The 41586-nt window shown below is 56.9% G+C and carries 42 protein-coding genes, 1 pseudogene and 1 other annotated feature (1 of these 44 cut by a window edge); of the genes and pseudogenes, 23 read left to right on the forward strand and 20 right to left on the reverse strand.

The features are described 5' to 3' along the window. Positions 1–1004: the 5' portion of an MFS transporter gene (locus M2433_RS04665; protein ID WP_429053058.1), read on the reverse strand. It extends 397 nt beyond the left edge of the window; the window shows 1004 of its 1401 coding nt (coding positions 1–1004); the start codon lies at positions 1002–1004; the stop codon falls past the left edge of the window. Between the two features lie 233 nt (positions 1005–1237). Continuing rightward, a complete protein-coding gene (gene ppsA, locus M2433_RS04670; protein ID WP_429053060.1) occupies positions 1238–3616 on the reverse strand; it encodes a phosphoenolpyruvate synthase in 2379 nt (792 codons plus the stop codon). A 335-nt stretch (positions 3617–3951) separates the two neighbouring features. Here ppsA and ppsR point away from each other — a divergent pair, with 335 nt between their 5' ends. The 8 genes from ppsR (at position 3952) to M2433_RS04710 (ending at position 12080) form a co-directional block, all read left to right on the forward strand. After that, positions 3952–4785 carry a posphoenolpyruvate synthetase regulatory kinase/phosphorylase PpsR gene (gene ppsR, locus M2433_RS04675; protein ID WP_429053061.1) on the forward strand — a complete coding sequence of 278 codons (834 nt, stop codon included), beginning with the start codon at positions 3952–3954 and terminating at the stop codon, positions 4783–4785. Positions 4786–4937: 152 nt separating this feature from the next. Then, a complete protein-coding gene (gene aroH / locus M2433_RS04680; protein ID WP_429053062.1) occupies positions 4938–5984 on the forward strand; it encodes a 3-deoxy-7-phosphoheptulonate synthase AroH in 1047 nt (348 codons plus the stop codon). 210 nt (positions 5985–6194) lie between these two features. Beyond that, positions 6195–6377: a hemin uptake protein HemP gene (hemP, locus tag M2433_RS04685; protein WP_059312296.1), complete on the forward strand. Its 183-nt coding sequence runs from the start codon at positions 6195–6197 to the stop codon at positions 6375–6377. 73 nt (positions 6378–6450) lie between these two features. Next, positions 6451–8433 carry a TonB-dependent hemoglobin/transferrin/lactoferrin family receptor gene (locus M2433_RS04690; protein WP_429053063.1) on the forward strand — a complete coding sequence of 661 codons (1983 nt, stop codon included), beginning with the start codon at positions 6451–6453 and terminating at the stop codon, positions 8431–8433. A 36-nt stretch (positions 8434–8469) separates the two neighbouring features. Next, positions 8470–9498: a hematinate-forming heme oxygenase ChuS gene (gene chuS, locus M2433_RS04695; RefSeq protein ID WP_429053064.1), complete on the forward strand. Its 1029-nt coding sequence runs from the start codon at positions 8470–8472 to the stop codon at positions 9496–9498. Beyond that, a complete protein-coding gene (locus M2433_RS04700; protein WP_429053065.1) occupies positions 9495–10316 on the forward strand; it encodes a heme/hemin ABC transporter substrate-binding protein in 822 nt (273 codons plus the stop codon). Before chuS ends, M2433_RS04700 begins: the two co-directional genes overlap by 4 nt. After that, on the forward strand, positions 10316–11308 hold the full coding sequence (locus tag M2433_RS04705; protein ID WP_264438901.1) for an iron ABC transporter permease: 993 nt from the start codon (positions 10316–10318) through the stop codon (positions 11306–11308). The genes M2433_RS04700 and M2433_RS04705 overlap by 1 nt, the downstream gene beginning before the upstream one ends. Beyond that, positions 11301–12080, forward strand: a complete 780-nt coding sequence (locus tag M2433_RS04710) for a heme ABC transporter ATP-binding protein (protein WP_429053066.1) — start codon at positions 11301–11303, stop codon at positions 12078–12080. The genes M2433_RS04705 and M2433_RS04710 overlap by 8 nt, the downstream gene beginning before the upstream one ends. Here the strand turns inward: M2433_RS04710 and M2433_RS04715 are convergent. Next, a pseudogene (locus M2433_RS04715) lies at positions 12047–12970 on the reverse strand (LysR family transcriptional regulator). The gene M2433_RS04710 and the pseudogene M2433_RS04715 overlap by 34 nt on opposite strands. A gap of 140 nt (positions 12971–13110) precedes the next feature. On the opposite strand from M2433_RS04715, the gene M2433_RS04720 reads away from it, so the two are divergent. The 5 genes from M2433_RS04720 to M2433_RS04740 are packed head-to-tail and all read left to right on the forward strand — an operon-like array spanning position 13111 to position 17884. Beyond that, a complete protein-coding gene (locus tag M2433_RS04720) occupies positions 13111–13818 on the forward strand; it encodes a CoA transferase subunit A (protein ID WP_047348855.1) in 708 nt (235 codons plus the stop codon). 2 nt (positions 13819–13820) lie between these two features. After that, positions 13821–14477, forward strand: coding sequence for a CoA transferase subunit B (locus M2433_RS04725; RefSeq protein WP_429053068.1), 657 nt, complete (start codon positions 13821–13823; stop codon positions 14475–14477). Between the two features lie 9 nt (positions 14478–14486). Next, on the forward strand, positions 14487–15668 hold the full coding sequence (locus M2433_RS04730) for an acetyl-CoA C-acetyltransferase (RefSeq protein ID WP_429053070.1): 1182 nt from the start codon (positions 14487–14489) through the stop codon (positions 15666–15668). 43 nt (positions 15669–15711) lie between these two features. Further along, a complete protein-coding gene (locus tag M2433_RS04735) occupies positions 15712–17103 on the forward strand; it encodes a GntP family permease (protein WP_429053072.1) in 1392 nt (463 codons plus the stop codon). Between the two features lie 10 nt (positions 17104–17113). Then, positions 17114–17884, forward strand: a complete 771-nt coding sequence (locus tag M2433_RS04740) for a 3-hydroxybutyrate dehydrogenase (protein WP_429053074.1) — start codon at positions 17114–17116, stop codon at positions 17882–17884. A 42-nt stretch (positions 17885–17926) separates the two neighbouring features. On the opposite strand, the gene selO is transcribed toward M2433_RS04740, so the two are convergent. The 14 genes from selO to thrS all read right to left on the reverse strand — a co-directional run bounded on the left by selO (position 17927) and on the right by thrS (position 30565). Continuing rightward, positions 17927–19369: a protein adenylyltransferase SelO gene (selO, locus tag M2433_RS04745; RefSeq protein ID WP_429053076.1), complete on the reverse strand. Its 1443-nt coding sequence runs from the start codon at positions 19367–19369 to the stop codon at positions 17927–17929. A gap of 61 nt (positions 19370–19430) precedes the next feature. Continuing rightward, the gene (locus M2433_RS04750; protein ID WP_429053077.1) at positions 19431–20147 is read right to left on the reverse strand and encodes an EAL domain-containing protein; all 717 of its coding nucleotides are present in this window, start codon (positions 20145–20147) and stop codon (positions 19431–19433) included. Positions 20148–20440: 293 nt separating this feature from the next. After that, complete coding sequence (locus M2433_RS04755) at positions 20441–20905, reverse strand: NlpC/P60 family protein (protein WP_028017229.1); 465 nt, start codon at positions 20903–20905, stop codon at positions 20441–20443. Between the two features lie 73 nt (positions 20906–20978). Continuing rightward, a complete protein-coding gene (gene btuD / locus M2433_RS04760; RefSeq protein ID WP_429053079.1) occupies positions 20979–21734 on the reverse strand; it encodes a vitamin B12 ABC transporter ATP-binding protein BtuD in 756 nt (251 codons plus the stop codon). Further along, positions 21734–22285 carry a glutathione peroxidase gene (locus M2433_RS04765; RefSeq protein WP_047348863.1) on the reverse strand — a complete coding sequence of 184 codons (552 nt, stop codon included), beginning with the start codon at positions 22283–22285 and terminating at the stop codon, positions 21734–21736. Before M2433_RS04765 ends, btuD begins: the two co-directional genes overlap by 1 nt. A gap of 22 nt (positions 22286–22307) precedes the next feature. Beyond that, a complete protein-coding gene (gene btuC / locus M2433_RS04770) occupies positions 22308–23288 on the reverse strand; it encodes a vitamin B12 ABC transporter permease BtuC (protein ID WP_429053081.1) in 981 nt (326 codons plus the stop codon). Positions 23289–23392: 104 nt separating this feature from the next. After that, positions 23393–23692: an integration host factor subunit alpha gene (gene ihfA, locus M2433_RS04775; protein WP_003857805.1), complete on the reverse strand. Its 300-nt coding sequence runs from the start codon at positions 23690–23692 to the stop codon at positions 23393–23395. Between the two features lie 4 nt (positions 23693–23696). Beyond that, positions 23697–26084, reverse strand: a complete 2388-nt coding sequence (pheT, locus tag M2433_RS04780) for a phenylalanine--tRNA ligase subunit beta (RefSeq protein ID WP_429053082.1) — start codon at positions 26082–26084, stop codon at positions 23697–23699. Positions 26085–26099: 15 nt separating this feature from the next. Next, on the reverse strand, positions 26100–27083 hold the full coding sequence (pheS, locus tag M2433_RS04785) for a phenylalanine--tRNA ligase subunit alpha (RefSeq protein WP_010426091.1): 984 nt from the start codon (positions 27081–27083) through the stop codon (positions 26100–26102). A 62-nt stretch (positions 27084–27145) separates the two neighbouring features. Beyond that, positions 27146–27270 (reverse strand) — a sequence feature (Phe leader region). Beyond that, positions 27221–27265 (reverse strand): pheST operon leader peptide PheM, encoded by a 45-nt coding sequence (gene pheM, locus M2433_RS04790; protein WP_001386830.1) that lies wholly within the window; start codon positions 27263–27265, stop codon positions 27221–27223. Its footprint overlaps the feature before it by 45 nt. Positions 27271–27387: 117 nt before the next feature. Further along, positions 27388–27744 (reverse strand): 50S ribosomal protein L20, encoded by a 357-nt coding sequence (gene rplT, locus M2433_RS04795; protein ID WP_000124850.1) that lies wholly within the window; start codon positions 27742–27744, stop codon positions 27388–27390. 51 nt (positions 27745–27795) lie between these two features. Further along, a complete protein-coding gene (rpmI, locus tag M2433_RS04800) occupies positions 27796–27993 on the reverse strand; it encodes a 50S ribosomal protein L35 (protein WP_003030583.1) in 198 nt (65 codons plus the stop codon). A 97-nt stretch (positions 27994–28090) separates the two neighbouring features. After that, positions 28091–28633: a translation initiation factor IF-3 gene (gene infC / locus M2433_RS04805; RefSeq protein WP_014069901.1), complete on the reverse strand. Its 543-nt coding sequence runs from the start codon at positions 28631–28633 to the stop codon at positions 28091–28093. 3 nt (positions 28634–28636) lie between these two features. Next, the gene (gene thrS / locus M2433_RS04810; protein ID WP_025757343.1) at positions 28637–30565 is read right to left on the reverse strand and encodes a threonine--tRNA ligase; all 1929 of its coding nucleotides are present in this window, start codon (positions 30563–30565) and stop codon (positions 28637–28639) included. A 322-nt stretch (positions 30566–30887) separates the two neighbouring features. Here thrS and yncL point away from each other — a divergent pair, with 322 nt between their 5' ends. Together yncL and yniD are read left to right on the forward strand one after the other, a co-directional pair. Beyond that, positions 30888–30980 carry a stress response membrane protein YncL gene (gene yncL / locus M2433_RS04815; RefSeq protein WP_021241082.1) on the forward strand — a complete coding sequence of 31 codons (93 nt, stop codon included), beginning with the start codon at positions 30888–30890 and terminating at the stop codon, positions 30978–30980. Positions 30981–31078: 98 nt separating this feature from the next. Continuing rightward, entirely contained in the window at positions 31079–31186 is a 108-nt protein-coding gene (yniD, locus tag M2433_RS04820) for a small membrane protein YniD (protein WP_008500658.1), read from the forward strand. 76 nt (positions 31187–31262) lie between these two features. Here yniD and M2433_RS04825 read toward each other — a convergent pair whose 3' ends face one another. Then, entirely contained in the window at positions 31263–32021 is a 759-nt protein-coding gene (locus M2433_RS04825; RefSeq protein WP_025757344.1) for a DUF481 domain-containing protein, read from the reverse strand. Positions 32022–32316: 295 nt separating this feature from the next. Between M2433_RS04825 and pfkB the strand changes: the two genes are divergently transcribed. The 3 genes from pfkB (at position 32317) to M2433_RS04840 (ending at position 34612) form a co-directional block, all read left to right on the forward strand. Further along, positions 32317–33249, forward strand: a complete 933-nt coding sequence (gene pfkB / locus M2433_RS04830; RefSeq protein WP_429053109.1) for a 6-phosphofructokinase II — start codon at positions 32317–32319, stop codon at positions 33247–33249. Between the two features lie 106 nt (positions 33250–33355). Then, the gene (ghoS, locus tag M2433_RS04835) at positions 33356–33646 is read left to right on the forward strand and encodes a type V toxin-antitoxin system endoribonuclease antitoxin GhoS (RefSeq protein ID WP_429053084.1); all 291 of its coding nucleotides are present in this window, start codon (positions 33356–33358) and stop codon (positions 33644–33646) included. Between the two features lie 105 nt (positions 33647–33751). Continuing rightward, positions 33752–34612 carry a fructosamine kinase family protein gene (locus M2433_RS04840; RefSeq protein WP_008500662.1) on the forward strand — a complete coding sequence of 287 codons (861 nt, stop codon included), beginning with the start codon at positions 33752–33754 and terminating at the stop codon, positions 34610–34612. Between the two features lie 36 nt (positions 34613–34648). On the opposite strand, the gene M2433_RS04845 is transcribed toward M2433_RS04840, so the two are convergent. Further along, on the reverse strand, positions 34649–35185 hold the full coding sequence (locus tag M2433_RS04845) for a YniB family protein (protein ID WP_429053085.1): 537 nt from the start codon (positions 35183–35185) through the stop codon (positions 34649–34651). Between the two features lie 148 nt (positions 35186–35333). On the opposite strand from M2433_RS04845, the gene hxpB reads away from it, so the two are divergent. From hxpB to tcyP, 3 genes are all read left to right on the forward strand, one after another. Then, positions 35334–36005, forward strand: a complete 672-nt coding sequence (gene hxpB / locus M2433_RS04850) for a hexitol phosphatase HxpB (RefSeq protein WP_429053086.1) — start codon at positions 35334–35336, stop codon at positions 36003–36005. Positions 36006–36106: 101 nt separating this feature from the next. Beyond that, a complete protein-coding gene (locus M2433_RS04855) occupies positions 36107–36697 on the forward strand; it encodes a metal-dependent hydrolase (RefSeq protein WP_023335366.1) in 591 nt (196 codons plus the stop codon). A gap of 127 nt (positions 36698–36824) precedes the next feature. Continuing rightward, on the forward strand, positions 36825–38216 hold the full coding sequence (gene tcyP / locus M2433_RS04860) for a cystine/sulfocysteine:cation symporter (protein ID WP_429053087.1): 1392 nt from the start codon (positions 36825–36827) through the stop codon (positions 38214–38216). Positions 38217–38264: 48 nt separating this feature from the next. Here tcyP and cedA read toward each other — a convergent pair whose 3' ends face one another. Beyond that, on the reverse strand, positions 38265–38519 hold the full coding sequence (gene cedA / locus M2433_RS04865) for a cell division activator CedA (RefSeq protein WP_429053088.1): 255 nt from the start codon (positions 38517–38519) through the stop codon (positions 38265–38267). Between the two features lie 188 nt (positions 38520–38707). On the opposite strand from cedA, the gene katE reads away from it, so the two are divergent. Further along, positions 38708–40957, forward strand: coding sequence for a catalase HPII (katE, locus tag M2433_RS04870; protein WP_429053089.1), 2250 nt, complete (start codon positions 38708–38710; stop codon positions 40955–40957). Between the two features lie 189 nt (positions 40958–41146). Then, positions 41147–41586 (forward strand): helix-turn-helix domain-containing protein (locus M2433_RS04875; protein WP_429053090.1); only part of this gene is annotated, 440 nt, incomplete at its 3' end.

The following is a 41586-nucleotide window of genomic DNA, read 5'->3' on the forward strand; positions in this document are numbered from 1 at the left end:
TTTTGCACAAAGCTGAAGACAATGTTGAGGCCAAAGATAAGCCAGACCTGCGAAGGGGGCAGGAAGAAAATCAGCGCGCCGAAAATGACGAAGGAAATAATGGTCCACTGATAGGCGCGTACGCGGTCAAATTTCCCCAGCAGCCGTTCAGATAATAATGCGCCGCTTAAGGAGGCCACCATTCCGGAAACAATAAAGGCAAAGACCAGATCCGGGCGCAACAGCACGTAGTTGACGTAATACATCGTGGCGGATCCGCGCGTTACCACCGCCGTTAACAGCAAAATATTAAACAGGAACACAATACGCCACTGGCTGTTTCCGGCCAGCAGTTTTAAATCGGTGAGCATGGAGCCGGAGGTATCACTACGCGGAGAATAACGCTCGCGGGTCATCAGGAAACAGCAGAAGAACAGCACAATTCCCAGCAGCCCCATCAGGCTCATGGCATAGAAATAGCCTTTCTGGACGTTGCCCTGACCTAACAATGAGACCAGCGGCAGGGCAATAACCGTCACAATCAGCCCGCCGATAAACGACAGGCCAAAGCGCCACGACTGCAGAGAGTGGCGCTCGCGCGGATCCAGCGTCAGCGCGCCGGGCATGGCGCAGTAAGGCACGTTAATCGCGGAGTAAATCAGGCTTAGGATCGCATAGGTCACGCAGGCATAAACGATTTTCCCCGTCGGCCCGGCGTCCGGAACATAAAAGGTAATCAGGCAGCTCACGCCAAACGGAATGGCAAACCACAGCAGCCAGGGGCGAAAACGACCGTGACGCGTCCGGGTGCGGTCGACCAGCGCGCCAATACACGGGTCGACAAACGCATCGACCACGCGCACCACTAAAAACATGGTGCCCATTATCGCGGCGGGCAATCCAAAAACGTCGGTATAGAAGTAAGCAAGAAATAACGTTGCCGTTTGCCAGACCAGCGCACTGGCCATATCACCTAAGCCATAGCCTATTTTATCTTTGGTACGCAATACAGAGGAGATTGTCATTGTAGTTTGCCTTTTTATCAGGTTAAAACGTATTTCAACCAGTTGCGCATCATTGGTAGGGAATTGCGCAGTAAGGCTCAAGTATTAGCAACGCTTTGCGCGCTAACAATTGTCTAAATTAACAGACAAATTATGATATTTGGTTTTTTACTTTATTTGTGATGGGGAGCATATTCGGGCGGAAATAAAAAAGGCGAGGAGATATCTCCTCGCCTTTATCCGTTATTAAGTGGTTATTTATTCAGTTCCGCCAGGCTCAGCCAGGTTTGCACCACGGTGTCCGGGTTCAGGGAGAGACTATCAATCCCCTCTTCCATCAGCCATGCGGCAAAATCTTCATGGTCGGATGGACCCTGGCCACAAATCCCGACGTATTTACCCTGCTTCTTCGCCGCGCGGATGGACATGGAGAGCAGCGCCTTCACCGCCTCGTTGCGCTCATCGAACAGCTCAGAGACCACACCGGAGTCACGGTCCAGACCCAGCGTCAGCTGCGTCATATCGTTTGAGCCGATAGAGAAGCCGTCGAAATGTTCGAGGAACTGTTCTGCCAGCAGGGCGTTGGACGGAATTTCACACATCATGATGATCTTCAGCCCGTTCTCGCCGCGCTTCAGACCCTGACGCGCCAGCTCGTCTACCACCGCTTTCGCCTGGTCCACGGTGCGCACGAACGGGATCATAATCTCCACGTTAGTGAGCCCCATGTCGTTGCGCACGCGTTTCACCGCGTCACACTCCAGCGCGAAACAGTCGCGGAAACTGTCGGACACGTAGCGTCCGGCCCCGCGGAAGCCCAGCATCGGGTTCTCTTCTTCCGGCTCGTAGCGCTCGCCGCCCACCAGGTTGGCGTATTCGTTAGACTTAAAGTCCGACAGGCGCACAATCACGCGTTTCGGATAGAAGGCGGCACCCAGCGTCGCGATCCCTTCGGTCAGACGGCCGACGTAGAACTCTCTTGGTGAGTCGTAGCCTTTCATCATCTCGCGGATTTCGTTCTGCAGCTTCGGATCCTGGTCGTCAAACTCCAGCAGCGCGCGCGGGTGAACGCCAATCATACGGTTGATGATAAACTCCAGACGCGCCAGGCCCACGCCTTCGTTCGGCAGGCAGGCGAAGTCAAACGCGCGGTCCGGGTTACCGACGTTCATCATGATCTTCAGCGGCAGGTCCGGCATGGTATCTACGCTGGAGCTCTTCACGCTGAAGTCGAGGATGTCGGCGTACACGTAGCCGGTATCACCTTCGGCACAGGAGACGGTCACGTTCTGCCCGTCTTTCATGCGCTCGGTGGCGTCACCGCAGCCGACAACCGCAGGGATCCCCAGCTCGCGCGCGATGATGGCGGCGTGACAGGTACGGCCACCGCGGTTGGTGACGATGGCCGCGGCCTTCTTCATGATCGGTTCCCAGTCCGGGTCGGTCATGTCGGTTACCAGCACGTCGCCGGGCTCAATGCGGTTCATCTCGCTGATGTCGTGGATCACTTTCACCGGACCGGCACCGATGCGGTGGCCAATCGCGCGGCCTTCCGCCACGATTTTGCCCTGCGCGTGCAGCGTATAACGCTCCATCACCTGACCACGTGAACGGACGGTTTCCGGACGCGCCTGCACGATAAACAGCTTGCCGGTGTTACCGTCTTTCGCCCATTCGATATCCATCGGACGGCCGTAGTGTTTTTCGATCTGCACCGCCTGCTTCGCCAGCTCTTCCACTTCGGCGTCGGTCAGGGAGAAGCGGTCGCGCTGCTCCTGCGGCACATCTTCAATTTTTACCTGCTTGCCATGCTCCTGGGTCGGGGCATAGATCATGCGGATTTTTTTCGAGCCCATGGTGCGGCGCACCACTGCCGGACGGTTAGCCGCAAGCGTAGGCTTGTGAACGTAGAATTCGTCAGGGTTTACCGCCCCCTGCACGACCATCTCACCCAGGCCCCACGCGGAGGTGATGAATACCACCTGGTCGAAGCCGGATTCGGTATCGATGGAGAACATCACGCCGGATGAGCCTACGTCCGAGCGCACCATACGCTGAACGCCAGCGGAAAGCGCGACGCCGCGATGGTCGTAGCCCTGGTGCACGCGATAGGAGATGGCGCGGTCGTTAAACAGGGACGCAAAAACGTGCTTCACCGCCACCAGCACCGCATCGTAACCCTGAACGTTCAGGAAGGTTTCCTGCTGTCCGGCGAACGAGGCGTCCGGCATATCTTCTGCAGTTGCAGAGGAACGCACGGCAAAGGAGGCCTGCGCATCGTCAGCGGAGAGCTGGTTGTACGCGTCGTGAATGGCGTTTTCCAGTTCCGGCTGGAAAGGTGTGTCGATGATCCACTGGCGGATCTGCGCCCCGGCTTTTGCAAGCTCGGTGACATCATCAATATCCGTTTTATCCAGCAGGTCGTAAATGCGCTGGTTAACACCGCTCTGGTCTAAAAACAGGTTAAAGGCATCGGCGGTGGTGGCAAATCCGTTCGGTACGGAGACACCCATACCCGACAGATTTGTAATCATTTCACCCAGGGAGGCATTTTTGCCCCCAACTCTGTCTACATCATTCATGCCGAGTTGGTTATACCAAAGCACCAGCGGTGACGAGCCATTGTTGGACATCGAAACAATCCTTTTGTGATATTTGATCGGAGTAAGAAACACCTGACTACGTATTTATACTGGCATAATTATTTCCGCTAAAAAAACGGTGAATCGTGTAAGCAATTTAAATTTTCAACTTTTCGGATACTTTCCCACCATCCAATAACCCGATGATTCCTCTATATTCAGGGATAAACCACAAAAACAAAGTCGCTATTTGAAAAATGAAATCCGCTTTTCAGGAAAATCAAAAACACCGTTTCATTTATAATTAGGACAAGTTCTTTGCTGTGTAATTATCTTTTTTAATTTATGCTTTCAGACAATTAGGTCTGATATTCAGGGTGAGTAAAATGGATAGTGCTGTCGATCGCCACGTTTTTTATATTTCTGATGGTACGGCGATCACCGCCGAGGTGCTGGGCCACGCGGTGATGTCGCAATTTCCCGTTTCGATTAACAGCATCACGCTGCCGTTTGTCGAAAATGAGAGCCGCGCCAGGGCGGTGAAGGACCAGATTGACGCCATCTTTCAGCAGACCGGCGTGCGCCCGCTGGTGTTCTACTCTATCGTCATCCCCGAGATTCGTTCCATCATCCTGCAGAGTGAAGGCTTCTGTCAGGATATCGTGCAGGCGCTGGTGGCGCCGCTGCAAAGTGAGCTTAAGCTCGACCCGACCCCTATCGCCCACCGCACCCACGGGCTTAACCCCGGCAACCTGACCAAGTACGATGCGCGTATCGCCGCCATTGACTACACCCTGGCACACGACGACGGTATCTCTCTGCGTAATCTCGACCAGGCGCAGGTGATCCTGCTCGGCGTGTCGCGCTGCGGCAAAACCCCGACCAGCCTCTATCTGGCGATGCAGTTTGGCATTCGCGCTGCGAACTACCCGTTTATCGCTGACGACATGGATAACCTGGTGCTGCCCGCCGCCCTGAAGCCGCTTCAGCACAAGCTGTTCGGCCTGACGATCAATCCGGAACGCCTCGCAGCCATCCGCGAAGAGCGCCGCGAAAATAGCCGCTACGCCTCTATGCGCCAGTGCCGAATGGAGGTCTCCGAAGTGGAAGCCCTGTACCGCAAAAACCAGATCCCGTGGCTGAACAGCACCAACTATTCCGTTGAAGAGATTGCTACCAAAATTCTCGACATCATGGGGCTTAACCGCCGCATGTACTAATATGCTAGTACATTAACTCAGATTCAGGTATCATCATCGGCAACAACGGGGCGGTGTCGCCCCGAACTTGAAATCAGCAGGGATTGGTTTAAGGTGATGCCCATCACTTCCCGGTAGTCTGCCGATGAAGCAAAAATTTTCTGAGACATTCCATGAATAAAACCGATGAACTCCGCACTGCGCGCATTGACAGCCTGGTCACGCCGGCTGAACTGGCACAGCGGCACCCTGTTTCCGCCGCCGTCGCGGAACATGTGACGGCCTCCCGCCGACGCATTGAAAAAATCCTTAATGGTGAAGACAAACGTCTTCTGGTGGTGATTGGGCCATGCTCCATCCACGATCTGGATGCCGCGATGGATTATGCAAAACGGCTCCAGGGGCTGCGGGATAAGTACCAGCATCGCCTTGAGATTGTGATGCGGACCTACTTTGAAAAACCGCGGACCGTGGTGGGCTGGAAAGGCCTGATTTCCGACCCTGACCTGAACGGCAGCTATCGCGTGAATCACGGTATCGAGCTGGCGCGCAAACTGCTACTACAGGTCAACGAACTGGGCGTGCCGACGGCGACCGAGTTTCTCGATATGGTGACCGGACAGTTTATCGCCGATCTGATCAGCTGGGGCGCAATTGGCGCACGCACCACCGAAAGCCAAATCCACCGCGAAATGGCATCCGCCCTCTCCTGCCCGGTCGGCTTTAAAAACGGGACGGACGGCAACACCCGCATCGCGGTTGATGCGATCCGCGCTGCCCGCGCCAGCCATATGTTCCTGTCGCCGGACAAGAGCGGCCACATGACCATCTACCAGACCAGCGGTAACCCGTACGGGCATATCATTATGCGCGGCGGCAAGAAGCCCAACTACCATGCGCAAGATATTGCGGCAGCCTGCGAAACGCTGGCCGAATTCGACCTGCCGGAACACCTGGTGGTGGACTTCAGCCACGGCAACTGCCAGAAGCAGCACCGTCGCCAGCTGGACGTCTGCGATGAGGTTTGCCAGCAGATCCGCAGCGGCTCAAGCGCCATTGCGGGCATTATGGCCGAAAGTTTCATTAAGGAAGGCACGCAGAAGATCGTTGCCGGACAGCAGATGGCCTACGGCCAGTCGATCACCGACCCGTGCCTGAGCTGGGAAGACAGCGAACTGCTGCTGGAGAAGCTGGCAGCTGCGGTTGATTCTCGCTTCTGATGTTATTGTCGGGTGGCGCTGCGCTTACCCGACCTACGATCCGTGCCCTTCTCCCTCTCCCTGTGGGAGAGGGTCGGGGTGAGGGCATCCAACCGCACTTCCCCCCCAAATTTGATCCCCTCACCCTTTTTTCACAAAAACGCTTGCCGTGAATTTGCAGTTTATTGATAATAATTATCATTGTTACATTGATTGTTATTTATAAACATTATGTCACGTACGGATAACAGCGCGGCAACGCCTGCAAAAACACACACAGCGCCAGCCCCCACCGAGCGTCGGATTGACAGCAAAGCCCTGCTCGGCGATGAGGGGCGGGTCATTATCGAGCATGACGGCCAGCGCTATCTTCTGCGCCAGACCCATGCCGGAAAACTGATCCTCACGAAATAAACCAAAAAAATACGCCAGCCACCCAGGTGACCCCCAGGCAGCCAGCGCTTTTCAATTCTTATGGAGAGTTGCTATGCCACACCTGCCTTCCGCGTCTTTACGCCCGTCACTTCTGGCGCTGTCGATCGTCAGCGCCCTGCCGGGCATCGCGTTTGCCGCCACAGACGACATTACCGTGACCGCCACGGGCAACGCCCGCAGCGCCTTTGAAGCCCCCATGATGGTGAGCGTGATTGACGCCAGCGCGCCGGAGAAACAGACCGCCAGCTCGGCGGCCGACCTGCTGCGCAACGTCCCCGGCCTGACGCTGGACGGCACCGGGCGCACCAACGGCCAGGACGTGAACCTGCGCGGCTATGACCGTCGCGGCGTGCTGGTGCTGGTTGACGGCGTGCGCCAGGGAACCGATACCGGCCACCTGAACAGCACCTTCCTCGACCCGGCGCTGATTAAACGTATCGAAGTGGTGCGCGGTCCGTCTGCCCTGCTGTACGGCAGCGGCGCGCTGGGCGGCGTGATTTCGTATGACACCGTCGATGCAAAAGACCTGCTGGATCCGGGTAAAAACAGCGGTTACCGCGTATTTGGTACCGGCGCGACGGGCGATCGAAGCCTTGGCATGGGGGCCAGCGCCTACGGCCGCACCGATACGCTGGACGGTCTGGTCTCCTGGTCCAGCCGGGATCGCGGTGACATCCGCCAGAGCGACGGCGCCTCCGCGCCTAACGACGAATCCATTAATAACATGCTGGCGAAAGGCAGCTGGAAGATTGACCCGGCCCAGACCCTGAGCGGCTCCCTGCGCTACTACAACAACGACGCCCAGGAGCCAAAAAATCCGCAAACCACCGGGGCGGACAGCAGTAACCCGATGACCGATCGCTCCACCATTCAGCGTGACGCGCAGCTGGGCTACACCATCGCCCCGGCCGGAAACGACTGGCTGAACGCCGACGCGAAGGTCTACTGGTCCGAAGCGCGTATTAATGCCCAGAACATCGACGGCAGCGGTGAGTTTCGCAAGCAGACGACCAAAGGCGGCAAAGTGGAAAACCGCACCCGCCTGTTCACCGACACCTTTGCAGCACACCTTCTGACCTACGGCGGGGAATACTACCGTCAGGAACAACGCCCTGGCGGTGCGACCACCGGTTTCCCGGAGGCGAAGATCGACTTCAGCTCAGGCTGGCTGCAGGATGAAATTACCCTGCGCGACCTCCCCGTCACTCTTCTTGGCGGCACGCGCTATGACAACTACCGCGGCAGCAGCAATGGCTACGACGATGTGGATGCCGATAAATGGTCCTCCCGCGCCGGGTTAACCGTCAGCCCGACCGACTGGCTGATGCTGTTTGGCTCTTACGCGCAGGCGTTCCGCGCGCCCACCATGGGCGAGATGTATAACGACGCCAAACACTTCTCCATCGGCAGCTTCTATACCAACTACTGGGTGCCAAACCCGAACCTGCGCCCGGAAACTAACGAAACGCAGGAGTTTGGTTTTGGCCTGCGCTTTGACGATCTGATGCTTGCCAACGATGCGCTGGAGTTTAAAGCCAGCTATTTCGACACCAAAGCCAAAGACTATATCTCCACCACCGTCGATTTTGCGGCGGCGACCACCATGTCCTATAACGTCCCGAACGCCAAAATATGGGGCTGGGATATGATGGCGAAATACTCGGCCGACCTCTTCAACCTCGACCTGGCCTATAACCGCACGCGCGGGAAAGACACCGATACGGGCGAGTACATCTCCAGCATCAACCCGGATACCGTCACCAGCAAGCTGGACGTTCCGGTGGCGCAAAGCGGTTTTTCCGTCGGCTGGATTGGCACCTTTGTCGATCGCTCAACGCATATCAGCAGCAGCTACAGCAAGCAGCCGGGCTACGCGGTCAACGACTTCTACGTCAGCTATAAGGGCCAGGAGAAGCTGAAAGGCGTGACCACCACGCTGGTGCTCGGCAACGCCTTTGACAAAGCGTACTGGTCCCCTCAGGGCATTCCGCAGGACGGCCGTAACGGCAAGATTTTCGTAAGCTATCAGTGGTAACTCCCGTCGGGGCAACTATTCAGAAGGATGAAAACAATGAATCACTACACGCGCTGGCTTGAGCTAAAAGAAGACAATCCCGGTAAGTACGCGCGCGACATCGCCGGCTTAATGAACATCAGCGAAGCAGAGCTGACCTTTGCCCGCGTGGGCCACGACGCGTGGCGACTGCGCGGTGAAATCCGCGAGATCCTGGCCGCGCTGGAAGCGGTGGGAGAAACCAAATGTATCTGCCGCAACGAATACGCCGTGCACGAGCAGGTAGGGAGCTTCACCAACCAGCACCTGAACGGCCACGCCGGGCTGGTGCTGAATCCGCGCGCGCTGGATCTGCGCCTGTTCCTCAACCAGTGGGCAAGCGCGTTTCACATCAGTGAAGCGACCGCCCGCGGCGAGCGGCAGAGCATTCAGTTCTTCGACCACCAGGGCGATGCCCTGCTGAAGGTCTACGCCACGGATAACACCGACGTTTCCGCCTGGGGCGACGTGCTGACCCGCTTTATCTTTGCCGATAATCCACCGCTGGCGCTGAAGGTGGCCGATGTCCCGGCTCACGCAGAAAACGCGGAGGCCGCGCTCGTGGACGCAGAGTGGCGCGCCATGACCGACGTGCATCAGTTCTTCGGCCTGCTGAAGCGCCACAATCTCAGCCGCCAGCAGGCGTTTCGCCTGGTGGGTGACGATCTGGCCTGCCGGGTCGATAACGCCGCGCTGGCGCAGCTGCTGGAAGCGGCCCGCCGGGACGGAAACGAAATCATGGTCTTCGTCGGCAACCGCGGCTGCGTGCAGATCTTCACCGGCGCGGTGGAAAAGCTGGTGCCGATGAAAGGCTGGCTGAATATCTTTAACCCAACCTTTACCCTGCATCTGCTTGAAGGATCCATTGCGGAAACGTGGGTTACGCGCAAGCCGACGGCTGATGGGCACGTCACCAGCCTGGAGCTGTTTGCCGCCGACGGGACGCAAATCGCCCAGCTGTACGGCCAGCGTACCGAAGGCGAGCCGGAGCAGAGCCAGTGGCGCAGCCAGATTGACGCCTTAACGGCGAAAGGGCTGGCCGCATGAAGCGGTGGCTTGCCCTGATCTGCGCCCTGCCCCTGCTGGCGCTTGCAGCGCCGCAGGCGAAAATCGTCACGCTCGGCGGCGACGTCACCGAGATTGTCTACGCCCTCGGCGCGGCGTCTTCGCTGGTGGCGCGCGACAGCACCAGCCAGTGGCCGCCGGCGGCGAACGCGTTGCCGGACGTCGGCTATCTGCGCCAGCTCAATGCGGAAGGGATCTTATCCGTGCGCCCCACGCTGGTGCTGGCCAGCGCCCAGGCGCAGCCGTCTCTGGCGCTAAAGCAGGTTGAGCAAAGCCACGTCAGGGTGATCGCCATTCCCGCCGGAAACGACCTGAGCGTCATTGACGAAAAGGTGCGGATTGTCGCTCAAGCGACGCACCGCGAGGCCGAGGGGGAAGTTCTGCGCAACACGCTGCGTCAGGCGCTGTCGGCGCTTCCCGCATCGCCGCTCAACAAGCGGGTGCTGTTTATTCTCAACCACGGGGGGATGACCGCCATGGCAGCTGGACAGCAGACCGGCGCGGATGCGGCCATCCGTGCGGCGGGCCTGCAGAACGCGATGCAGGGATTCAGCCGCTATCAGCCGCTGTCGCAGGAGGGCACGATCGCCAGCCGGCCCGATCTGGTGGTGATTTCGCAGGACGGGATCAACGCCCTGGGCGGTGAAGCGAATCTGTGGAAGCTGCCCGGCCTGGCGCAAACCCCGGCGGGACGGAACAGGCAGGTGCTGGCGATTGACGATATGGCGCTGCTGGGCTTTAGCGTGCGAACGCCACAGGCCATCCAACAGCTGCGCAGTAAAGCGGAGCAGCTGCCCTGATGTCCCGACGGATTGCCTTATCGTTATGGATGCTGACCGCGATCCTGACCGTCATGACCCTCGCCGCGACCGGGGTTGGGGCATTACGCCTGCCGGCCAGCCTGCTGTGGGACGACAGCGACGAGGCGCTGCGTCAGATCTGGCTGACGATCCGCCTGCCTCGCGTGCTGCTGGCGCTGGCAATTGGCGGTTCACTGGCGCTGGCGGGCTGCGTGATGCAGGGGCTGTTCCGCAACCCGCTGGCGGATCCGGGCCTGCTCGGCATCAGCAGCGGCGCGGCACTTGCCGTCGCGCTGTGGGTGGTGCTTCCGCTCTCGCTGCCTGCGCTGGTGATGCTGTATGCCCCAATGCTGGCGGCGTTTCTCGGCGCGCTGGCCGCCACCCTCGTGATTTTCCTGCTCAGCCGGCAGCGTGACGCTTCCCTGTCGCGCCTGCTGCTGGTCGGCATTGCCATCAACGCCCTGTGCGGCGCGGCCGTCGGCGTGCTGTCATGGCTCAGCAACGATGCCCAGCTTCGCCAGCTTTCGCTCTGGGGAATGGGCAGCCTCGGTCAGGCGCAGTGGTCAACGCTGCTGGCCGTCGCGTCGCTGATGGTGCCCACCGCGCTGGTTATCTGGCGTCTGGCAGGCGCTCTCAATTTGCTGCAGCTGGGCGACGAAGAGGCGCACTACCTCGGCGTGGACGTCGCTACCGTGCAGCGGATCCTTTTACTGTGCAGCGCCCTGCTGGTGGCCGCCGCCGTGGCGGTCAGCGGCGTTATCGGCTTTGTCGGCCTGGTGGTGCCGCACCTGGTACGCATGTGGCTGGGGGCCGACCACCGCGCCGCGATCCCCGGCTCGGTGCTGGCCGGCGCGTTGCTCCTGCTGGTTGCCGATACGCTGGCGCGCAGCCTGGTCGCCCCGGCGGAAATGCCGGTCGGCTTATTGACCAGCCTTCTCGGCGCGCCGGGTTTCCTGTGGCTTATCTTTCGTCGCGGAGGTGCGCATGGCTGAACGCTATGGTGCAGAAAACCTTGTTTTTCGCGCCGGGCAGCGGACGCTGATCGACGACGTGTCGCTGACCTTATCTCAGGGCGAGCTGGTGGCGTTGATTGGCCCCAACGGCGCCGGGAAATCAACGCTGTTGCGGCTGCTTACCGGCTATCTTAAACCGGCGGCAGGACGGTGCAGCCTGGCGGGCACGCCGCTTGCGGCCTGGCAGCCGGATGCGCTCTCCCGCTACCGGGCGGTGATGCGCCAGAACACGCAGCTCGGATTCGACTGGCCGGTTGAGGCGGTCGTCGGTATGGGGCGCGCGCCCTGGACCCGCACGCCTGAAGCATCGGTTATTGAGGAGGTGATGGCCGTTACCGGCTGTTTACCGCTGGCGGGCCGGCGGTTTGCGGCGCTTTCCGGCGGCGAGCAGCAGCGCATCCAGCTCGCCCGCGCGCTGGCTCAGCTCTGGTGCGACGGTGCGCCGCGCGGCTGGCTGTTCCTTGATGAACCCACCTCCGCGCTGGATCTCTACCACCAGCAGCATCTGCTGCGCCTGCTGAAATCCCTGACCCGTCGGGGACATCTGCACGTGTGCGCGGTGCTGCACGACCTCAATCTGGCGGCGCTGTGGGCGGATCGCATCCTGCTGCTGCACGGCGGGAAAATCGTGTCCCAGGGGGAACCGGAAACCGTTTTACAGGCCGATACGCTGGCGCGCTGGTACGGCGCGCAGGTCCACGTCGGCAGGCATCCGGCTCACGCCGCGCCGCAGGTGTTTCTCGCCCCCTGACCGGGTTGGTAAAAATCCTTCAGCGTTTCCAGCAGGACATGGGCCGCTTTAGAGAGCTGCGTGTGCCCCGGGTGGATCACCCCGATACACTTTTCAATGGGCGGGCTGTCCAGCGGAATACAAACCGCCCCCAGCGACGCCATCTGGGTCTCGCACAGCGCCGGCACGGCGCTGCCGCCCAGCCCGCTTGCGACCATTCGCCCAACCGTCACCAGCTGATGGCTCTCCAGCGCGACGTCCAGCCTTCTGCCGCTTCGCGCCAGCTCCTCTTACATCATCAGACGCACCGCCGAGGGGCGCTGCAGGGTAATGAAATCCAGCGTCAGCAGTTCTTCCCATGCCAGGCGCTTCCTGCCCGCAAGCGGGGAATCTTTTGGCACAACGGCAACAAACCTGTCGAGGCCCAGCGGGGTAAACAGCAGGTTGTGCGTTGGCGCAGGCTCAAACGCGATGCCCATCTCCACGCGCCCCTCCCGCACCATCTCGATGACCTGCTCGTTAATGACGTCATGCACGGTGACGTTGATCCCGGCGTGACGGTCGCGAAACGCTTTTAGCACCTCGGGTAAGACATTCGCGGCAAACGACGGCATGGCCGCAACCGAGATTTTGCCGCGCTGCAGGGTAAAGCACTGGTGCATCGCCTCTTCGACATTATCCCAGTCAGCAAGCAACTGCCGCGCCATCGGCAAAAAGGTCTCGCCCTCCTGCGTCAGAGCGACCTTGCGCGTGCTGCGCTGCAGCAGCGGCCCGCCGAGAGCATCCTCCAGCGCTTTTATCGTCAGGCTGAGTGCCGGCTGAGAGAGATTCAGCCGTTCGCTGGCGTGCGCGAAGTTCAGAGTGTGAGCTACCGCTAAAAACGCGCGTAACTGTTTGACACTCATTCTCATTTTTCATCCTGTTAACTAATTGAAAAAATTTAGTTAACAGGAAATTAATAAAAAAACCAAATGAGTGAGTCACAAATTCAAAATTAACAAATGAGTCGCCGCCCCTAATGATACCGGCACGGCTAACGGGAGGGGTAATTATGGCAGGACTGGATAAGCGCGTCGGCAGCTATGCGCAGGCGCTGGATGGGCTGACGGACGGGATGACCTTGCTGGCGGGCGGCTTCGGCCTGTGCGGTATTCCTGAGAATCTGATTGCCGAGGTCAGACGCCGCCAGGTGCAGGGCCTGACGGTGGTATCAAACAACTGCGGCGTGGATGGCTTCGGCCTCGGTATCCTGCTTGAGACCCGGCAGGTCCGTAAGGTGGTGGCCTCTTACGTCGGCGAGAACGCGCTGTTCGAGCAGCAGGTGCTGAGCGGCGAGCTGGAGGTTGAACTCACGCCTCAGGGGACGCTGGCCGAAAAGGTGCGCGCGGGCGGCGCCGGGATCCCCGCCTTTTACACCGCAACCGGCTACGGCACACCCGTGGCCGCGGGCAAAGAGGTGCGCCAGTTTGCGGGTAAACATTACGTCCTCGAAGAGGCCATTACGGGTGATTTTGCGCTCATCAAAGGCTGGAAGGCGGACTGGTACGGCAACGTTATCTACCGACATACCGCGCAAAACTTTAACCCGCTGATGGCAACGGCGGGCCGGATAACGGTTGTGGAGGTGGAAGAGATTGTTCCGCCGGGAGAGCTGCCCCCGTCGGCCATTCATACCCCGGGAATTTACGTCGACAGGCTGATCGTCGGCCAGTTTGAAAAACGCATTGAGCAGCGCACGCTGCGCGCGGAAGGAGTGTGACGATGTTGACCCGTGAACAGATGGCCATGCGCGTCGCCCGGGAGCTGCGCGACGGTTACTACGTCAACCTGGGGATCGGCATCCCAACCCTGGTGGCGAATTATATTCCGCCAGGGATGGACGTGATGCTCCAGTCGGAAAACGGTCTGCTGGGGATGGGCGCGTTTCCCGATGCGCAGAGCCTTGACGCAGACATGATCAATGCCGGTAAACAGACCGTGACCGCCCGGACAGGCGCCGCCATTTTCGACTCGGCCCAGTCGTTTGCCATGATCCGCGGCGGCCATGTCGACCTGACCGTGCTCGGTGCCTTTGAAGTGGACGTCGAGGGCAGCATCGCCTCGTGGATGATCCCCGGGAAAATGGTGAAAGGAATGGGTGGCGCGATGGATCTCGTCGCCGGGGCGCAGAACATCATCGTAGTGATGACCCACGCCTCAAAAAGCGGTGAGTCAAAGCTGCTGCCGCGCTGCACGCTGCCGCTCACGGGCGTGGGCTGTATCCGCCGGGTCTTAACCGACCTGGCGCTGCTCGAGATCGAGGACGGCGCGTTCATCCTGCGGGAATACGCCCCCGGCGTCAGCATCGACGACATCGTGGCGAAAACGGCCGGGAAAATCATTGTGGCGGACGACGTTCGCGAAATGCGCTTCAGCTGAGGGCTCTGCATGAAACAGGTCATGATTGTCGGGGCAACGCGTACCCCTGTCGGCAGTTTTCGCGGATCGCTCGCGCCTCTCTCTGCGGCTGAGCTGGGTGCCGCAGCGGTCCGTCGCCTGCTTGAGAACAGCGGTCTTAGCGCTGAGAAGATAGACGAGGTGATTTTCGGTCAGGTGCTGACGGCGGGATGCGGGCAAAACCCGGCGCGCCAGACCGCCATCGCCGCTGGGTTACCGGTCACCACGCCGGCGACAACGGTCAATCTGGTGTGCGGCGCGGGCTTAAAAGCGGTGCAGCTCGCCGCGCAGGCGATCCGCTGCGGCGACGCCGACGTAGTTATCGCAGGCGGTCAGGAGAGCATGAGCAACGCCCCCTATCTGCTGGACGGGGCACGGTCAGGCTTGCGTTTTGGCCATACGGGCCTGCAGGACAGCATGATCACGGACGGTCTGTGGGACGCGTTCAACGATTACCACATGGGCATCACCGCTGAAAACGTTGCCCGACAGTACGGCATTTCCCGCGAGCAGCAGGATGCCTTCGCCGCCCGATCGCAGCAAAAAGCGGCGTCCGCCCTTGAGTCCGGTCTGTTTGACGCCGAGATAGCGCCGGTGACGGTGAAGCAGGGTAAAAAGCCGCCGCAGGTTGTCAGCAGTGATGAGCAGCCCCGGCCAGGGACCACCGCCGGGAAGCTTGCGCAGCTGCGCCCCGCCTTTTTGCACGAGGAAGGCACGGTCACGGCGGGCAACGCCTCGACGCTCAACGACGGTGCCGCTGCGGTGCTGCTAATGAGCGAGGAACGCGCCCGGGAGAGCGGGCTGCCGATCCTCGGACGCATCGTGAGTTATGCCGTGACGGGCGTTGACCCGTCGGTGATGGGCATCGGTCCGGTCAGCGCCTGCCGTACGGCGCTGGCGCGGGCGGGCTGGACGCTGGATGACGTGGACCTCATTGAAGCCAATGAAGCCTTTGCCGCGCAGGCGCTGGCGGTGGGCCAGCAGCTCGGCTGGGATGAGCGCAAGGTGAATGTCAACGGCGGCGCGATTGCCCTCGGTCATCCGATTGGCGCATCCGGCTGCCGCATCCTCGTGACGCTGCTGCACGAAATGCAGCGCCGGGACGTCAAAAAAGGGCTCGTCACCCTGTGCGTAGGCGGCGGGCAAGGCATCGCCCTGACCGTCGAGCGTTAAACATCTCGTTAGTACCCGAATATAACAAGAGTAAGGAGTCGCAATGAGTGTGTTAATTGCCCTGGGGGCGCTGGCACTGCTGATGCTGGCGGCCTATCGCGGATATAGCGTGATTTTGTTTGCGCCGATTGCGGCGCTCGGTGCCGTGCTGCTGACCGACCCGGGCGCCGTCGGCCCGACGTTTACCGGCCTGTTTATGGAAAAAATGGTGGGCTTCGTCAAGCTCTACTTCCCGGTGTTCCTGCTGGGCGCGGTGTTTGGCAAGCTGATTGAACTCTCCGGTTTCTCACGATCCATCGTCGCCGCGGCGATTCAGATCCTCGGGCGTCGCCACGCGATCCCGGTGATTGTCCTCGTGTGCGCGCTGTTAACCTACGGCGGCGTGTCGCTGTTTGTGGTGGCGTTTGCAGTTTATCCGTTTGCCGCTGAGCTGTTCCGCCAGAGCGGCATCCCTAAAAGGCTGATCCCGGCCACCGTGGCGCTCGGGGCATTCTCGTTTACCATGGACGCCCTGCCCGGCACGCCGCAGATCCAGAACATTATCCCCACCAGCTTCTTCGGCACTAACGCCTGGGCCGCGCCGTGGCTGGGGCTGATCGGCTCGCTGTTTATTATCTGTTTTGGCCTGCTGTGGCTTGAGCGCCAGCGTCGTAAGGCGCTCAATAACAACGAAGATTACGGCACGGATCTGAAAAATGAACCGGAAACGCCGGACAATATTAACCTCCCACACCCGCTGATTGCCATCTCCCCTCTGCTGCTGGTGGGGATCCTCAACCTGCTGTTTACCCGCTGGATCCCAGGCTGGTACGGCTCGCGCCACGAGCTTACCCTGCCCGGACTGGCGAAGCCGATTGTGACCGAGGTCAGCAAGATCACCGCCATCTGGGCGGTGGAAGCGGCGCTGATCTCCGGTATCGTGCTGGTGCTGATTTTTGGCTTTCGCAATATCCGCGGACGCCTGGCAGAAGGCAGCCGCACGGCGGTCAGCGGTGCCATTCTGGCCGCAATGAACACCGCCTCGGAATACGGTTTTGGCGCGGTTATCGCCGCCCTGCCCGGTTTTCTGGTGTTATCCAAAGCGCTGGCGGCGATCCCGAATCCATTACTCAATGAGGCCATCAGCGTGACCGTTCTGGCGGGGATCACCGGCTCGGCGTCCGGCGGGATGAGCATTGCCCTCGCGGCCATGTCCGACACGTTTGTTGCCGCCGCCCACGCGGCCAATATCCCTCTTGAGGTGCTGCACCGCGTGGCCTCCATGGCAAGCGGGGGGATGGATACCCTGCCCCATAACGGCGCGGTGATTACCCTGCTGGCGATCACCGGCCTGAGCCATCGTCAGGCCTACGGCGGCATTTTCGCTATCACAATCATTAAAAGTCTGGCAGTGCTTTTTGTCATTGCCGTGTTCTATCTGACCGGCATTGTGTAAGGAGAAAAAAATGAATCTGAACGGTAAAACCGCACTGGTGACCGGCTCGACGAGCGGTATTGGCCTTGGGATCGCCCGCGTGCTGGCGAAAGCCGGGGCACAGGTGATCCTTAACGGTTTCGGCGACAGCGAATCGGCGCGCGCTGAGATTGCGCAGCTGGGCAAAAAGCCGGGCTATCACGATGCGGATCTGCGCGATGTCATTCAGATTGAAGCCCTGATGCGCTACGCCGATACGCAGTTCGGCGGCGTGGACATCCTGGTCAACAACGCGGGCATACAGTATGTGGCCCCGGTTGATGCGTTTCCGGTAAAGAAGTGGAACGACATTATTGCCATTAACCTTTCAGCGGTATTTCACACCAGCCGGCTGGCGCTGCCTGCCATGCGGGAGAAGAACTGGGGGCGAATCATCAATATCGCCTCGGTTCACGGGCTGGTGGCCTCAAAAGAGAAGTCAGCCTACGTGGCCGCCAAGCATGGCGTGGTGGGCTTTACCAAGTCGCTGGCGCTGGAAACCGCCCGCACCGGTATTACCGCAAATGCGCTCTGCCCCGGCTGGGTACTGACGCCGCTGGTGCAACAGCAAATCGACAAACGCATTGCGGATGGCGCCGCGCCGGATCTGGCGCGCGACCAGCTTCTGGGGGAGAAACAGCCTTCCGGGGAATTTGTCACCCCGGAACAGCTGGGTGAAGTGACGCTGTTTTTGTGCAGCGACAGCGCCGTGAACGTGCGCGGCGCCGCGTGGAATATGGACGGCGGCTGGGTTGCACAGTGACTTATCGGCCGGGTAAGCGAAGCCGCCACCCGGCAAACAGGGTTAGCTTGAGCAGCTGACCTCCAGCCGCTTGCCCCAGTCGGGCGGGCGGCTGACGTAGTCATCATCCCGGTCGGCAAACGGCGTGCGCAGCGCCGCATGCAGGCGGTGCAGCTCGTCGTATTCGCCCTGCTCTGCCTGCGCAATCGCCCGCTGCGCCAGCCAGTTGCGCAATACCATCGCCGGGTTCGTGGCGTTCATCTGCGTCTGGCGGGTCGCGTCATCCACCTGCTCGTGCTGCAGTCGCGTGCGGTACTGAGCAAACCAGTCGTCAAACGCCTGCCTGTCAATAAACTCGTCGCGTAGCGGCGAGGCCGCGCTGTGCTGCTCCGTCTGGCCCAGCATCCGGAAGGTTCGGGTGTAATCGCTGCCCTCACGCGCCATCAGAGCAAACAGGCCGTTGAGGATATCGTTATCGCCTCTCTCCTGCGTCACCAGCCCGAGCTTGTTGCGCATCAGCGTGCCATATTCCCCCAGCAAAATGTCCTGATAGCTGTCGAGGGCATCGTTCAGGGCTTCCACGTCGATAAACGGCGACAAGGTTTGCGCAAGCCGCTGCAGGTTCCACAGGCCGACCGCCGGCTGGTTGTCAAAGCTGTAACGCCCCTGGTAGTCGGAGTGGTTGCAGATGTACCCAGGCTGATAATCATCGAGGAAGCCAAACGGACCGTAGTCAAAGGTCAGCCCGAGGATCGACATATTGTCCGTATTCATGACGCCATGGGCAAAGCCTACCGTTTGCCAGCGGGCAATCAGAGTGGCGGTTCGGGTTACTACATCCCTGAACCAGAGAACGTATTTATCCGCCTCGTCCTGCAAATGCGCCCAGTGGTGACGAATGGCAAAGTCCGCTAGCTGGCGAACCTTGTCCGGCTCGCGGCGATAGTAAAAGTGCTCGAAATGACCGAAGCGCAAATGGCTTTGCGCAATGCGCATCAGCATTGCCCCTTTTTCCATCGTTTCGCGCGCAACCGGCGTATCGCTGGTAACAATCGACAGCGCGCGGGTGGTGGGGATACCCAGCGCATGCATCGCTTCAGATCCCAGGCATTCGCGAATCGTTGAACGCAGTACCGCGCGCCCGTCGCCCATCCGCGAATAGGGGGTAAGACCTGCGCCTTTCAGATGCCAGTCAACCGTCTCCCCGTTGGGAAGCTGCTGTTCGCCGAGCAGGATCCCCCTGCCGTCGCCCAGTTGACCCGCCCAGACGCCAAACTGATGTCCGCTATAGACCTGCGCCAGAGGCTGCATACCGGCAAGCAGCGTTTCGCCTCCCCAGATGCCAGCGCCTGCTGAAGGCTGAAACAGCTCAGGCGGAATAGTCAGTTCATCTGCCAGCCGGTCGTTATGCCAGATAAGGCGTGAATTTTGTAACGGTGTAGGTTTGAGTGCGGTGTAAAAGCCAGGCAACTCGTCATGCCAGTGAGCAGTAAAAGACAGGGTCATAAGTCCTCCTGCTTTTAGTGTAGAGGGTTTACCCGGACTTAAACACGGGCGAAAGCAAGGGTTATCGCTGCTGAACCAACGTAGTGACGTGTTCTGCAGAGACGGCAGGCCAGAGCGCCCCCTGCATTGCGCCAAAATTGAAGGACAGAACGCGCTGCAACAGGCCGTGGTCGTCAATGCCGGAGACGATCACCGACTGGCAGTGCGGCGTGACTTGCCAGAGGATGGCGCGCATAAATGGCTCAAAAGAGAGCTCCGTGGCACGCTGCTGAATGAAACCTTTATCGAGAATGACCCGTTTAAATAATCCGTCATAGACCGCTTTGAGCGACGCAGCGCCTGCGCCAAAGTTTGCCAGAACCAACGGGAAATGGATTGCCATTCTCGCCAGCTGCAGATCGTCTTTTCCGTTATTTAAACCTGGATAGTTCTCATTAACAGTAAACTCAAGAAACGGATAACGCTCAAGGATTGAAACAGCGTTCCCATTACTTAATAAAAACTCAACAATTACGGGTGTAATATTGATCCATGCAATTAACTGATGCTGAATAAAAAACAGTTTGCAGGTATCAAGCAATTGCAGTTTTTCGTTAAACAGTTCTAACTCTTCGGCTGCTGAAAGTCTTGGGATAACAAGCTCAGTGGGGATCCTCACATCGCTGCCGACGCCAGTAAAGTTAACCAGAATTTCTAAACCTTTAAGCTCACCTGCACTATTACGGGCAGGCAGAAGCAGCAGTTCAGACTGGTAAGCATTATCTAGCGTAATAATCATTGCACTCGCCCCGCATTAAAGATGAGAGAGGACATCCTGGAGCAATTGCCGACACAATTCCACTGTCTTGATTTTAATAAGATTAATTTCATTAGTTCCGTATTAATTTTCAGATTTATCCCTGAATCTAAAATAGATCTTATCCTGGTTACAGAATAATAGCCAGTTTTAGATAAAACAGTCACATGCGGGCTTCGCTAATTTAGGTAAATTTAACTTTAATCATCTTATTTGAGAAAAACGGCATGGTTTATTAGTTACCATGCCGTCATAAGAGATGTGTCCGACCAAGACTATATACGTCGTGCCTGCCAGAAATTTTTACGCCAGTAAACATTATCCAGAGAAGAGCGCATCACGCCGCGGCTGGTTGAGGCATGAATAAACTGATTGTCTGTATCATATATCCCCACATGAAGACCACTTTCACCCGATCCGGTTTTAAAGAAAACCAGGTCCCCAGGCAGAAGTTCGTCTTTATCAATTTCAGTGCCGATTTCAGCCTGCTTGCGCGTTTCGCGCGGAAGCTGTAAATCAAACTTGTCGCGAAACGTCATCAGAACAAAGCCCGAGCAATCTACACCGCCCCGGCTCATGCCGCCGTAGCGATAGGGCGTACCGCGCCAGTTGCTCAGCTGATCGTTCAGGCTGGCGATGACGGTGATCGAATCTGAAAGCCGTGGGTTAGGCGGCGGAGCACGATGGCTGCTGCATCCCGCAAGAAAGAGTGCAGCCATCAGGAGAAACCAGAATCGCATTTCAGACGAATCCTCTGCTTTTTTTGTTCTTTTCGTAATTTAGCGTGCAATCGCGCTCGCAGGCAAGAACCGGTTACTCCTGCCCGGTTGAAATCAGCATCTTATGACCTTCTATATCCAGCCTGCGGAACGACATATTGTACGCGCGGGCAAGATTGGGCGGCGTAAGAACCCGATCCCGCGTGCCGCTGGCGATCATCTTTCCACGCGACAGTAGCCACACCCGGTGGGCATGACGCAAGGTATGGTTGAGGTCATGACTGCTCATCACCACCGCGATACCTTTTCGGCTCAGGGCGCTTAACAGCGTATCCAGCGCCGCCTGCTGCGCCACGTCCAGACCGCTCATGGGCTCATCGAGAAGCAGCAGCCGCCCATGAGGGTTACCGGCCGGGTGGATCTGAACGATGACTGCCGCCAGACGCACCCGCTGCCACTCTCCGCCGGAAAGCTGGCTGACGTGCCGGGAGAGTTTATCTTCCAGCCCCAGGGCCGCAGCCACGTCCGTCAGCAGTGCCGTATGGTGTTTGTCGTGCAAATGCAGCATCAGATAGTGCCAGACAGGCATCGCAAAGGGAGGCACCTGCTGCTGCACGAGGTAACTGCGCCGGTGCGCCAGCGAGACCGGCGACCAGTCGGCAAGGGTATGCTCCAGCAACGTTATCTGCCCTGCTCCGCCGGTCAGACCAGCCATCCGCGCCAGCAGCGTGCTCTTCCCTGCGCCGTTCGGCCCGACAAGATGCAGGATTTCTCCCGCATTGAGGGTACCGGTTATCGGCTCCAGACGTCCCTTCTCGGCAACGTCCGTGAGCTGCATCAGCAACGACATTATTTCGCCAGCGCCAGCTTGATTGATTCCATGACAATCGGATCTTCAGGCGTCATATCCGGTGAAAAACGCTGAACGACCTGGCCATCCCGGCCAATCAGGAATTTTTCGAAGTTCCACAGAATGTCGTCCGGATAGAGCGGCGCGCGGCCTTTGCTTGCCATGCGTTCATAAAAACCGCTTCCTTCCGGCGCAACGGCTTTCGGGGCGGCAGCGATGAGCTTCGCATACAGCGGATGGCGATCGTCACCGTTGACATCAATTTTGCTGAACAGCGGGAACGTGACGCCGTAGGTGGTGCTACAGAACGTTTTGATCTCCTCTTCGCTGCCCGGCTCCTGGCCCAGGAACTGGTTGCACGGGAAACCCAGTACGGTGAAACCGTCTTTCTCCCAGGCCTTCTGAATGTTTTCCAGCTGTTCGTACTGCGGCGTCAGGCCACATTTAGATGCCACGTTGACGATAAGCAACACGTTGCCTTTGTAGCCTTCAAGCGTGGTGTTATCGCCATCAATGGTGGTCACTTTCGTATTCAGGATATCTGACTGCATAGTATTTCCTCAGATTGTCGATTTAACGTCCAGCTTTTAATAGTAGCCAGATAAAGACCGGCGCGCCCAGCGTGGCGGTCACAACGCCAATGGGCAGCTCGGCGGCTGTCAGGGCAAGCCGGGCGATGATATCGGCCACCAGCAGCGTGACGGCACCGGCAACAGCCGAGGCCGGAAGTAAGGTTCGATGGTCCGTGAGGCCACACAGACGCAGCATGTGCGGAATAACCAGCCCGATAAAGCCAATCGCCCCCGCCAGAGCGACGCTGACGCCGACCAGCCAGCCAATGGCGATGACCAGCACATTACGCCAGAACCCTATCGGCATGCCGAGCTGGCGGGCAGAGTTTTCACCCAGCGCGAGCATATTCAGCGGCTGCGCCTGCAGGGCAGCCCACGCGATAACCGGCACCAGCAGCGCCATTAGCCAGCCCTGGTGCCAGTCAACGCCGCCAAAGCCGCCCATCATCCAGTACATGAGCTGGCGCAAGTCAAAGGAGGTCGAGAAATAGACTGCCCAGGTCATCAGCGCGCTGCAGATAATCCCCAGCGCCACGCCGGCAAGGAGCAGACGGCTGGTGGATAAGTGCCGTCTGGCGAAGCGAAGAAGGATCGCGGTTATCAGCAATGCGCCAAGAATTGCGCTCAGGCTAATTCCCCATCCGGAGAGTTCTCCCCCGCCCAGCATCACCGCCGCAATCAGCCCCACGCCTGCGCCGTTCGACACGCCGAGTAACCCGGGTTCCGCCAGCGGGTTATCAAACAACGCCTGCATAATAGTGCCGCACAGCGCCAGCGCGGCACCCACCAGAATCACCGCGACGGTGCGCGGCAAACGAATTTGCCAGACGAAGAGCTGCCCGTCAGGCCCCCACCAGCTTTCGGGCCCTATCCATCGGTCACCGGCGCAGAGGCTCACACCCGCGGCGACAATGAGTAGCAGCACCAGCAAAAGCAGGCGACGTCGATCGGAACGGTGCTGGCGATGGGCATAATCAAGCATGAGTATGGTTATTAGTAGCGTGAGATGTAATTGATTTTACGGCGGGTTTGCCAGAGAGCGCAAAGAAAAAAGGCCGCGTGGGCGGCCTTTTTGGTTAGTTCATATTACTCTGCTTTGGGCGTTGCGTTTTCGACACGGCTTTTTAACTTCTGGCCGGGTCTGAAGGTCACCACGCGGCGGGCTGTAATGGGAATATCTTCCCCCGTCTTCGGGTTACGGCCCGGACGTTGGTTTTTGTCTCGCAAATCAAAATTACCAAAACCGGAGAGTTTAACCTGCTCACCATTTTCCAGAGCACGACGGATCTCTTCGAAAAACAGCTCTACCAGCTCTTTGGCATCCCGTTTGCTAAGCCCAAGCTTATCAAACAGATATTCTGACATTTCAGCTTTTGTAAGCGCCATAGGTTCAATCCCTCAATGATGCCTGGAATCGCTCTTTTAATGCCTCTACACATTTGGCGACGGTAGCGGCAATCTCCTCTTCTTCGAGTGTACGGCTGGTATCCTGAAGGATAAGGCTAATAGCGAGGCTCTTGAAACCTTCTGCTACGCCCTTGCCGCGGTACACGTCAAATAAGTTTACGCCAACTACCTGATTTACGCCAACTTTCTTACATTCGGCCAAAATATCTGCTGCGGGCACATTTTCCGCGACCACAACTGCGATATCACGGCGGTTTGCCGGGAAGCGGGAGACGTCCTGAGCCTGAGGAATCACGCGGTCTGCCACCAGGTTCCATTCCAGCTCGAACACGATGGTACGGCCGTTCAGGTCCAGTTTACGCTCCAGCTCAGGGTGAACAACCCCAATGAAACCAACGCGTTTGCCGTCTAAATAGATGGCCGCGCTCTGGCCCGGATGCAGAGCCGGGATGGCTTCCGCGCGGAATTCAATTTCAGATAATTTACCGGTCAGATCCAGAATCGCTTCCAGATCGCCCTTCATATCGTAGAAATCAACCGCGCCTTTTGCCAGGTCCCAGTGCTCTTCGTAGCGGTTACCGCTGATGGCACCAGCCAGCATGAGATCCTGACGGATGCCTAAATTTGCCTGATTATCCGGCACAAAGCGCAAACCGCTTTCGAAAATTCGCACGCGGTTTTGCTGGCGATTCTGGTTATAAACGATAGTGCCCAGCAGGCCCGTCCACAGGGACAGACGCATTGCAGACATTTCGCTGGAGATTGGGCTTGGCAGGATCAGCGCTTCTTCGCCCGGGTGGATCAGCTGCTGCAGTTTTGGATCAACAAAGCTGTAGGTGATCACTTCCTGGTAACCTTTGTCGTTCAGCATGGTTTTCACACGCTTCAGGGACAGGTCGGCTTCACGGTGGGACCCCATCACCAGGCCGGCCTGGACAGGCTCGTCAGGGATGTTGTTGTAGCCGTATACGCGGGCCACTTCTTCCACCAGATCTTCTTCGATTTCCATGTCGAAACGCCAGGATGGGGCAACGGCTTTCCACTCGTCCTGACCTTCGGTCACGTCGCAACCCAAACGCTTCAGGATATCGGTCACCTGCGCATCGGCAACGTGGTGGCCAATCAGACGATCCAGCTTGCTGCGACGCAGGGTGATGGTCGCGCGCTTCGGCAGAGTCTCTTCACTGGTGACGTCAATAACCGGGCCCGCTTCACCGCCGCAGATGTCGATCAGCAGACGGGTGGCACGCTCAATCGCTTTATACTGCAGAGCCGGGTCAACGCCGCGCTCGTAGCGGTGAGAGGCATCGGTGTGCAGGCCGTGACGACGTGCGCGACCGGTGATGGAAAGCGGACTGAAGAACGCACACTCCAGCAGCACGTTTTGCGTCTCATCGTTCACGCCTGAATGTTCGCCGCCGAAAATGCCGCCCATTGCCAGCGCTTTGCTGTGGTCGGCAATAACCAGCGTGTCAGCGTTCAGTTTCGCTTCGCTGCCGTCCAGCAGAACCAGGGTTTCACCCTCTTTCGCCATACGCACCACAATACCGCCTTCGATACGATCTTTATCGAACGCGTGCATTGGCTGGCCCAGCTCCAGCAGGACGTAGTTAGTCACGTCAACTACCGCATCGATAGAACGGATACCGCAGCGACGCAGCTTCTCTTTCATCCACAGCGGGGTTGGCGCTTTAACGTTGATGCCTTTCACTACGCGACCGAGGTAGCGAGGACATGCATCCGCAGCGTCAACCTGAATAGGCAGTACGTCGCTGATGGTCGCTTCAACCGGAGCGATCTCCGGCGCGTTCAGCTCGGTCTGGTTCAACACGGCAACGTCGCGCGCCACGCCGATAATACCCAGGCAGTCGGCACGGTTTGGCGTGACGCTGATTTCGATGGTGTTGTCATCAAGCTTCAGGTATTCGCGGATATCGGTACCGATTGGCGCATCCAGCGGCAGCTCAATGATGCCGTTGTGGTCGTCGGAAATACCCAGCTCGGAGAAGGAGCACAGCATGCCTTCAGACGGCTCGCCGCGAAGCTTAGCCGCTTTGATTTTGAAATCACCCGGCAGTACGGCACCGACGGTCGCCACGGCCACCTTCAGCCCCTGACGGCAGTTTGGCGCACCGCAGACGATATCCAGCAGACGGTCACCGCCCACGTTCACTTTTGTCACGCGCAGTTTGTCAGCGTTAGGGTGCTGGCCGCACTCTACCACTTCGCCGACGACCACGCCGTTGAAGGCACCGGAAACCGGCTCAACGCCGTCCACTTCCAGGCCCGCCATGGTGATCTGGTTAGAAAGCGCGTCGCTGTCCAGCGTGGTGTTCACCCATTCGCGTAACCACAGTTCACTGAATTTCATTGTTCTGTCCTGCCCTTATTTAAACTGTTTGAGGAAACGCAGATCGTTTTCGAAGAATGCGCGTAAGTCGGTCACGCCGTAGCGCAGCATGGTCAGACGTTCCATGCCCATACCGAACGCAAAGCCGGAGTACACTTCCGGATCGATACCCACGTTGCGCAGCACGTTTGGATGCACCATCCCGCAGCCCAGCACTTCCAGCCATTTGCCGTTTTTACCCATCACGTCAACTTCCGCAGACGGTTCAGTGAACGGGAAGTAGGACGGACGGAAACGAACCTGCAGATCTTCCTCAAAGAAGTTGTTCAGGAAATCATGCAGCGTGCCCTTCAGGTTGGTGAAGCTGATGTTTTTATCAACGATCAGACCTTCCATCTGGTGGAACATTGGGGTGTGGGTCTGATCGTAGTCGTTACGATAGACGCGGCCCGGCGCGATAATGCGGATTGGCGGTTCCTGATCCTTCATGGTGCGGATCTGAACGCCTGAGGTCTGGGTACGCAGCAGACGCGTAGCGTCGAACCAGAAAGTGTCGTGGTCAGCGCGTGCCGGATGATGGCCAGGAATGTTCAGGGCATCGAAGTTGTGGTAATCATCTTCGATTTCCGGGCCAGTCGCCACGGTAAAGCCGAGCTCACCGAAGAAACTTTCAATGCGGTCAATCGTACGGGTGACCGGATGCAGACCGCCGTTTTCAATACGACGACCCGGCAGAGAAACGTCAATCGTCTCTGCGGCCAGACGCGCATTCAGCACCGCGCTTTCCAGCTCGGCTTTACGCGCGTTCAGCGCCTGCTGAACCTGCTCTTTGGCCTCGTTAATCACCGCACCCGCTGCCGGGCGTTCTTCTGGCGGCAGTTCACGCAGGGTTGTCATTTGAAGGGTCAAATGCCCTTTTTTACCAAGATATTCGACGCGGACATTGTCTAACGCGGCAACATCTGAGGCCTGATTAATGGCGGCTGTTGCACTGGCAACCAGCTCTGCGAGATGTGACATGATTTTCCTCATTATGTCGGTGCAGACACCGATTTGGTGGAGTTATTCTCTCAAATTCAGGCACAAAAAAAGCCTCCATCGGGAGGCTTATCTGGCGCTGTTTTTCGTTTCATCTTTCACGCGCTAGCCTCCTGAATTCAGGTGCTAAAGTAAAAGAAGAAGCGGAAAATAGCAGCATTCATGCTTGCGTTACCTTGTAGGGTAAAAACCGTTAAGACCTTATTGAAAAGCCTGGACGGGTAAAAGTCAATGTTCTGATGAGGTTAAAACAAAAGAGGGAGCAAAGCTCCCTCTCTCAACTGGCTTATGCCAGTGCTGCTTTCGCTTTTTCGACCAGAGCGGTGAACGCTACTTTGTCGAATACTGCGATGTCAGCCAGGATCTTACGGTCGATTTCAACAGAGGCTTTTTTCAGGCCGTTGATGAATTTGCTGTAAGAAATACCGTTCTGACGTGCTGCTGCGTTGATACGCGCAATCCACAGTTGACGGAACTGACGCTTACGCTGACGACGGTCACGGTAAGCGTACTGACCTGCTTTGATAACAGCCTGGAAGGCAACGCGGTAAACGCGTGAACGCGCACCGTAGTAGCCTTTAGCTTGTTTCAAAATTTTCTTGTGACGTGCACGTGCAATTACACCACGTTTTACGCGAGCCATATGTGCTCTCCTGTATCTATATTCTTAGTAAAAAAATTAAACGTTAACGGCTTATGCGTACGGCAGGCACGCGATAACCAGACCCAGATCGCCTTTAGAAACAAGGCCTTTTGGACGCAGGTGACGTTTACGCTTAGTAGATTTTTTGGTCAGAATATGACGCAGGTTTGCGTGCTTACGCTTAAATCCACCACCACCGGTTTTTTTGAAGCGCTTAGCAGCACCGCGTACGGTCTTAATTTTTGGCATCTTAATAACTTCCACTTCGCATTGTTAAATAAACGAAACATAGGCGAACAAAACCTATGAAACCCGAAGGCTCCACAGATTTTGCTGCTTGAAGGCCTTACTGTTTCTTCTTAGGAGCGAGCACCATGATCATCTGGCGGCCTTCGATCTTCGTAGGGAAGGATTCGACTACTGCCAGTTCACTCAGATCGTCACGGACGCGGTTAAGCACTTCCATACCGATCTGTTGGTGGGCCATCTCACGACCGCGGAAACGCAGTGTGATCTTGGCCTTATCGCCATCTTCCAGAAAGCGAATCAGGCTGCGGAGTTTTACCTGATAATCGCCATCGTCGGTACCAGGACGGAATTTAATTTCCTTAACCTGGATAACTTTTTGCTTCTTCTTCTGTTCCTTAGAAGACTTACTCTTTTCATAAAGGAACTTGCCGTAGTCCATGATACGACAAACTGGCGGTTCGGCGTTAGGGCTGATTTCAACTAAATCTACTCCAGCTTCTTCAGCTTTTTCGATCGCTTCTCTCAGACTCACAATCCCCAGTGGTTCACCTTCAAGATCTGTTAAGCGAACTTCCTGGGCGCGAATCTCGCCATTGATACGATTCGGACGTGCCGTTTGAACTCGTTTTCCGCCTTTAATACCTTATTCCTCCAGTTGTTGAAGACTGCGGCTGCGAATCTCTTGTTGCAGCTTCTCAATCACTTCACTTACGTCCAGGCTGCCCAGGTCTTTACCACGGCGGGTGCGAACGGCAACTTTGCCTGCTTCCACCTCTTTATCACCACAGACCAACATATATGGGACACGACGTAAAGTGTGCTCGCGGATTTTAAAGCCAATCTTCTCATTTCTCAAGTCTGCTTTTACGCGAATGCCCGCATTTTGTAGTTTCTGCGTCAATTCTTTAACGTAATCTGCCTGAGAATCGGTAATGTTCATCACCACGACCTGCACTGGCGCAAGCCAGGTTGGGAAGAAGCCTGCAAACTCTTCGGTCAGGATGCCGATGAAGCGCTCCAGAGAACCGAGAATTGCGCGGTGAATCATTACCGGCACCTGACGCTCGTTGTCTTCGCCAACATAAGAGGCGCTAAGACGCTGAGGCAGGGAGAAGTCCAGCTGTACAGTACCGCACTGCCATGCGCGATCGAGGCAGTCATACAGGGTAAATTCAATTTTCGGACCGTAGAATGCGCCCTCACCCAGCTGATATTCGAACGGAATACCGTTCTCTTCCAGCGCGACGGCGAGATCCGCTTCAGCACGATCCCAGGTCTCATCGCTACCGATACGTTTTTCCGGACGCGTTGAGAGTTTGACCACGATCTTCTCGAAGCCAAAGGTGCTGTACATATCGTAGACCATACGAATACAGGCGTTAACTTCATCACGTACCTGATCTTCCGTACAGAAGATATGCGCATCATCCTGAGTAAAGCCACGAACGCGCATCAGACCGTGCAAGGCACCTGATGGCTCGTTACGGTGGCAGCTACCGAACTCCGCCATACGCAGCGGCAGGTCGCGGTAGGATTTCAGACCCTGGTTGAAGATCTGAACGTGACCCGGGCAGTTCATTGGCTTAATGCAGTATTCACGGTTCTCAGAAGAGGTGGTGAACATCGCATCTTTGTAGTTGTCCCAGTGGCCGGTTTTTTCCCACAGCACACGGTCCATCATGAACGGGCCTTTCACTTCCTGATACTGGTACTCTTTCAGCTTGGAGCGTACGAAGGTTTCCAGTTCACGGAAGATGGTCCAGCCATCGTTATGCCAGAACACCATACCCGGCGCTTCTTCCTGCATGTGGTACAGGTCAAGCTGCTTACCGATTTTACGGTGGTCACGCTTCGCGGCCTCTTCCAGGCGCAGCAGGTACGCGTTCAGGGCTTTTTTATCGGCCCACGCGGTACCATAAATACGCTGCAACATCTTGTTGTTGCTGTCGCCGCGCCAGTAGGCGCCCGCGATCTTCATCAGTTTAAAGTGATGACAGAAGCGCATGTTCGGCACGTGCGGTCCACGGCACATGTCGACGTATTCTTCGTGATGGTACAAGCCAGGCTTGTCATCATGGGAAATATTTTCGTCAAGAATAGAGACCTTATAGCTCTCGCCGCGCTTCACGAAGGTTTCACGCGCTTCGTGCCAGCTGACTTTCTTCTTGATGACGTCATAGTTCGTTTCGGCGAGCTCATGCATACGTTTTTCGAGCGCGTCGATATCTTCCTGAGTCAGGGTGTGGTCAAGGTCAACGTCGTAGTAGAAACCGTTGTCGATAACCGGACCGATCGCCATTTTGGTGTTTGGCCACAGCTGTTTGATGGCATGGCCTAGCAGGTGCGCGCAGGAGTGACGAATGATCTCCAGACCTTCTTCGTCTTTCGCAGTGATGATTGCAAGCGTCGCATCGTTTTCGATCAGGTCGGAAGCATCCACCAGCTCACCGTTAACACGGCCGGCGATAGTCGCCTTCGCGAGACCAGGACCGATGTCCAGGGCAACATCCATTGGGCTAACTGCGTGGTCGAAATGGCGTTGGCTGCCATCAGGAAGAGTAATTACAGGCATTTTATATCCTTATTTGCAGTGATGCCCCACACATAAGAGCATATACAAAGAAAATAATCGTGATTTGACAATAGATTACGACACCATCTGACCAACAATCGTCAAATTGGTTCGTCATCATTCACCTGCTGAAATCAGACAACGTCGGATTTACAGTAAGCCTTGCAATGTTAACACTAACAAAAGGGAGATTGCACCCTCTGCCGGCAGATTGATGCGCTGGCACTTTCGCATGAATTTGCTGGGCGCATATTCCCGGTGCTCGCATTTCAGAAATGCTGGGCTACTCTTGAACAGGTCTTTAAACCCAAAGGTGCATACCATGAACGTATCAAGTAGAACGGTTGTGATATTGAACATCCTTTCAGCCACAGGTTTATTGTTGATTCTCGCCGAACGATTCCACTGGTTCTGAGCCTGACCCTACGCTGGCATAACCCAATCGATCCGGAGAAGGGGCATATTTCGGCCCTGTTTGGTAGACTGTGGGTATCAACAAACAAGGATTAGGTTATGCCAACAAAACGATTTGCCGTAAAACACTGGAAAATGGTACTGGTGCTGATTGCCATCTGCGGCGCAATGCTGCTACTTCGTTGGGCGGCAATGATTTGGGGCTAGAAGTGAATATCGGTAATCAGACAGGACGTCAAAAGGTCAGGAGAAACGGGCCGACATCATCATCGGCCCGCCATCATTACATTTTATAACCCAGTGAAACCGTGGTTCTGCGATCGGTATGATCCGGCGCAGTTTCTGGTGGTGAAGAGTTCCAGGTCACGTTGTAGGCTACTTTCAGACCAAAGTGTTCGTTGATAGCCACGTTCAGCGCCGTCTCAGAGTTCAGCGTCGTATCGTCGGCACCAAATACAGAAACACCCTGGGTGAATTTGGTGTTGTCAGTCATCTGCCAGGCATAGGTACCGGAAGCGTAACCAAGCGGTTGGGTTTTGGTATCGCCATCGGTGTACTCGTCATAACGCACACCCGGACCGAATTCAAAGCGGAAGCTGTGTACCGGACCGTTCAGGAACTGGCGACCATAACCAGCGGTAAACACATCGCGCTGACGATAGCCGTTGTAACGGTCGGTTAACCAACTTGCCTGACCAAACAGGTAGTCATAATCGGTCATGTTGTAACGGCTACGTCCGCCTACCGCATATTTCTCGGAAGAGCGTTCGTCATTGGCGGACGTATTGCTGGCATTACCCCACAGAGACCAGGCGGTGGTATTACCGTACCAGGTGAGCGTACTGTCCGCCGTCAGAGAGGAGCTTTTCGTGTTACCGGATTGTGCCAGATACCCTGCGTTCAGGTTACCTTCAAAAGGTTTTTTCGCGGTGGTGGGATCGTCCATGACAGTAAAAACGGTATCATCGGCGGCTGCGTTCATAGCTGCAAACACGCCACCCGCCAGCATCAGTGCAGCGGGAACTGTCTTTAAAAGCTTCATTTTATTAAGGAGTCCGTACAACAAAAAAAGAGACCACACGGTCCCGGAATCTTTCTTGAGGATCAATGACAAGGCGTCCAGAGAAAGGTAACAAATTATAAAAAGCCGCAAATAACATAGCAATGATTTCTTATTTCATTTTTTGAATAAGAACGATCCCAAAAAGCGTTTTATTTTATATAAGCCGCACCGCATTTTTCGTCATTATTCATATTTAAAATCATACTGTTATTTACATTGCCTTCCTGCTAAATGGTGCCAGGCTATTAAGAACCCATGCTAAAAGGAGGTAATGATGGTTTCTATCTACACCCTGACGCTCTCCCCTTCCCTTGATTCCGCAACCCTGACGCCGCAGATTTACCCGGAAGGTAAATTGCGCTGCAGCGCCCCGGTCTTTGAGCCCGGCGGCGGCGGTATCAACGTGGCGCGCGCCATTACGCACCTCGGCGGCAAAGCGACGGCCATCTTCCCCGCCGGCGGCGCTACCGGCGAACACCTGGTCTCTCTGCTGGCAGATGAACAGGTGGCCGCAGAGACCGTCGAGGCCAAAGACTGGACGCGGCAAAACCTGCATGTCCACGTGGAATCAAGCGGCGAACAGTACCGTTTTGTCATGCCAGGCGCGAAACTCAGCGATGATGAGTTTCGCCAGCTTGAAGAGAAAGTGCTGACGATAGAAAGCGGCGCGCTGCTGGTCGTAAGCGGCAGCCTGCCGCCCGGCGTCAGCACGGAAAAATTAACCGCCCTTATTCAGGCCGCGCAGCAGCGCGGGATCCGCTGCATTGTCGACAGCAGCGGCGAGGCTCTGCAGGCGGCCCTGGTGCCGGGCAATCTGGAGCTGGTCAAACCCAACCAGAAAGAGCTAAGCGCACTGGTCAACCGCGAGCTGACGCAGCCTGACGATGTTCGCACCGCCGCGCAGGAGCTGGTACGCAGCGGCAAAGCACGACGCGTCGTGGTTTCCCTTGGCCCTCAGGGGGCGCTGGCCGTCGATGAAACGTCGTCCGTTCAGGTTGTCCCGCCGCCGATGAAAAGTCAGAGCACGGTAGGCGCTGGGGATAGCATGGTGGGCGCCATGACGCTGAAACTGGCGCAGGGCGCGTCGCTGCTGGAAATGACGCGTTACGGCGTGGCAGCAGGTAGCGCCGCCACCATCAACAAGGGCACGCGTCTTTGTTCGCTGTCCGATACGCAAAAAATTGTCGATTATCTGTCCCAAAATTAATCCCTGTTCCCCTTCATGGTTATGGAGGGGAATGTCATCCCCGAGTCGCCAAACGCAAACTATCGACTATGCTAAGAAAACTTCCATGATAACAATGAGGTGAATTATGAGCAGTGGTGACATCACCCGCTACGTCGTGACCATCAACCTTCATGAAGCATCGCTGACCGAGCTGAATGAGCTCAACAACGCCTTCACCCGGGCTAATTTTCTCCTCACGCTCACGGATGACGCGGGCAATGTTCATGATTTAGGCACCCTGGCATTTGGCCTGATCAGTCCCCTGAGCCAGGAAGAGGTTCATGCGTTGGGCGCCAGTCTGGTGGAAAGCGTGACCGACAAGCCAGCCGAGATTGACGTGGAAACCTGGGAAAGCTGGCATAAAAAAGAACAATAAGTGCCCTGCATGAATTTAAACCGCTCAGGTGTGCGTTAGTTCGTATTTTTTTACCGCAATTATGCGCTAACTTTATGATCTGGCAGACAACATGGGAGAGACAACATGTGGCAGGCTATCAGTCATCTTTTAAGTGAGCAACTGGGTGAAGGTGAAATCGAACTGCGTAACGAACTGCCAGGCGGAGAGATCCATGCCGCGTGGCATTTACGCTACGCAGGACGCGATCTTTTCGTTAAATGCGATGAGCGAGAGCTGCTCCCGATATTTACCGCCGAAGCCGATCAGCTGGAGCTGTTGTCGCGCAGCAAAACGGTGACCGTCCCGCAGGTCCTGGCCGTGGGTAGCGACCGCGACTACAGTTTCCTGGTCATGGAATATCTCCCTGCCCGTCCGCTGGATGCCCACAATGCTTTTATTCTCGGCCAACAGCTCGCGCGCCTGCACCAGTGGAGCGACCAGCCGCAGTTTGGCCTCGATTTTGACAACGACCTCTCCACCACGCCCCAGCCCAACGCCTGGCAGCGCCGCTGGTCGACGTTTTTTGCCGAGCAGCGCATTGGCTGGCAGCTTGAGCTGGCCGCTGAGAAAGGGCTGGAATTTGGCAATATTGATGCCATCGTCGAGCACGTTCAACAGCGCCTGGCATCCCACCAGCCTCAGGCGTCTCTGCTTCACGGTGATTTGTGGTCCGATAACTGCGCGCTGGGTCCCAACGGCCCCTATATCTTCGACCCGGCCTGCTACTGGGGTGACAGAGAGTGCGATCTTGCCATGCTGCCGCTTCACCCTGAACAGCCGCCGCAAATATACGACGGGTACCAGTCTGTTTCCCCTCTGCCGCCCGGTTTCCTCGATCGTCAACCGGTGTATCAGCTATATACGCTGATGAACCGTGCCATTCTTTTTGGCGGTGAACATCTCGTTAACGCGCAGCGCGCGCTCGAACGCATGCTTGCCGCCTGAGAAGAGAAAGGGTGGCTTTGCCGCCACCCTTATCGATTACAGAAAACCGAGCAGTGAAAAGAAGAAATATCCCGCCACAATGATGAGCACGGGAAGAACGTAAAGCGGAAATATCTGCAGGAAAATGGTATGACGCGGAACAACAATACGTGATTCAATCTGCTCCCGACTCATTCCTTCCGGGCCTTTGGCCTGTTCCAGAATTAACTGGTCCTCAACGCCTTCGCGTAAAAAACGCGTCTGGCGGCTCATTCGCGCGCCTGAGGCCTGCAATGCCAGCGCGACAAAGATCAGGGCGTAAATTATCCAGAAGCCGATATTCAGCTGATGCTGAAAATCCGGAGTGGGCGAGTTAAACCAGAAGACATTCAAAAATGGCGTATTAAAACGCATCATCTCAATCATGACATGAGCGAAATCAAGCATTACCGCATTGATACCCGGCTGCTTTTCGCTGTGATCGTACATAAATTTGAGCACGGAAATCAGCGTAGAAATGACGGCAGGAATAAAAATCACCCAGCCAGCAATACGTTTTAAGACCGCAATGCGTCCAGCTTGTTGATACGTCATCAGTTCCTCTTCATAAAGACGCGTTATTTGTGCCTAAGTCTACCTGCTGGTCATCAATTTCGCCCGCTCTTTAAAAGCAATATGCTAAATTGCAGAGTGTGCTTAGCACTTATCGTCTGTCGAACACCCTGGATAAGGAGACGTTGTGATGTCGACACCGCGCCAAATACTTGCCGCAATTTTTGACATGGATGGATTACTGATCGATTCCGAACCGTTATGGGATCGCGCCGAACTGGACGTCATGGCCAGCCTTGGCGTTGATATCAACCGCCGGAATGAACTTCCTGATACGCTGGGGCTGCGCATCGATATGGTGGTTGACCTGTGGTTTGCCCAACAGCCGTGGGTTGGACCCGGTCGCGATGAAGTGACCGCGCGCATAATCAGCCGCGCCATTTCGCTGGTCGAAGAGAACAAGCCGCTGCTGCCCGGCGTGCGTGACGCCGTCGCGCTGTGTAAAGCTCAGGGGCTGAAGGTCGGTCTGGCATCGGCTTCACCGCTGCATATGCTGGAAAAAGTGCTCACCATGTTTGAGCTGCGCGACAGCTTTAACGCCCTGGCGTCCGCTGAAAAGCTGCCTTACAGCAAGCCACACCCGCAGGTTTATCTGGACTGTGCCGCTAAGCTGGGTCTTGATCCCCTCAACTGCGTGGCGCTGGAAGACTCCGTTAACGGTATGGTGGCGTCGAAGGCCGCGCGGATGCGCTCCATTGTGGTGCCCGCTGAAGAAGGCCGCCACGATCCCCGGTTTGCCCTGGCCGATGTGAAGCTCATCTCACTGACAGAGCTCACCGCACGGCACCTGCAGGGCGGTTAACGCTTCCCGCGGGTTTGTGACAAACAGTTACACCGTCACCTCTTCCGCCTACTGTATAAAAACCCTATACTGTATGAATTGACAGTTTCGTGGGTTTTATCATGACGGCGGAAGGCCACCTGCTTTTTTCAATTGCGTGCGCAGTATTTGCCAAAAACGCTGAACTCACTCCCGTGCTGGCGCAGGGGGACTGGTGGCATATTGTCCCTTCCGCCGTACTGACCTGTCTGCTGCCCGATATTGACCACCCTAAATCCTTCCTTGGGCAGCGCCTGAAGTGGGTGTCGAAACCCATCGCCCGCGCGTTCGGCCACCGCGGGTTTACGCACAGCCTGCTGGCCGTTTTTGGTCTGCTGACGCTTTTCTATTTAAAAGTGCCCGAAAGCTGGATTGTCCCTGCCGATGCCATTCAGGGGATGGTGCTGGGTTATTTAAGCCATATTCTCGCCGATATGCTCACGCCTGCGGGCGTGCCGCTGCTGTGGCCCTGCCGCTGGCGCTTTCGTTTTCCCATCCTTGCCCCGCAGAAAGGTAACCAGCTAGAGCGCGCCCTGTGCATGGCGCTGTTTGCTTACGCCGTCTGGATGCCGCAAACATTGCCCGAAAACAGTGCAGTCCGCTGGTCTTCCCAGATGATTAATTCGCTGCAATTTCAGTTCAATCGCTTTATTCATCACCAGATTGAACAGTAAACCAACAAAATCATCCCGTTTGTCATAAACCATTCCATTTGGATATAAGCGCTACATCACACTTCTGCTAACCTTCCGCCAACAGGATCGGTAAAAACCGACCCGATAATAAATCAGGAGAACGGGGATGAATTTTCCACTCATCGCGAACATCGTTGTGTTCGTTGTATTGCTATTGCTTCTCGCGCAGGCGCGCCACAAACAGTGGAGCCTGGCGAAAAAGGTGCTGGTTGGTCTGGCCATGGGTGTCGTATTTGGTCTGGCACTACAGGCGATTTATGGCTCCGATAATCCAGTTCTGAAAGATTCTATTCAGTGGTTCAACATTGTCGGTAACGGCTATGTCCAGCTGCTGCAGATGATCGTTATGCCGCTGGTGTTCGCCTCTATTCTGAGCGCCGTTGCGCGTCTGCATAACGCAACCCAATTGGGCAAAATCAGCTTCCTGACCATTGGTACGCTGCTGTTTACCACCCTGATTGCCGCGCTGGTGGGTGTGCTGGTAACCAACCTGTTTGGCCTGACCGCCGAAGGTCTGGTTCAGGGTAGTGCTGAAACGGCGCGTCTGACCGCGATTCAAACCAACTACGTGGGTAAAGTGGCTGACCTGACCGTGCCGCAGATGGTGCTCTCCTTCATTCCGAAGAACCCGTTTGCTGACCTGACCGGCGCGAGCCCAACGTCCATCATCAGCGTGGTCATTTTCGCCGCGTTCCTCGGCGTGGCGGCGCTGAAGCTGCTGAAAGACGACGCGCCAAAAGGCGAACGCGTGCTGGTTGCTATTGATACCCTGCAAAGCTGGGTGATGAAGCTGGTTCGTCTGGTGATGCAGTTAACCCCTTACGGCGTTCTGGCGCTGATGACCAAAGTGGTTGCCGGCTCTAACCTGCAGGACATCATTAAGCTGGGTAGCTTCGTCATCGCCTCTTATCTGGGTCTGGGCATTATGTTCGTGGTGCACGGTATCCTGCTGGGCGTGAACGGCGTCAGCCCGCTGAAGTACTTCCGTAAAGTCTGGCCGGTGCTGACCTTTGCCTTCACCAGCCGCTCCAGCGCCGCGTCTATTCCGCTGAACGTTGAAGCGCAAACCCGCCGTCTGGGCGTGCCTGAATCCATCGCCAGCTTCTCTGCCTCCTTCGGTGCGACCATTGGTCAGAACGGCTGTGCGGGTCTTTACCCGGCCATGCTGGCGGTGATGGTTGCCCCGACGGTGGGTATCAACCCGCTGGATCCGGTCTGGATCGCTACGCTGGTCGGGATTGTTACCGTGAGTTCCGCAGGCGTTGCGGGCGTTGGCGGCGGTGCAACCTTCGCCGCGCTGATTGTTCTGCCTGCGCTGGGTCTGCCGGTCACGCTGGTCGCCCTGCTGATCTCCGTTGAACCGCTGATCGACATGGGCCGTACCGCGCTGAACGTTAGCGGCTCCATGACCGCCGGTACGCTGACCAGCCAGTGGCTGAAGCAGACTGACAAAGCGATTCTGGAAAGTGAAGACGACGCCGAGCTGGCGCACCGTTAATCACTGTAGAAATAAAAAAACCGCCTGATGGCGGTTTTTTTATGGCTGTTATTCTTCAACCTCTTCATCCTGGCGGATCTGCACCGCCCACCGCTGCGCTGACTCCGGCACCGTAAACGTGGGAGAGCGACGGAAGTGTTCGCCGATCAGCACAAAGGCCACGTATTTGCCCCGCAGTTGCCAGACATCGCGATACCCCTCCACTTTCAGGGCATGGTCAGGCGGCGCGGGCTCAACGCGGGGCACATAGCTAATAACCTGGCGGTTTTGTTGACGAAGAGGTTTCATAAGCGGCTGGTTCACTAAAGCAAATTCTTGAAGCAGGAAAATTCTATCATAGCCGATTCTGCTGCCTTCCGTCGCGCCCCGAGTGGGTGAGAAGGCTCCTTTCGTTAAGGACGGCATGTGAAAACTCTTAGTTCGCGAGCCATTTCACGACATTGTTCTATCCTTAATAGGGTTTTTAGCAATGAATCAAGGAGAATCGTGCAATGTCGAACAAAGATAAAACACATCAGTCACCCATTCATGGCACTGAAGAATCTCAACCGGGCATGGACTCTCTCGCCCCTTCTGACGGCTCTCACCGCCCCTCCCCTGGCCCTTCGGCTCCTGGCGAACAGCCAACCGCACCGGGAAGCATGAAATCCCCGGATACCGGCAACGAGAAGCTGAAATCGCTTGAGCCACACCGCAAAGGCGGCGAAGGTTTTGCGCTGACCACCAATCAGGGCGTACGCATCGCCGATGACCAGAACTCCCTGCGGGCCGGGACGCGCGGGCCAACCCTGCTGGAAGACTTTATTCTGCGGGAAAAAATCACCCACTTTGACCACGAGCGGATACCGGAACGCATCGTCCACGCGCGCGGTTCCGCTGCTCACGGCTACTTCCAGCCATACAAAAGCCTGAAAGCGATCACCAAAGCGGATTTCCTCTCCGACCCGGATAAAATTACCCCGGTGTTCGTGCGCTTCTCCACCGTGCAGGGTGGCGCGGGGTCGGCCGACACGGTGCGCGATATTCGCGGCTTTGCCACCAAGTTTTATACCGAAGAGGGTATTTTCGATCTGGTGGGCAACAACACACCGGTGTTTTTCATTCAGGATGCGCATAAATTTCCTGACTTTGTCCATGCGGTAAAACCGGAGCCCCACTGGGCCATACCGCAGGGCCAAAGCGCGCACGACACCTTCTGGGACTATGTCTCCCTGCAGCCTGAAACCTTGCACAACGTGATGTGGGCGATGTCAGACCGGGGCATTCCGCGCAGTTATCGCACGATGGAGGGATTCGGTATCCATACCTTCCGTCTGATCAACGCCGAGGGAAAAGCCACGTTTGTTCGTTTCCACTGGAAGCCGGTTGCGGGTAAAGCCTCCCTGGTGTGGGATGAGGCGCAGAAGCTGACCGGGCGCGATCCGGATTTCCATCGCCGCGAGCTGTGGGAGTCCATTGAAGCTGGCGACTTCCCGGAGTATGAACTGGGCCTGCAGCTCATTCCGGAAGAAGACGAATTTAAGTTCGATTTCGATCTCCTTGACCCGACCAAGCTGATCCCGGAAGAGCTGGTGCCGGTTCAGCTGGTGGGTAAAATGGTACTCAACCGCAACCCGGATAACTTCTTTGCCGAAAACGAGCAGGCCGCGTTCCACCCGGGGCATATCGTGCCGGGGCTAGACTTCACCAACGACCCGCTGTTACAGGGACGCTTGTTCTCGTATACCGATACGCAGATCAGCCGTCTTGGCGGGCCGAACTTCCACGAAATTCCGATTAACCGGCCAACCTGCCCGTACCACAATTTCCAGCGCGACGGGATGCACCGTCAGGATATCGATACCAACCCGGCCAACTATGAGCCGAACTCCATCAACGATAACTGGCCGCGTGAAACCCCTCCCGCGCCGAAACGCGGTGGATTCGAATCGTATCAGGAGCGCATAGATGGCAACAAAATTCGCGAGCGCAGCCCGTCGTTCGGCGAGTATTACGCCCACCCGCGCCTGTTCTGGAACAGCCAGACGCCAATTGAGCAGCAGCACATTATCGGCGGCTTCAGCTTCGAGCTGAGTAAGGTGGTACGCACCTACATCCGCGAGCGCGTGGTCGATCAGCTCGCGCGCATTGATATTCAACTCGCCCAGAGCGTGGCGGATAACCTGGGCATCACCCTGACCGATGAGCAGCGCAACCTGGCGCCGCCAAAAGAGGTTAACGGCGTGAAGAAAGATCCGTCGCTGAGCCTGTATGCGGTGCCGGGCGGCTCGATTAAAGGCCGCGTGGTCGCCATCCTGCTGAACGACAAAACCCGCGCCAGCGACGTGCTGGGGATCATGCAGGCGCTGAAAACCCAGGGCGTACACGCCAAACTGCTCTATTCACGCATGGGTGAAGTGACCGCCGATGATCGCTCCGTGCTGCCGGTGGCGGCAACCTTTGCCGGGGCGCCATCGCTGACCGTCGATGCGGTGATTGTGCCGTGCGGGGATATTGACAGCCTGCTGAGCAACGGTGACGCCGTGTATTACCTGCTGGAAGCCTATAAGCACCTTAAACCGATCGCGCTGTCCGGCGATGCGCGACAGTTTAAAGCGCAGCTGAAGGTGTCAGAGCAAGGTGAGGACGGCATTGTCGAAGGCGATAACGTAGATGATGCGTTTATGACGAAGCTGTTTGATCTGCTTGCCGCGCACAGGGTGTGGTCGCGCAGCAGCAAGATTGACCAGATACCGGCGTAAAAAATACCCTCACCCCGGCCCTCTCCCTGAAAGGGAGAGGGAGAAATGCAGACCTGTGCTGGCATTACAGGCCGCACCCATTCCCCTCGCCCCGTTGGGGTGTACGGTCCGGGGATATAGTGAACACTTGTTCGGGGACATGGTAGACACTTACAACTAAGGCATAAGAACCCGTTTATGGAGTCGCTTATGCCCTGGGATGCGAGAGATACCATGTCATTACGTACCGAGTTTGTTTTGTTCGCCTCGCAGGACGGGGCGAACATCCGTTCCCTCTGCCGTCGCTTCGGCATTTCTCCTGCCACCGGCTACAAGTGGCTTCGCCGCTGGGCGGAAGAAGGTGCCGCCGGCCTTCAGGACCGCCCGCGCATACCGCACCGTTCCCCGAACCGCTCGTCTGACGACATCGCTGCCCTGCTGCGTATGGCCCATGACCGCCATGAACGCTGGGGTGCCCGCAAGATTAAGCGCTGGCTCGAGGACCAGGGGCACTCCATGCCCGCCTTCAGCACCGTCCATAACCTGATGGCCCGCCACGGCCTGCTGCCGGGCACTTCACCGGGCATTCCCGCCACGGGACGGTTCGAACATGACGCGCCGAACCGCCTCTGGCAGATGGATTTTAAAGG

This window comes from Enterobacter sp. AC1 (genome assembly GCF_050434705.1).
Classification (GTDB): domain Bacteria; phylum Pseudomonadota; class Gammaproteobacteria; order Enterobacterales; family Enterobacteriaceae; genus Enterobacter; species Enterobacter cloacae_L.

Coding starts and splice junctions, on each gene's coding strand:
- ppsA (WP_429053060.1), bottom strand. CDS start 3,616: ATGTCCAACAATGGCTCGTCACCGCTGGTGCTTTGGTATAACCAACTC.
- ppsR (WP_429053061.1), top strand. CDS start 3,952: ATGGATAGTGCTGTCGATCGCCACGTTTTTTATATTTCTGATGGTACG.
- aroH (WP_429053062.1), top strand. CDS start 4,938: ATGAATAAAACCGATGAACTCCGCACTGCGCGCATTGACAGCCTGGTC.
- hemP (WP_059312296.1), top strand. CDS start 6,195: ATGTCACGTACGGATAACAGCGCGGCAACGCCTGCAAAAACACACACA.
- M2433_RS04690 (WP_429053063.1), top strand. CDS start 6,451: ATGCCACACCTGCCTTCCGCGTCTTTACGCCCGTCACTTCTGGCGCTG.
- chuS (WP_429053064.1), top strand. CDS start 8,470: ATGAATCACTACACGCGCTGGCTTGAGCTAAAAGAAGACAATCCCGGT.
- M2433_RS04700 (WP_429053065.1), top strand. CDS start 9,495: ATGAAGCGGTGGCTTGCCCTGATCTGCGCCCTGCCCCTGCTGGCGCTT.
- M2433_RS04705 (WP_264438901.1), top strand. CDS start 10,316: ATGTCCCGACGGATTGCCTTATCGTTATGGATGCTGACCGCGATCCTG.
- M2433_RS04710 (WP_429053066.1), top strand. CDS start 11,301: ATGGCTGAACGCTATGGTGCAGAAAACCTTGTTTTTCGCGCCGGGCAG.
- M2433_RS04720 (WP_047348855.1), top strand. CDS start 13,111: ATGGCAGGACTGGATAAGCGCGTCGGCAGCTATGCGCAGGCGCTGGAT.
- M2433_RS04725 (WP_429053068.1), top strand. CDS start 13,821: ATGTTGACCCGTGAACAGATGGCCATGCGCGTCGCCCGGGAGCTGCGC.
- M2433_RS04730 (WP_429053070.1), top strand. CDS start 14,487: ATGAAACAGGTCATGATTGTCGGGGCAACGCGTACCCCTGTCGGCAGT.
- M2433_RS04735 (WP_429053072.1), top strand. CDS start 15,712: ATGAGTGTGTTAATTGCCCTGGGGGCGCTGGCACTGCTGATGCTGGCG.
- M2433_RS04740 (WP_429053074.1), top strand. CDS start 17,114: ATGAATCTGAACGGTAAAACCGCACTGGTGACCGGCTCGACGAGCGGT.
- selO (WP_429053076.1), bottom strand. CDS start 19,369: ATGACCCTGTCTTTTACTGCTCACTGGCATGACGAGTTGCCTGGCTTT.
- M2433_RS04750 (WP_429053077.1), bottom strand. CDS start 20,147: ATGATTATTACGCTAGATAATGCTTACCAGTCTGAACTGCTGCTTCTG.
- M2433_RS04755 (WP_028017229.1), bottom strand. CDS start 20,905: ATGCGATTCTGGTTTCTCCTGATGGCTGCACTCTTTCTTGCGGGATGC.
- btuD (WP_429053079.1), bottom strand. CDS start 21,734: ATGTCGTTGCTGATGCAGCTCACGGACGTTGCCGAGAAGGGACGTCTG.
- M2433_RS04765 (WP_047348863.1), bottom strand. CDS start 22,285: ATGCAGTCAGATATCCTGAATACGAAAGTGACCACCATTGATGGCGAT.
- btuC (WP_429053081.1), bottom strand. CDS start 23,288: ATGCTTGATTATGCCCATCGCCAGCACCGTTCCGATCGACGTCGCCTG.
- ihfA (WP_003857805.1), bottom strand. CDS start 23,692: ATGGCGCTTACAAAAGCTGAAATGTCAGAATATCTGTTTGATAAGCTT.
- pheT (WP_429053082.1), bottom strand. CDS start 26,084: ATGAAATTCAGTGAACTGTGGTTACGCGAATGGGTGAACACCACGCTG.
- pheS (WP_010426091.1), bottom strand. CDS start 27,083: ATGTCACATCTCGCAGAGCTGGTTGCCAGTGCAACAGCCGCCATTAAT.
- rplT (WP_000124850.1), bottom strand. CDS start 27,744: ATGGCTCGCGTAAAACGTGGTGTAATTGCACGTGCACGTCACAAGAAA.
- rpmI (WP_003030583.1), bottom strand. CDS start 27,993: ATGCCAAAAATTAAGACCGTACGCGGTGCTGCTAAGCGCTTCAAAAAA.
- thrS (WP_025757343.1), bottom strand. CDS start 30,565: ATGCCTGTAATTACTCTTCCTGATGGCAGCCAACGCCATTTCGACCAC.
- yncL (WP_021241082.1), top strand. CDS start 30,888: ATGAACGTATCAAGTAGAACGGTTGTGATATTGAACATCCTTTCAGCC.
- yniD (WP_008500658.1), top strand. CDS start 31,079: ATGCCAACAAAACGATTTGCCGTAAAACACTGGAAAATGGTACTGGTG.
- M2433_RS04825 (WP_025757344.1), bottom strand. CDS start 32,021: ATGAAGCTTTTAAAGACAGTTCCCGCTGCACTGATGCTGGCGGGTGGC.
- pfkB (WP_429053109.1), top strand. CDS start 32,317: ATGGTTTCTATCTACACCCTGACGCTCTCCCCTTCCCTTGATTCCGCA.
- ghoS (WP_429053084.1), top strand. CDS start 33,356: ATGAGCAGTGGTGACATCACCCGCTACGTCGTGACCATCAACCTTCAT.
- M2433_RS04840 (WP_008500662.1), top strand. CDS start 33,752: ATGTGGCAGGCTATCAGTCATCTTTTAAGTGAGCAACTGGGTGAAGGT.
- M2433_RS04845 (WP_429053085.1), bottom strand. CDS start 35,185: ATGACGTATCAACAAGCTGGACGCATTGCGGTCTTAAAACGTATTGCT.
- hxpB (WP_429053086.1), top strand. CDS start 35,334: ATGTCGACACCGCGCCAAATACTTGCCGCAATTTTTGACATGGATGGA.
- M2433_RS04855 (WP_023335366.1), top strand. CDS start 36,107: ATGACGGCGGAAGGCCACCTGCTTTTTTCAATTGCGTGCGCAGTATTT.
- tcyP (WP_429053087.1), top strand. CDS start 36,825: ATGAATTTTCCACTCATCGCGAACATCGTTGTGTTCGTTGTATTGCTA.
- katE (WP_429053089.1), top strand. CDS start 38,708: ATGTCGAACAAAGATAAAACACATCAGTCACCCATTCATGGCACTGAA.